The organism is Paenibacillus senegalensis JC66 (assembly GCF_000285515.1).
Taxonomy (GTDB): domain Bacteria; phylum Bacillota; class Bacilli; order Paenibacillales; family NBRC-103111; genus Paenibacillus_L; species Paenibacillus_L senegalensis.
On sequence record NZ_HE610960.1, the window covers coordinates 66,334 to 118,244 of the forward strand.

39 protein-coding genes and 2 pseudogenes are annotated in these 51,911 nt (G+C 47.9%); 9 read left to right on the plus strand and 32 right to left on the minus strand.

All coding sequences use genetic code 11. The annotated features are described in order from the left end of the window. The 10 genes from PSHG_RS27845 to PSHG_RS15945 all read right to left on the minus strand — a co-directional run. The coding region (locus tag PSHG_RS27845) for a ParA family protein (RefSeq protein ID WP_010274581.1) at positions 1 to 406 on the minus strand (406 nt) is incomplete at its 3' end. A gap of 272 nt (positions 407 to 678) precedes the next feature. Next, on the minus strand, positions 679 to 2,277 hold the full coding sequence (gene rlmD / locus PSHG_RS15905) for a 23S rRNA (uracil(1939)-C(5))-methyltransferase RlmD (RefSeq protein WP_235782075.1): 1,599 nt from the start codon (positions 2,275 to 2,277) through the stop codon (positions 679 to 681). 367 nt (positions 2,278 to 2,644) lie between these two features. Further along, entirely contained in the window at positions 2,645 to 3,376 is a 732-nt protein-coding gene (locus PSHG_RS15910) for a hypothetical protein (RefSeq protein ID WP_148497750.1), read from the minus strand. Positions 3,377 to 3,402: 26 nt separating this feature from the next. After that, the gene (locus PSHG_RS15915) at positions 3,403 to 3,912 is read right to left on the minus strand and encodes an RDD family protein (RefSeq protein ID WP_010274589.1); all 510 of its coding nucleotides are present in this window, start codon (positions 3,910 to 3,912) and stop codon (positions 3,403 to 3,405) included. Between the two features lie 58 nt (positions 3,913 to 3,970). Further along, complete coding sequence (locus PSHG_RS15920) at positions 3,971 to 4,696, minus strand: HAD family hydrolase (RefSeq protein WP_010274591.1); 726 nt, start codon at positions 4,694 to 4,696, stop codon at positions 3,971 to 3,973. 167 nt (positions 4,697 to 4,863) lie between these two features. Further along, on the minus strand, positions 4,864 to 6,906 hold the full coding sequence (locus tag PSHG_RS15925) for an endonuclease MutS2 (RefSeq protein WP_010274594.1): 2,043 nt from the start codon (positions 6,904 to 6,906) through the stop codon (positions 4,864 to 4,866). A gap of 626 nt (positions 6,907 to 7,532) precedes the next feature. Then, complete coding sequence (gene coaW, locus PSHG_RS15930; RefSeq protein WP_010274597.1) at positions 7,533 to 8,393, minus strand: type II pantothenate kinase; 861 nt, start codon at positions 8,391 to 8,393, stop codon at positions 7,533 to 7,535. 24 nt (positions 8,394 to 8,417) lie between these two features. Beyond that, a complete protein-coding gene (locus tag PSHG_RS15935; RefSeq protein WP_010274599.1) occupies positions 8,418 to 8,999 on the minus strand; it encodes a DUF1572 family protein in 582 nt (193 codons plus the stop codon). A gap of 36 nt (positions 9,000 to 9,035) precedes the next feature. After that, entirely contained in the window at positions 9,036 to 9,479 is a 444-nt protein-coding gene (locus tag PSHG_RS15940; protein WP_010274601.1) for a hypothetical protein, read from the minus strand. Then, positions 9,466 to 10,278, minus strand: a complete 813-nt coding sequence (locus PSHG_RS15945) for an inositol monophosphatase family protein (RefSeq protein ID WP_010274602.1) — start codon at positions 10,276 to 10,278, stop codon at positions 9,466 to 9,468. Before PSHG_RS15945 ends, PSHG_RS15940 begins: the two co-directional genes overlap by 14 nt. A 267-nt stretch (positions 10,279 to 10,545) precedes the next feature. On the opposite strand from PSHG_RS15945, the pseudogene PSHG_RS30025 reads away from it, so the two are divergent. Both PSHG_RS30025 and PSHG_RS15955 read left to right on the plus strand, forming a co-directional pair. Beyond that, a pseudogene (locus PSHG_RS30025) lies at positions 10,546 to 10,767 on the plus strand (hypothetical protein); the annotation flags it as partial. A gap of 32 nt (positions 10,768 to 10,799) precedes the next feature. Further along, positions 10,800 to 11,861 (plus strand): site-2 protease family protein, encoded by a 1,062-nt coding sequence (locus tag PSHG_RS15955; RefSeq protein ID WP_010274604.1) that lies wholly within the window; start codon positions 10,800 to 10,802, stop codon positions 11,859 to 11,861. 315 nt (positions 11,862 to 12,176) lie between these two features. Here PSHG_RS15955 and PSHG_RS15960 read toward each other — a convergent pair whose 3' ends face one another. Continuing rightward, a complete protein-coding gene (locus PSHG_RS15960; protein WP_010274606.1) occupies positions 12,177 to 12,383 on the minus strand; it encodes a hypothetical protein in 207 nt (68 codons plus the stop codon). A 236-nt stretch (positions 12,384 to 12,619) separates the two neighbouring features. On the opposite strand from PSHG_RS15960, the gene PSHG_RS15965 reads away from it, so the two are divergent. Beyond that, positions 12,620 to 13,240 (plus strand): DNA-3-methyladenine glycosylase family protein, encoded by a 621-nt coding sequence (locus PSHG_RS15965; RefSeq protein ID WP_010274607.1) that lies wholly within the window; start codon positions 12,620 to 12,622, stop codon positions 13,238 to 13,240. Between the two features lie 180 nt (positions 13,241 to 13,420). On the opposite strand, the gene PSHG_RS15970 is transcribed toward PSHG_RS15965, so the two are convergent. Continuing rightward, entirely contained in the window at positions 13,421 to 14,065 is a 645-nt protein-coding gene (locus PSHG_RS15970) for a bifunctional transcriptional activator/DNA repair enzyme AdaA (protein WP_010274609.1), read from the minus strand. A 177-nt stretch (positions 14,066 to 14,242) separates the two neighbouring features. Next, positions 14,243 to 14,980 (minus strand): type 2 periplasmic-binding domain-containing protein, encoded by a 738-nt coding sequence (locus tag PSHG_RS15975; RefSeq protein WP_148497751.1) that lies wholly within the window; start codon positions 14,978 to 14,980, stop codon positions 14,243 to 14,245. On the opposite strand from PSHG_RS15975, the gene PSHG_RS27850 reads away from it, so the two are divergent. Beyond that, a complete protein-coding gene (locus tag PSHG_RS27850) occupies positions 14,969 to 15,667 on the plus strand; it encodes a sensor histidine kinase (RefSeq protein ID WP_010274613.1) in 699 nt (232 codons plus the stop codon). The genes PSHG_RS15975 and PSHG_RS27850 overlap by 12 nt on opposite strands. On the opposite strand, the gene PSHG_RS15985 is transcribed toward PSHG_RS27850, so the two are convergent. Next, positions 15,664 to 18,258, minus strand: coding sequence for a LuxR C-terminal-related transcriptional regulator (locus PSHG_RS15985; protein WP_052310073.1), 2,595 nt, complete (start codon positions 18,256 to 18,258; stop codon positions 15,664 to 15,666). The genes PSHG_RS27850 and PSHG_RS15985 overlap by 4 nt on opposite strands. Positions 18,259 to 18,476: 218 nt before the next feature. On the opposite strand from PSHG_RS15985, the gene PSHG_RS15990 reads away from it, so the two are divergent. Then, the gene (locus PSHG_RS15990) at positions 18,477 to 21,797 is read left to right on the plus strand and encodes an S-layer homology domain-containing protein (protein WP_010274618.1); all 3,321 of its coding nucleotides are present in this window, start codon (positions 18,477 to 18,479) and stop codon (positions 21,795 to 21,797) included. A 1,002-nt stretch (positions 21,798 to 22,799) separates the two neighbouring features. Here PSHG_RS15990 and PSHG_RS15995 read toward each other — a convergent pair. From PSHG_RS15995 to PSHG_RS16050, 11 genes are all read right to left on the minus strand, one after another. Then, positions 22,800 to 23,210, minus strand: coding sequence for a hypothetical protein (locus PSHG_RS15995; RefSeq protein WP_148497752.1), 411 nt, complete (start codon positions 23,208 to 23,210; stop codon positions 22,800 to 22,802). 163 nt (positions 23,211 to 23,373) lie between these two features. Continuing rightward, positions 23,374 to 24,285: a helix-turn-helix domain-containing protein gene (locus PSHG_RS16000; protein ID WP_010274621.1), complete on the minus strand. Its 912-nt coding sequence runs from the start codon at positions 24,283 to 24,285 to the stop codon at positions 23,374 to 23,376. Positions 24,286 to 24,617: 332 nt separating this feature from the next. After that, positions 24,618 to 26,147: an extracellular solute-binding protein gene (locus PSHG_RS16010; RefSeq protein WP_010274624.1), complete on the minus strand. Its 1,530-nt coding sequence runs from the start codon at positions 26,145 to 26,147 to the stop codon at positions 24,618 to 24,620. A gap of 61 nt (positions 26,148 to 26,208) precedes the next feature. Then, a complete protein-coding gene (locus PSHG_RS29460) occupies positions 26,209 to 28,014 on the minus strand; it encodes a sensor histidine kinase (RefSeq protein WP_010274626.1) in 1,806 nt (601 codons plus the stop codon). 12 nt (positions 28,015 to 28,026) lie between these two features. Further along, entirely contained in the window at positions 28,027 to 29,589 is a 1,563-nt protein-coding gene (locus PSHG_RS16020) for a response regulator (RefSeq protein WP_010274627.1), read from the minus strand. Positions 29,590 to 29,737: 148 nt separating this feature from the next. Continuing rightward, positions 29,738 to 30,631, minus strand: coding sequence for a carbohydrate ABC transporter permease (locus PSHG_RS16025; protein WP_010274629.1), 894 nt, complete (start codon positions 30,629 to 30,631; stop codon positions 29,738 to 29,740). Next, complete coding sequence (locus tag PSHG_RS16030) at positions 30,631 to 31,581, minus strand: ABC transporter permease (RefSeq protein WP_010274631.1); 951 nt, start codon at positions 31,579 to 31,581, stop codon at positions 30,631 to 30,633. The genes PSHG_RS16025 and PSHG_RS16030 overlap by 1 nt, the downstream gene beginning before the upstream one ends. A gap of 102 nt (positions 31,582 to 31,683) precedes the next feature. Beyond that, positions 31,684 to 33,792, minus strand: a complete 2,109-nt coding sequence (locus tag PSHG_RS16035) for an NHL repeat-containing protein (protein WP_010274634.1) — start codon at positions 33,790 to 33,792, stop codon at positions 31,684 to 31,686. Between the two features lie 183 nt (positions 33,793 to 33,975). Then, positions 33,976 to 34,806 carry a carbohydrate ABC transporter permease gene (locus tag PSHG_RS16040; protein ID WP_010274636.1) on the minus strand — a complete coding sequence of 277 codons (831 nt, stop codon included), beginning with the start codon at positions 34,804 to 34,806 and terminating at the stop codon, positions 33,976 to 33,978. Continuing rightward, positions 34,781 to 35,764, minus strand: coding sequence for a carbohydrate ABC transporter permease (locus tag PSHG_RS16045; RefSeq protein ID WP_010274639.1), 984 nt, complete (start codon positions 35,762 to 35,764; stop codon positions 34,781 to 34,783). Before PSHG_RS16045 ends, PSHG_RS16040 begins: the two co-directional genes overlap by 26 nt. Positions 35,765 to 35,860: 96 nt before the next feature. After that, on the minus strand, positions 35,861 to 37,174 hold the full coding sequence (locus PSHG_RS16050) for an ABC transporter substrate-binding protein (RefSeq protein WP_010274641.1): 1,314 nt from the start codon (positions 37,172 to 37,174) through the stop codon (positions 35,861 to 35,863). Between the two features lie 297 nt (positions 37,175 to 37,471). Between PSHG_RS16050 and PSHG_RS16055 the strand changes: the two genes are divergently transcribed. Continuing rightward, positions 37,472 to 39,691, plus strand: coding sequence for an AraC family transcriptional regulator (locus PSHG_RS16055; protein WP_010274643.1), 2,220 nt, complete (start codon positions 37,472 to 37,474; stop codon positions 39,689 to 39,691). A 41-nt stretch (positions 39,692 to 39,732) separates the two neighbouring features. Then, positions 39,733 to 39,867: pseudogene (locus tag PSHG_RS31550) on the plus strand (His/Gly/Thr/Pro-type tRNA ligase C-terminal domain-containing protein); the annotation flags it as partial. 160 nt (positions 39,868 to 40,027) lie between these two features. Here the strand turns inward: PSHG_RS31550 and PSHG_RS16065 are convergent. The 6 genes from PSHG_RS16065 to PSHG_RS16090 all read right to left on the minus strand — a co-directional run bounded on the left by PSHG_RS16065 (position 40,028) and on the right by PSHG_RS16090 (position 48,583). After that, the gene (locus PSHG_RS16065; protein WP_010274647.1) at positions 40,028 to 42,430 is read right to left on the minus strand and encodes a hypothetical protein; all 2,403 of its coding nucleotides are present in this window, start codon (positions 42,428 to 42,430) and stop codon (positions 40,028 to 40,030) included. Positions 42,431 to 42,517: 87 nt separating this feature from the next. Beyond that, positions 42,518 to 43,744, minus strand: a complete 1,227-nt coding sequence (locus tag PSHG_RS16070; protein ID WP_010274650.1) for a Gfo/Idh/MocA family protein — start codon at positions 43,742 to 43,744, stop codon at positions 42,518 to 42,520. A 431-nt stretch (positions 43,745 to 44,175) separates the two neighbouring features. Further along, positions 44,176 to 44,997: a sugar phosphate isomerase/epimerase family protein gene (locus PSHG_RS16075; protein WP_010274653.1), complete on the minus strand. Its 822-nt coding sequence runs from the start codon at positions 44,995 to 44,997 to the stop codon at positions 44,176 to 44,178. 142 nt (positions 44,998 to 45,139) lie between these two features. Further along, positions 45,140 to 46,303, minus strand: a complete 1,164-nt coding sequence (locus PSHG_RS16080; protein ID WP_010274656.1) for a dihydrodipicolinate synthase family protein — start codon at positions 46,301 to 46,303, stop codon at positions 45,140 to 45,142. A 14-nt stretch (positions 46,304 to 46,317) separates the two neighbouring features. Beyond that, a complete protein-coding gene (locus tag PSHG_RS16085; RefSeq protein ID WP_010274658.1) occupies positions 46,318 to 47,472 on the minus strand; it encodes a Gfo/Idh/MocA family protein in 1,155 nt (384 codons plus the stop codon). 496 nt (positions 47,473 to 47,968) lie between these two features. Further along, positions 47,969 to 48,583: a TetR/AcrR family transcriptional regulator gene (locus PSHG_RS16090; protein WP_010274659.1), complete on the minus strand. Its 615-nt coding sequence runs from the start codon at positions 48,581 to 48,583 to the stop codon at positions 47,969 to 47,971. Between the two features lie 308 nt (positions 48,584 to 48,891). On the opposite strand from PSHG_RS16090, the gene PSHG_RS16095 reads away from it, so the two are divergent. Beyond that, positions 48,892 to 50,118, plus strand: coding sequence for a cytochrome P450 (locus PSHG_RS16095; protein ID WP_010274660.1), 1,227 nt, complete (start codon positions 48,892 to 48,894; stop codon positions 50,116 to 50,118). Positions 50,119 to 50,393: 275 nt separating this feature from the next. On the opposite strand, the gene PSHG_RS16100 is transcribed toward PSHG_RS16095, so the two are convergent. Further along, on the minus strand, positions 50,394 to 51,224 hold the full coding sequence (locus PSHG_RS16100; RefSeq protein ID WP_235782076.1) for an AraC family transcriptional regulator: 831 nt from the start codon (positions 51,222 to 51,224) through the stop codon (positions 50,394 to 50,396). A gap of 228 nt (positions 51,225 to 51,452) precedes the next feature. Here PSHG_RS16100 and PSHG_RS16105 point away from each other — a divergent pair, with 228 nt between their 5' ends. Next, a complete protein-coding gene (locus PSHG_RS16105) occupies positions 51,453 to 51,641 on the plus strand; it encodes a hypothetical protein (protein ID WP_010274662.1) in 189 nt (62 codons plus the stop codon). Positions 51,642 to 51,911 lie beyond the last annotated feature (270 nt).

Below are 51,911 nucleotides of genomic sequence, written 5' to 3' on the forward strand. Positions count from 1 at the left end.
CTGGGCACGCCATACAGTCAATAAGGACATAATCATAGTCCTTTTTCACCTTGTCTATATAGGAGCGCAAGATCGTTTCCCTGCTCATTGTATTGACAAGCGAGACTTCAACAGCAGACAATTCGATGTTACCGGGCATTAGGTCAATCCCTTCGGGATGGTGCAAAATGCCTTTTTGGGGCGGATACGATTCTTCCAACATATTTTTAACGAGCAGTGTAGCCAAAGAAATTGACAAATTATCCGGTTCGCGGTAACCCAACGCATCTGTCAAATTGCCTTGTGCATCCGCATCCACTAGAAGAACCTTTTTACCTTCAGTCGCCAAGCCAATACCCAAATTAACAGCCGTAGTCGTTTTGCCGACACCGCCTTTCTGATTGGCAAGAGCAATCACCTTCGTCATTCGCTGTTCCTCCTTTCATGCAAAAAGCCGGCTGCCTGAGAGATTCAGGACAACTGGCTCTTTGAAGAAATATCTATATAAAAAGAGAACGCCCGATAAGGACGCTCTCTTGGATATTCTTGTTTTCAATTAAAAATCACTAGGTGTATCTATCCATTCCAAGTCGATAACAATAGAAACCTCGATTTTATCGTTTAACACCTTATTCCTGTAGTCCTTTCCATTAGTCGTAAACGAAGCATACTTTGCAGAATACTGATAATTCAGTACTTCTACGTATCGTCTCGACATATTCCTATTACGCACTCCACATGCGCCGTCTGTGGAAACATGTCCACCGGCTGCGCCCACTCGATGCGGTAGCCCCGGCCCAGCAGCACCTGGCAATCCTTCGCCAGGGTGGACGGGTTGCACGACACGTAGACGAGTCGTGCCGGCCGGGCCTGCGCGATCGCTTCCAGCAGCGGGCGCTCGCAGCCGGTGCGCGGCGGATCGACGACGAGGACGTCGGGTCGAATCCCGCGCTTCACCCACTCGGGCAGCAACTTCTCCGCCCTGCCCTCGTAAAACTCCGCGTTCTCGACCCCGCTCGAACGCGCATTGTCACGGGCATCCTGCACCGCCTCGGCAACAACCTCAATGCCCCGCACTTCGCGGGCATCCGGTGCCAGCCACAGGCCGATTGTGCCCGTTCCGCAATAGGCGTCGACGACGAGCTCCGTCCCCTTCAAGCTGGCAGCCTCCTTCACGTAATCGTACAGCTTCACCGTCTGCGACGGGTTAAGCTGGAAGAACGCGCGCGGAGACAGCGAGAAGTGGACGTCGCCTAACGTCTCCTCCAACTGCTCTTCCCCCCACAGAATTTGGGTGTCCGAGCCAAAAACAGCAGGAGTCGCACTATCGTTCACATTTTGCGCAATCGAAACCACGGCAGGCAGCGTCTCACGGATTCGCTCGATAAGCTTCTCGCGATGCGGCAGCTCCTGGCCTGCGGTGATGAACGTCAGCTGTACCTGCTGCGAGGCTTGGCCGACCCGGGCGACGATTGTTTTGATTACGCCCCTGCGCTTCCTTTCCTCATAGGGTGGAATGCCAAGCTCAGTCAGCAGCCTGACCGCTTGATCCATCACCTCATTCACCACCGGATGCTGAATCGGACAGCCGCTGATGTTCACCAGCTTATGGGAATCGGCTTCGTACAGACCTGCGATCATCCGGCCGCCTTCCCAGCCTACTGGCAATTGGGCCTTATTGCGGTAGTTCCAAGGCTCCTCCATACCAGCAATCGGGCGCAGCGGCAGGTCTTCGATTTTAGCGTAACGCCGAAAGGCTTCGCGCAGCAGCTCTTCTTTGGCCTGAAGCTGGGCGGCATAAGTCATATGCTGAAGCTGACAGCCGCCGCACCGCTCATACACAGGGCATGGCGGCTCCTGGCGGTCAGGCGATTTCTTTTCCCATTCGTTGATTTCCGCACGTAAAAATCCCGGTTGAACCTCGCTAATCGTCGCCTTGACGACCTCACCCGGCAGGGCATTATCGAGGAATGCCGCCTTGCGCTTGTAATAAGCGACTCCTTCTCCGTTGATGCCTATCCGCTTGACAGTCAGCACGACCTTGTCGCCAACCTTGACATCTTCCGCCGTAGCCGTGGATGGCTTCGAAGACCGCGACTCCGCCGTAACCGTAGAAGGGCGAGTCTTTTTCCCCGGATTTGAGCGATCCGATTTGCCCGCCCGTTTTTTTGCGTAGCGATCCCCGGTTTTCTCTGCAGGATTAAACTTTGATCGGATTGAAGCTTTTTCAGACGAGTTTCCTGTCGGTTTTCTGTAGGAGCTTCCTCGGGCATCTGTGGTTGGTTTACTAGAAGTCATCCCAGTAAAATCTCCAGAAGATTTGCCGTCAGTTTTGCCTTTACGGTTTCCTGCAGGTTTTTCCATACGGTTCCCTGCGGGTTTACCGGTAGATTCTCCTGCGTATTTTCTCTCAGGTTTTCCAGCAAATTTTCCTGTGGGTTTCCCTGTAGGCTGTGCTGAACGCTTTTCTGCCTGATCGCTCTTAGATTTTCCAGGATGGTTTTGGCTGGACGTATACTCTTTCCGTGATTTTTTACGTTCTTGGCCTGATCTATTAGAATCTTGTCTTGATTTCTTAGAATTGTAATCTGATTTGGATTGGGTCATTCGGGTTCTCTCCGTTTCCTGTACATGCCTCCACTATACCATATTGGCTCAGGAAACCTCACACCTTCCCTTGGTATCTATGTAGAAACAGACTGGCACCGCCAGAAAAAATGGCAAGCGCCAGCAGGATGACTGAAGATGCTGGAAAAACAGAGGCATACAAATCAGGAGACAAATAAACGCCGCTATCGTATAACTGATGATCGACTTGCAAAGTCAATCTTTGAATCGTATTATTCTTCGACAGCCCCAGTTGCTTCCCTCGCTGTACAATGAATTCGTTGGCGTTCACCCATGATCGTGCAATTTTGAGTAAATCCTCTGATCTCACATACAGAAGTTCATTGGATGTGCCGCTATCCGCAGAAAACGGATAGGCCATTCTCCAGCCCGCAGCGTCTGCCGGCACACTGTCCAACCCGTAACCGACTTTTACCGAAAGAGTATTCCGGTCTTTTTTTACATGAACAGGTTCTCCCTCTTCAATCACATAAGCAGGGGATTGGTCCCCAATGGCATCGTAGTAACGAATCTTTACAGGCGTACGGATAACATTATTCAGATCATATCCAAGCGGCGCTTCTGCTGTCGGAAAAAGCCTTTCCACTTCCCCAACATTTATACGGCCATCCATCATGGCATTCTTGTAGTCGTAAGTTTCTGGGTCATGCACGAAATTTCGGGTCAGGTTGTGATTATGTGTCAATGCTGTAACAGTCTGAATCCCAACGATAAGGAAAAGAACGATAGATACTATTAACAATAGTGAACGTAACGACTGCTTGTTCATCCCATCACGACCTTGTAGGGTTAGTTTTATTTTTCAATCTCAACCCGTGTCTTTGCCCAAACATCCTGCAGCCCTTTCATTCCCTTGGTTATAAACAAGAAACCGATGTACACGACCATTAACAGGTTCGGAATATAGATCAGCGCTTGATTGGCAGGCTCTTCTACACTCCACCATGGGTCGGGCACCAAAATAATGAGATGGGTCAGCTCCCACGGCAGCAGTTTAACGAAGGTTCTTTTTACCGCCTGCCCCCACGTAATCGCTCCCCCTGCCGGGAGACTGGATACTTTCAGCTTGAGCAGCCGTTTGCCTAATGTTTGGCCGCGGTACTTTTCGCATCCTATAAAATACAGCCAGGTTGGCAAAGACATCGCAGCCAATACCCAAAGCTCGATTTGATAGCCTTTCTCCAATCGGTCAAATGGAAATCCGGACGTGACAACATATAACAGAAACTGACCGCCAATCAATACGGCAGCGAGCAGAACAAAATCCAGCCAGTAAGCCGCCAATCTTCTAAAAGCAAGCTGCATGCGTTCTCCTTTCCGCTTTACCAAACCAGCATCATTTTGGACAAAATACTAGTGGTCGCTAAGCACAATCCGGCTTCCCTTGATGACTTTCTACAATCTCGATAACTTCCGTCAGTGTAGGACAGCTGAACCGAACATCCATATGATCCTGATTTCTTATCAAAATAGCGTTCCACCCCACGCTCTCCGCACCCCGGATATCTGCCTCCGGATTATCTCCAACCATCCAAATTTGCTCCGGGTCTCCAGCCTGCTTACTTGCCGCTTTGAAAATCTCCGCATTCGGTTTCTCATAACCAACCAGGGCCGAGTTAATAAAGCAGTCGAAATAATCCAGGATTCCAAGAGATTTGACTATCTCCTTTAATTCAGGAACATGGTTAGAGAGAATGCCCTGCTTCCAGCCCCGTTCCTTCATTTCCTGCAAGGTCTCTTTCGTATCCTCAAACAAGGTCCACTGCTGCAGATCGAGAAAAATACTCCTCGTCTTCATGGCAAGCTGCTCCGCATCTGCCTGCGGAATCCCATAATGGCTAAACCCCGCGGAAAACTTATGCAAAATAGGAGTCCACCACTCGTCCGCTGACCGTACAGGAAGATAGGCCTGCTCAGGATGATGCCAAGGGAACCCGGTTAGTAAAAAGTTTCTGAAGCTGGGAGCGGTCAGAGCAGTGCCGGGGTCATACTGCTTCAGAGCCTCCAGCATGGAGGCTCCCCACATTCCATTTTTCCGATAGCCAAGCGTTCCGTCAAAATCCCAGAAAATCATTTTCGTTCTGTCCATTGAAGGGGACACCTCGTTCTCTGTGGGACAGAGGGTTCTTCCGATCGTTTCTCCAGAATCCCTCTTCCCTTCGCTTAGTTATGCACTTGTTTGCAGACACTGCTTTTCTTAATATGTCTAGAGCTTCTCCTTATGGCTGCTCCTTTTATGGCCGTCCTCCATCGTTCCTATTCATCCGGCCTCTTTTCAATCGTCAAGCCTTCGACATGCTTTCGCTTCATTAAGTTCCGTTTCTTACGGTTTTCCTTCGTTTCAAACACAATGTCCATATCATAATCATCAGGATACAGCTCCTGGCTTTCGATTTGCAGTGTTACCCGCTTCTTGTTGATTTTCATTTTTTGCCCCTGAATCATGACCCCTACACTGCCCTTGGCATCCTCGGTTTCATATACAATGCCGCCACGCCCCAAATAAGGGATATAGACCCGATCACCTAGCTGGAGCTTTCTTGGGGGTAGCGCAAGCGCTGAAGAAGCAGGCGTTGTTCCAGATGTTTCAGAAGGTCCGGATGATCCTGTTTTTCCAGACGTTGCAGAAGCTGCTAGATTTTCAATAGCTCTGGGAGCCTCTTCATTCTCGTCTTGAGGTTTCTGTCTATTCTTTTCTCCTTCTGAGCTGTCGCTTCCTTCTCTGCAATCTGCATTTTCTTGAGTCTCTCCCTCTCCAGGAAGAGCGGCAGCATACCCGCTCCCCGTGATCTCGCGGGAACGCTTCACGATCTCCGGCGGAATACCAAGCTTGAGCGCGATCAATAAAGCGTAGCTCTGCCCTGCTTGCCCTATCGTCAGCCGGTACAGAGGGCGCATGGTATCGGCGTCAAATTCCATCCGGGCATTTTCAAAGCCTGGAGCTGCAGCTGCAAAATTTTTAATCTCGGTAAAATGAGTCGTAGCCACGACAGTGGCACTTCTTCGATGCAGCTCTTCCAGAATGGCGATTGAAAGACCGACGCCTTCACCCGGGTCTGTGCCTGAGGCCATCTCATCAATTAATACAAGGGTGGAACGATCCGCCATTTGCAAAATATCGATGACATTGCGGATATGGGCGGAGAATGTACTGAGCGCATGCTCAATGCTTTGCCCGTCGCCAATATCTACGGCAAGATTCGTAAATACCGCAAACCGGCTTCCCTCCCCTACCGGAACCAGCAGCCCGGATTGGACCATGACGGTTAATAGTCCGACGGTTTTGAGCGCCAGCGTTTTTCCGCCCGTATTCGGTCCCGTAATAATCAAGGAGCTGTACCCGTCTCCAATGGAAAAATTCAAAGGAATCATCGAGCGGCCTACTAAAGGATGGCGCGCTTCCCTCAGTTCCACTCTGCCCTCTTCGTTTAACTCGACGTTCGCTCCCCCGATAGCGAGCGCATATTTGGCTTTGGCGAACAGGAAATCGTAAAGGCCTACGGTCTCTACATTGACCTTAAGCTCATGGGTATAGGCAGCGGCCAAGGTGCTTAGCTCGGTCAGTACCTTCAGCTCCTCACGAGCCTCCTCTGCTTTCAATCCGGACAGCTCATACTGCAGATTCATAATTTCCGCCGGCTCCATATACACCGTTTGCCCGCTTGCAGATTCGTCCAGCACGGTCCCTTTTAACAGCTTGCGATGCTCTTTCTTAACGGGCAGCACATAGCGGCCGCCTCGCATGCTGATGACATTTTCCTGCAGGATCGTGCGGTGCTTGCCCAGCAAGGAATCGAGTCGGCTCTTTAAGCGCTCTTCCACTACCGTCATTTTTTTACGCACTTTCATGAGTTCTTTGCTTGCGGTATCGGCTACCCGGCCATTGCGAATGCTTCGTTCGATCTCGTTCCTTAGCGAATCCATCGTATACATCGAAGCCGCGTACGAACCAATGCGGGGCGCTGCCACTTCCTTCGCCTCCATATACCTCATTAACTGATGGCAGCTCCTTAAAAATTGATACAGGTGCGAAAAGTCGCTTTCGCTGAACACATATCCGGTCTGCAGTAAATCCATAAATGGTTGAATCCCGTCCAGGGAAGGGATCGGTACGCTTGCGCCCAGCTCGAGCAGGGCACGGGCTTCTTCGGTTTCATCCAGCTTGCCGCGGATCAGCTTGGCTGCTAGCATTGGCTGCAGCTCTTCAATCTGCTGCTTTCCTTTGTAGGAGACGGCATACTCCATAAGCTTTTGTTTAATTTGATCGTATTCCAGGCGTTGCAGTGCGATTTCATTCATTTTTTGATTCTCCTTGTTTATTAGTTTGGAAAATATGATTGGCTCCAAAACAGTGCTTGAGAGTGAGTGCTGCGGGAAGAGGGGGCCTCCGATCGCTGTAAATGTCCGAGCCTTGTTTTTCTTTCGAAAAACAAAAAAAGGACGAAGAATGAACAAACGTCATTCTCCGCCCTTAAGTGGTGATTTCAAATTAGGCCCAACAAAAAAACCGCGCTGAACACAGCACGGATCAAGGGCACATAGATGAACATTTTGCAATGCAAAATGTCGAGATAGAAATCACCTAAGGCAAGAAATTATATCCGTTGTTCTTAACTAAATTCCGAGGAGTCCGGCCGTTAGGACACAGCAAATCAAGCCTTGCTAAAATCAGCAAATGGCACTGTCCGAACGAGATTCCTCAATATGGAATTAATGATTAGTTAAGAACACTCACGGTCATCAAAGTCTCTCCCTTAAACGAAAGATACGCTTACAATAACTGATAGCCGGCAAGAAAGTCAAGGGGCTTGGAGTCGTCCGCGCTGCCGCTTCCCAAACCACACCCGCAAGCCAAAAGCTTGCTCAATAACGGCACAGATCACGGCATCATTAAACATGTTAGGACAATTCCAGCCCGGTTCAGTTCAACGCTTAACCTCCGGCATAATATCCAGCAGCGCCCCGATCGCCCCGCTAAATTCTCCATTAGACAAAAACACAGGAGACGCGCCGCGAAGAATCGTGTAGCCTTCGACCGCTTTACGCAAAGGCTCATTGTCGACAAAGGACGATCCAATATAAACAACATTGGCAACCCCGCATTGACCTGCCGCAAGAACGCTTGTAGTGGCGACCGTTTCTCCTACCAGTCCTATCGCTGATGCCAGGAGGTCGGCTTTTTCAAAAAAGGATGCGCCCCTCCCGCGAACATGCCCGAAATTACTCGCCGTCAAATTCCCGGGAATAGGCGGCTCCGCCCCTTCATAAATATGCTTGACCTTAAGATCAACATGGTCCCGTTGACCTTCCTCGGCTAAACGGACCATTTGTTCATAATCCGTTACTCCAGTCAGCAAGGCGGCAAGACCAAGCATCGTCCCCCCGCCGACACCTGTACCCCCGATCCGGACTTGACCGGATTCCTGGACATGGTGTATAGAGGTACCGGTTCCAACATTAGTGAGCACAAAGTTGTCTAAAGGCTGACCTCCCTCGTTTAGAATATACCGGACTCCCCGATAAGTCGCTTCGAATTCAACAATGGTGGATACCGAATAGCCTGAACAGCCGTTCAGCAATGCCTCCATCAATGCGGCTTTGCCTCCCGTAATGCATAGCTTGGCCTGGCTGTAGCGGGAACGGATCCATGCTGCGGCTCCAGGCAAATCACTGGAATGGAATTTGCGATACGCCAAAGCCCCGCCATCCCCTTTTTCCCTGCTGACCACCTTAATCAGCGTGCCTCCGGCATCGATTCCGACTATTTCTGCTTCATTTATATTCAAATTAATTCAACCTCTATTTTCAATTTATTTCAACCTCTTTAGCTCATCATCTGTAAAATGTTTGACCGTTTTTTCCTGAATAAATTTATTTTCATTATACTGCTTCGAGCTGTTCTTCGGAATCGATAGGCTGTCCCAGCTCCCCTGCTTCAAAAGCTTGGCGGCGTAGACGATTTGCCCTACGTGGTACGGGTAATGGGCCAGCTGGCGGTTGATCGCTTCCATTACCGTATGGCCTTCATTGCGGATGTAGACAATATCGAGCAGCTGCTCCGGCTTAAGCGAATCCAGCACCTGAAACAGGCGTGCCCAGGCCTCTTCCCATTGGGCCAGCAGCTCATCCCTGTCAGCGGTTTCATTTACAAATTCGGCGTCACGGTCCCGCCACGGCTTTTCCCCATCCGATGTAAAAAAATCCGTCCATCTCGACAGCATGTTGCCGCTCATATGCTTCATAACCGTAGCGATGCTGTTAATCTCATCATGGCCGGTAATGGTGCTGGACAGCTGCTCTGGCTCGAGCTGCTCCACCGCTTTTTCCGCCAGCTTTTTATAGTACAGGAACTGCTTGTTGACGCTTTCCAGATATACCTTGTTAACATCCATAGGCTTCGCACCCTCCAGGTCTGCTGATTTTTATAACTAATTCACAGCCGTTCTTGAAGCTTGTAACGATTGTTCTACTTCGATTAAAGCTTCATTTCTATCCACATATGGATCTGTTCTTTCCTCCGAAGTATAATACATGAACAAAATTTCTTCACTACTGAATATTTGAGGAATGACTCTATTGTATTGTTCCTTTATGCTATCGAATTCTTTGAGCGCCTTTTGTACCTGATTTTTATTTTTAAAAGTATAAAGTACAATTTGACCATCCAAATACTGAAAACACGAAGGCTTCCTGTTATTTAGTTCAAGATAATCGCAGTTTTCCTGATGTATAAGTGCAACGTTATGGTTTTCTAAAACGTTTATAATTTCTTCTGCGGGTTGCAGCTGTTTGCCGCCGCAGCCACCGGTAATGATCAGAATCATGCCGAGCAACAATAAACCTAAAGGCAGTAACGCTCTACCCTTCCTCACGCATAACCTGCTGTACAAGCTCGAGCCATTGCTGCCGGTGCTCCGGTGCACAAGCGATGATATAAGGCTCGCTGCTCATGCCATGAAACTCATTTCCATCGAAATCCATAATCACCGCTCCCGCTTCTCTGGCAACCAACAAACCGGCGTACAAGTCATCCCCTTCAGAGTTATACAGGACGATGCCATCCAAATCTCCCCGCGCCAGCATACACCATTGAATAGAAGGCGCCCACAGCCTAAAAACCCTGCGGCATTGCTCATCCAGCCGCCATTTTAACGCCATCGCTTTCCGCTCTTTCTGTATCTGGTGGCCTTGAATCCAGCCTGCGTTCATTTTTCGCAAGGCTGTTTTAGAGCTTTCCGGTATTTGCAGCGGTTCCCCATCGCAGGTGACCCCTTTTCCTTTTTCCGCCACATACAGCTTTTCCAGATGCGACTCATAGATAACGCCCAGCACCGGAATTTGATTATGGATCAAAGTCAATGAAACACCATATACCGGAAGTCCAGCCGCGTAATTGTTCGTGCCATCCAAAGGGTCAACCAGCCACAGCCATTCTCCCTCGTTCCCGGACCAACCGGTCTCTTCACTACGGATCTGATGATCGGGAAACTTCGTTTGAATCTTATGCAAAATAATCTCGTTAGCCAAATGATCGACCAAAGTAACCAAATCCCCGTGCTCGTCTTTTTCCGTAATTTCTTTCTCCCTGAAAAAATAGTCCTTGGCCAGCTTGCCGGCCTCCTTGCATGCTTGAATGGCCATTTCTTTGGCTGACTCGAGAATAATCTGCATGGAAAGTTCGTCTCCTTTATCCAATAGATCGCTGTTTTTATCAGCTTAGGCGGTTAAGGTAGTTCGGGTACATTGTCGGCAGCTTTTAACACTCGCAGCACTCTCGATATTCTCTCTAAGTACCTAAAGTACTAAAGCCACGGATTCGGATTCTGTCCGCTTTATTTTAGCTGTTGGCTGACAAAAAGTTCAAGCATTTTCCACATTCGACAACATAGATTCGACAAATTCTCTTAAAGCCTCTTCCTGTAAGCAAATTGAAATCCCGGGCTTTATCACATCCAGAACGTGAATAATTATCATAGAAGACTAAAAGGTTGAATGCAACGATTTAATGGTGTAGCGACCAAGTATTTAAACAATTACCTTACTTGGCTTCAGGTCTTGGAAAGTATCCGTCACCAAAGAAATGAAGTAACAATGAATGACTTGATTATTGAAGGGAATTTAGTACAGAATTTTATTCATAGCCTCAAAGATAATGAATGATATAAACAATAATATATAGGGGGAGAGAAATAATGACTTATTTAACACCTAAATGGACATCATTATTTGGACTTATTTTAATTTTGATAGGATTGTATTTTGAGGATACATATGATACGACTACAATGGTTTTGAGTCTTGTATTAGCGATGTGGCTAGCCATTGCATTACATGAACTTGGACATATTATTTTCGGGAAATTAAGTGGATTTGAATTTGTTTTTTATATTGTAGGACCATTTCAATTCGAGAAAAGTACACATGGCATCCGATTGAAAGAAAATAAAAATTGGCTATTTTGGGGTGGCGTTACTATGATGACACCAACTATTCAAATAAATAAAGAAACAATTACTAAAAAATGGCCATTGTTTGTAGCTGGTGGTCCTTTTCTTTCTTTATTATTAGGAATAATTAGCTATGTTTTATATGAACATTTTTCTTATATGTTTCTAATGTATTTCGCAATAATCAACGGTGTTATTTTTCTTGCGACAATCCTGCCAAGTAAATCTAGTAGAACTGACGGCTATGTTTTGCTTACTTTGTTGAAAAATAATAAGGATTCTACAGCCCTTATAGAAGACCTGCTTGTAGGTAAGGAGTTACTCAGTAGAAGAATACCAACAGAATGGGATAATGAATGTATTAAAATAGCAAAAGAAAAGACAGCTAGTCTCGAACATTTACAGCATGCGATGTTAGTATACTATTATGAAATTGAAAAACATGGATTTCAGTCTGCCATTAAAGCGATGACGGAATATAGTAAAATACCTGTTACAAAGAACAATAAAGTTGAATTAGCTTTCCTCATTCATATGCAGCAGCTATCCCGTTTTCTTCAAGATGATGTTCAAGTTGAACAAATTGAACGTTGTCAATCTCTGCTAACTAGTATTGAACCCATATCTTTTTATAGAGGAAGGTCAATAATTGCTCATCTTGAAAATGATAGAGAAGCTGCTTTAAAATATCTACAAAAAGTGAAAGACATCACGGAAGAAAATGAAGCGTTATATGGATTTTTTAGAGCTGAGAAAACATTAACTAACCTTGTTGAAGAAAAAATAAGAAAAAATATTTACGAATGATAAAAAAGAAGAGGTTCATTAAGAAAGTGAATCATTGTACATAAAGTAACGGGTGCGTTAGTTGAAGAAGACGTTATTCTAATAGAAATCCCGAAAAATGGAAGTTGTAATTTTTTATTCTGTATATTAACAATAAACTTTAGTATAGCCAAAATTTTAACGCTCGCGGCTCCGTTCGCCTTCGGCTCGAAATTCTAACGCTCGCCATGGTCCTTAATGCAGCAAAAACAGGGGTCATCGAGAAAACAGCGGAGCTGCACCCCTTCAAAGTAGGGGCTATACACTCCTGTCTGCTTGAGCAGACGATCGGCTTCTTCAGCTGTTAAATCCATTTCCCTGGAAATAAACGCCATCCACTCCAGGCCCAGAGCCGATCTCCAGCAGCTTGCTTTTACTTTCCTCGCCCAGCCTGCTTGCGAATGTCCTTCTAACCTCCAGCTTCCATTCCGGTAAAGCTTTACTAGCCCTTCTCCTGGCATCTTGGTTATACGCTTGAGCCAGCGCTTCTTTGGATGTGGTCATCTCAGCACTTCCTTTCTTTTTGTATGGATTTCAAAATATTGCGGTTTCATTCGGTTTTTACGGACAAACGAACGCAGCTTGAGGTAAAGTAAAAAGCATAAGGAGCGAATGACCTGATTGCAGCAGCTAACGGGGTTTAATCCAAGCTCCCCGTAGATGTTGACGTATAGTAAAGTTCACCGCATTCCAATTAATAAGCCTGGCTTAAGCCGCCGCGTTAGAGAGGAAATGATAATATGAGTATAGAAAAAACCAGGTTTTTCACATATGGGACTTTAGAAATGGACTATTTAAAAGAGGCCGATCCCGATCTTGGACAAGTGATAGAGCGTCTTGGCAAAATCGAGCGGGAGGTTATGCCCGATCTATTCACTGCACTTATCCACGCTATAGTGGGTCAGCTAGTTTCCGCCAAAGCAGTCGTGACCATCTGGACTCGGATGCAGGAAAGACTTGGAGCCATCACACCTGACAATTTGGCAAAGTGTGATGCCGAGGATATCCAGCGCTGCGGCATGACGATGAAAAAAGCGCTTTGCATTAGGTCCATCGCCAGGCTCGTCGCAGAGAAGGAATTTGACCTGGAAGAGCTTAAAGAATTGCCGGATGATGAGGTCATCCAGCAGCTTTCTACACTGAATGGCATAGGCAAATGGACAGCGGAAATGCTGCTCCTTCATTCCATGGAACGCCCGGATGTCGTCAGCTGGGGAGACATCGCTATACGCAGAGGGATGATGAGGCTTTACAACCTTACGAGCCTGACCAAGGCCGAGTTTGATAAATACCGCAGCAGATATTCCCCTTACGGCTCCGTTGCTTCTATTTACTTATGGGCTCTTTCACATAATGACTAGCTGGCTGGCAGGAGCGAATGGAGCAGGTCAGGTCAGGCTGCTTCCAGTTGCAGCAGCTTGCTCTTCATGTCCATGCCGGCACAAAACCTTAAAGCCCCGGCTAGATGCAGCTTCCAGCCTTCACTAGAAAGCGACCAGTAAATAGTATATCCTCTGCTACATCATCATTTAGCTATGAACTCATTTAAAGGTTTCTCCTTCAAATGTTTGCTTGTGCTGCCTGCGGTACTGCTCCGGTGTTATCCCGGTTTTCTTTTTAAACAGAGTGATAAAATAAGAGGGATTCGCCAAGCCGACCGAGGCGCCAATTTCGGCGACGGCCAGATCTGACTTTTCCAATAACTCCTTCGCTTGTTTAATTCTGATATGCTGAACGTAATCGAGCGGGGTTACGCCTTTAATCCTTTTAAAGGTACGATGCAGATGATAAGGCGAACCGTGGCTGTACTGAGCAAGGGACTCAAGCTTCAAGGCCTCGTAGTAATGGTTATTTATATATTCTGATACCCAGGCAATCCACTCCTCATCCGGGAGCCGTTGTCCGGTCGGCTTGCACCTTTTGCAGGGACGGAAGCTGGCGGCAAGCGCCTGCTCGGCGGTCTGGAAAAAGCCGATATTTTCCCTTTTTGGCAATTTGGATTTGCAGGAAGGCCGGCAGAAAATCCCTGTCGTTTGAACCGCATAAAAAAAGATTCCATCATAAGCAGCATCATTACTTACGATGGCTTTCCATTGCTCGTCAGACACGGCTTCAGGAAGAGCCCGCTGTTTGACGTACAGATTACGGGAGGGCCGGTCCGAATTCATTTTCCAATCCGCTTGCATAGCTGCTCACCTCTAGCATTCAGTATATCCTAAAAAATAGCTTTGCGGCTAAAATCCGAAGTTGAAGAGCAAGATAACGAAATCTGTCACTCTAAGCAGCTCACTTTTTCAATACTGTCCGTTGCCCGGCCGCCATGAAGTCCGGGCAACGCGCACCTTCATAAGTTTCCTATTCAATCACTCGTTTAGATAAGTACTCACCCGATTCTGGATCAGCTTGCTGACCTCTTCTACCGACTTCTGTCCGCTCATGTAAGCTTTGAATTCTTCGATCGCAATCGAGACCACCTTCAAATCCGCTTGCATTTTCGTCTCCATATTTCCTAGTATATCTTTCAAGGTTTGCACATGCTCATCCAGCGCTTCCGCGCTTGGCTGCCCGGCCGGCAGGGGAACCTCGCCCTGTCCGATCTTTTGTCGGCTTTCTTGCAGCTTCTGCTCGAGCGCATTTTTGTTTAACGGATATCCTCCCAATGCCGGAGAATTCTGCATCTCTTCAGACAGCATAAACTTGATAAACTCCCAAGCTTCCTCCTTTACTGCGGATTGGCTGCTGATGCCGAATAGAAGCATCGTACTGTAGCCAAAACCGCTGGGCTGCCCATCGAAGGAAGGCATTTGCATATACTGCTTACCCGGCTGCAGCAAATCCAGGAGCGCACTGCCCGGTTCGCTAAGTCCGTTTAATGTAAATAACGACGCATCTTCCGGGTCCATAGAGTAGTCCGCAGTCAATAACCCTTCATCATACAACGATTTGATTTGCTGAAGAACATCCCGGAATGAATCGGTATCGAAATTGGCTTTCCCGTCTCTGACAAGCTCCCTGTAATTCGTGTTCATGTACTGATAAAGCATTTGCGCAGGCGGCATGTTGGCAATTGTCGGCATCTTACTGTCTGTATGATTGTGCATCGGGTCTTTACCGGGGAGGCTGCGAGCAAGGGCCTGGACACCATTGTTGATGAATGCAGCCGCCTGAAGAAGATCGTTACGGAGATGATTTTGCTAGCGAAGCTGGAGAGTGAAGAAGGCATTTTTCAAATGGAAAAAGTGGCGGTACAGGATTTGCTTGCACAAACGCTGGAGCGAATCAATCCGCTGCTCGTCAAGAAAGAACTGCAGGTGCAGCTGAGCGAAGAAGCTAACGAAACTGTCCGGCACGCTGAGCTTTATATACTTGCTGACCGTGAAAAGCTGCTGCAGGCGCTGATCAACATTGTGAGCAACGCCGCGCGCTATGCCCGGAAGACGATCCGGTTCCACGCCTATGAAGGGGAGGATGGAATCCGCATCGAGATCGCGGACGATGGAGATGGTATTCCGGACGACCTGCTGCCTTTGCTGTTTCAACGCTTCGCCAAAGGCAAAGACGGGGAAACGGGCTCGGCCTGGCGATTTCCCGCGCTATCGTCGAACGATGCCGCGGGAATATTACTGCCCGCAATCTGCCGCAGGGCGGGGCCTCGTTTGTCCTGCATTTTCCGAAGTATCTTTCTTGACCGAATGAGCGTAATTGTACACCTCAAGGCAAGGCGCTTAGCGGAATTAATTTTGCAGAGGTATGCCTTGCCAGTGCCGTCAACTTATGCATACTGCTAGATCTGATTGCTTTGCTTCGCCCGCTGGATGGCCTGCAAGCGATTGTTCACCTGGAGCTTGCTGTACAAGTTGTTAATATGTGTTTTAAGCGTTGAAGGCGCGATGCCCAGCCGGGCTGCAATTTCCTTGTTCGATAATCCGTCACTCATTAATTTCACTACGTTCAGCTCTTGGCCGGTCAGACTGCGATAGGCCTGAACTGCATCCGTCCACCCGTGATTATAAGGAGTAATCGCGCCCAGCAGCCGCTTCACGTAGGCCAGGGAAATGCCGCTATTTGATCCCAGATAGCGGCTTTGCCGGAGCTGCACGTATTTGGCAAGCAGGTCGGACAATCGCCGGCCTTCATCGGCAAAGGTGCGGAAGTACCCCTCCCCTTGCGAAAGCTTAAGCGCTTGATCCAACGCATCCATACTGAGCGCTTCTGCTTCCAGCTTGTCCAGAATGATGCTTCGGTGGACGAGCAGACGAAGCTTGTCATGCCTGCGGCCTGTCTGCTCCGCGAGGCCCAGCAATCGGTCAATCACCTGCAGCGCTTGCTCCGTCCTGCCCCGCTCTGCCAGCAAACATGCGAACAAATCATACTCATCCATCATCGAGAGCGGGATTTCATCCTCGTACCGCAGACCGCAATGGTCGAGCCAGGCCGCTGCCGCGTCTCCGCCATCTGCTCGCATCCGTTCGAGCAGCGCTGCGAACCAGCGAATTCTGCCCGTAATTACCGGATATTGTTCCCGGTCGACTTGCTCGGCCTGAGCCCTGATGATCCTATCCGCCTCATCCCATCGCCCTTCAGCCGAATAAATGCGCGCGGTCCATAGCGATGACATCACCGTCAGGTTCAAATGCCGATGCTGTTTGCCCAGCTCCAACGCTTTGCGAAATTCCTGTTCGGCTTCGTGCAGCTGATTTCGCTCATAGAGCAGTCTTGCATAATTCATATGTAAATGTGCGACAAAGAACACATTCTTGGTTCCTGACCATACCCGCAAATATTCGTTCAATACATGTTCGGCCGCATTAAGTCCGCCCGCTACCGCATAAATATCCCATACCGGCTGATAACCCTCTTCATCCGTGCCGAGGCCCACGAACAGATCGCCATCCGGATGCATTTGAACATACCTCTCGGAATACCGAATCGAAGCAGCAAAATCTTTGGCAAAGAACGCATTGAAGGCTTCGAGCACGCTGATCCCGGCATGCATCATGCCTGCTGTCTGCTGCGGGAGGCTGGCTGCGTTTTCGCTTATTTTCTCCTTCACCCACGCGAGCGTACGCTTCGCCATTTCATATTCACCGGATAGAAAAAAAGAGGCCATCTTCATCATAAACAACATCGGCTGGCCGAATAGCAAGGAATCTGGAATGGCAGCGAACCAGGAGCGCAAGGTGCTCCAATGAGCCCTCATCATCTGTGGGGCAAGCTTCTTCAGCAGACGAAGCGCATCTTCATACAGCGAGCCAGTCAAATAATGATCCATCGCTTCATAGGCAAAGCCGTTCTCCTCAAGCCAGCGTCCTGCTGCCGCATGCAGCGCATGGACTTGCTCAGGAGACCGCATCCGAATCTGGGCACGGAGAAACTGCCCGAACAAATGATGATAGCGATACCATTCCCGCTGTTCATCCAGCGGCAGGAGAAACAAGTTCGCCTGCTCCAGCTCCTGCAGCAGCAGCGAGCTGTTCGCCATCCCGGTAACGGCTGCACACAATTCACTATTCATTCGTTCCAGAATAGAGGTTTGAAGTAAAAACTGCTGGAGCGGATTCGGCTGCTGCGACAAGATTTCTTCCATAAAATAATCGGCATAATCCCGCTGCTGGCCGGAGATTCGCTGGATATTCGAACCGCGTTGCGCCGATTTGCTTAACAGCAGAGCCGCCAGACGCATCCCCGCCGCCCATCCTTCCGTTCGCTCCATCACAGCTGCTGTCTCCTGTGCCGATAACTGCAGTTCCTGGTAGCTGGCGAAAAATTGGACGGCCTCTTCGGCTGCAAACCGCAAGTCCTCTGTTTCCAACTGATTGAGTCTGCCCCATGTGCGCATTTTGGCCAGCGGAAGCTCCGGCATAGATCTGCTCGCAATGTACAGGTGGATATGGGACGGGAGATGTTCAAGGAAATACGACACTCCCTCTACAATCATGCGTTCTTCAATCAGGTGAAAATCATCCCATATCAGCACCACTGGCGCCGTCAGCCGGTTCAATCCATTGATCAAGGCAGCGATAAATGACAGCCCCGAAGCATCGCCACTGCTGAAACGAAGAACGGGCTGGTCATCAAAGTCCGGGCAGGCTTGCTTCAGTGCGGCAATCGCATGCGTCCAGAATCGATTGCTGTCATTATCTCCCTGATCCAGCGATAGCCAGGCGACGGGAAGCTCCACCGTCTTTGTCCACTCGCTGAGCAGCGTGGTCTTGCCATAGCCAGCTGGCGCCGTCACCAAAGTGAGTGCATGATCCAATCCTTCTTCCAGTCGATTGGCCAGGCGGCAGCGTGTAATTAGTGCCGTTCGCGACCGGGGAATATGGAGTTTGGTAGCGAGAATCATCACAGGGTCATTTCCTCCTTTGACACCAATCATGATCTAAACCCTTTCTTCCTATTTTACCAAATATGACTAAGGAATAGAGTGGCAATCGTGTTTTGTGTTTCCAGATGCTTATTCTCCACCTTTCTCCCCCACCCTTTGGAAAGCAGGGTGGATTACAAATAAGGCCAGCGAATATATAATCTGCTTGAACCCCTTTTGAGATGATACGGAGTTCAGCCCAGATTTAAACATGTAGTGGGAGTGATAGTGTGGAAAACTGGACAAAAATGCGGTTCATCCGAATGGTGTTTACGCTAACTCTCGTCCTTGCAATGCTGCTGCATCCAGTTCAGGGAGAGATTTACGCTGCGGATGAAGATTATGGAGCCGGAGGATGGCTCCTTCCCTACTCGGACGTGCGGGAGGATGACTATTTTACCGAAGCGCTGCTATTCTTCACTTCGACAAATTTGCTTGTGCCGTCCGAAGATAAGTTTCATCCCGGTCAAGCTGTCTCGCGCGGTGATTTTTTCCAGTGGCTTTCTTCGTTTTTACAGTTGCAAGAAGAAGAGCTGCCTGACAATAATCCCGGCAAGGCTGCTGAAAATCTCGTAGAACTGGGAATCATATCCGGTTATGAGGATGGCTCCCTCAGGCTGGATTCGACGATTACACGTGCAGAGGCAGCGGTTATCTTCCAACGCATTATGAAATGGGAGACATCTGTTGACGCACTGGCCCGATTTGTGGATGTCGTTCACGGTTCCTGGTACAGCGAAGCCCTGAGTGCCATGGCTAATTATCAGCTGATTCAAGGCCGCAAGGAAGGAATTTTCGCCCCGCATGAAGGGATGACCCGGGCGGAAGCGATTGCGCTCCTGTACCGGGTATTCTTCGAGATGAATCAAATCGAACAGATTCAGGACGACCAGATCGTCATCAACGGCAAAGTATTTCCGTATCATTCTCATTTGCAAGGACTATTCGCAGAGCAAAATCGCGGAGCCCTGCAAGGGGCAGCCGTGAACTATGTCGTTAAGAATGGGGTTATCGTTGATGTGACTCGCTTATATATTGCGAACAACAACGAGAATCGGCTAGTTCTGAATGGCGGCGGAGCTGTCATAGGCGGCAATCTGTATGTCACAAGACCGTCTGTAACGCTTGCAGATTTAACTGTGGCGGGTAATTTGTATGTGACCAATCAGGTGAGCCGCTCCTTTACCAGCGAGAATTTGGAGGTGCAAGGCTTTACAATCTTTACGCCGGCGAACGATGTAGTTGCATCTCTGCCGGTTCAGGCCAAGGACAGCAGCCTGGGTGCGCTCATCATTTCCAGAAACGTCCACTTTGACCCGGACGATCCGGACGCCCAGGATGACCCGGACAACCCGGACTCAGAGCAGGGCCAACTGCTCTCACTCTCGTCTCCTTCCCGCAAGAAACAGATCGAAGTGAGCATAGCGGCTATCGACCAATCCCTGCAAAAGAGACTCCAGGATTTGGGCATCCAGCAAGGGCAACTGGGAGGTCCGACAGGCGATGATCCTTGGAGTCATGAAGCTCTGACCAGATTGATAGAAAATCTGCTGGATACAAAAGGGCAAATTGAAGACATCGAGAGAGAATACAACTCCAGATATATTAAAGCCCCTTACTACAGTGATTACACGAAATGGTCCAGAAGCAACCTGTACAATCTGGGGATGCCAGGTATCGAAAATGGCGGCTATATCCCAAGGCAAGAGATTGAAGATATCATAAGAAGCATCAATGATCAGCTTCTGGACAACTTAGGCGGGTCAAGGGATAATTTAATCGGCGGCAGGGAGATTCCAGCCATTATCGGTACACCGGACCAGAACGAGCTTAGAAACGAACGCAGGAACGAACGCACCAACGAGCTCAGGAACGAACGCACTAACGAGCGCACCAACGAGCGCACCAACGAGCGCACCCCTCCGCTTGACGTGCGTATGGATGAAAGAAGACAATCCTTTATCGTTGTTTCGGATGCTACTCTAAGCGCCCCAAAGGATACGACCGTGCCTTCTGTGGCATTAATGGATGTGGAGAATTTTACAGTTAACTCGCATATTGAACGCTTGGTTATCGCTCACATCAATACGACCGAAACCTCGCTGTCCGGTTCCGGACGGATCGAACATCTCCGGGTTCAGTCCGGCAGTCAGGTAACGTTGGATATGCAGGGAGAAGTTGAACATCTGGTCATTAAGGGTCCTGAGGTTAACATCCATCTAGGAGAAAATACGATCATCCACAACATTGAATTGCCTGCAGGGATCAATCTGGAGGATATTATTAAAAATTTAGAGAAGATCGGGGACAACATCCGTCAAGTCAATGGGGAGCCCTACCCGGCTCCGGCAGCGATTCCGCCCGCTATCGGCGGAGACTCGCCCAGCCCAGAAGACCCCGAACTGCCCGGAGAGCCCGAACAACCCGGAGGGCCCGAACTGCCCGGGGAACCCGAACTGCCTGGGGAGCCCGAGCAGCCCGGGGAGCCCGAGCAACCTGGGGAGCCCGGGGAACCGGTCACCCCTCCAACGATCAAGAATCATGAACTCAGTCCTGTAGTGGATGGTACGGTGACCATGAATGTCTATACCCAGCATGCGGATTCGATCTATTGGGTCATCCCGCAATTTATAGATGTCGATCCGGCAATCCAACCTCATCCTGAATCTATTTTCAAGGGACAGGATTATAATCCAGCGACAGAGGAGTGTATTCCAGCCGCCTATTCCGGCAGCGCGCCAGTGAACGGAAACGCAGCATCCGTTACACTGGATGCGACATGGCCCATTGATCAATTGTGGGTTGTCGCTGCAAGGGATGCCGATTCGGCCTCTCCCCAGCTTTCTGATGTATACACCATTGATGTGGAACTCGACTATCCCGGTCCCGGAGAGCCTGTAAAGTTTACCGCCATGTTTGACAATGCTGTCCAGGCGGTCGTGGAAGGAAATGTAGACGGCATTCCGTTCAAGCTGGAGATCACTGGAGACATCGATGATATGCCTGGCTCCGAAATCACACTCCATGTACAGAAACTGATCAAGAGCAATACCGTACACGCACTGAATCTATACGGTCTGCAAACGCGAACGGTTCGGGTGGCCTTAGGGATTCCATCCGGGGTGTCCGGGAGCGAGGCTACAATGTTCGAACGGGCAGCTTCACCGTCTGAAGAGCTTGAACCGATCTGGAAATACAGAGGTGGAAGTGTGACGGAGCGTCGGATCCAAGGCAGGCCTACACAGCCGTCTGGGACTCTGGCGATTGCTGTAACGGCCGTTGTGCCGATGCCGCAAAATGTCCACGCGGTCGCAACCGGCCCGGACAGCGTCAACTTATCTTGGGATACCACTGCGGGAGCGACCGCTTATCGTATCTACCGATACGATGAAACGGTTGGAATGGACTTTGCAGGGGAGACAACAGCCACAACCTTTACGGACTCCGGTTTAACGGAGGGAACAAAGTATGGATATGCGGTTACCGCTCTCCGGGATGAATTTGAATCTGCCCATCCCGACTACATTTCGGTAACGACACTTTTGCCGTGAAGCACCGCGTAACTTTTTACACACTAAGCGAGGGGGCTATTCGAAAAGTGGCCGTTCAGCCAGATAGCTAAAAAGCAAATCCGAAGAATGCTGTAATATCACATTGTTTCGAAAACAAACGGCCGAAGGAGGAGGAATGGTTTTTTAATTTCGGTGTACTTGAAAATGAAATGTATGCGGAAGTGTATGCGAAAACAGTCATGCCATTGAATTCTCAGGCACAACTCCAGCATGAAAATTGCCAAGGTTGGCGGGGGGCGCGGAGGTCGAGGGCTGCGCGGGCTTGTTGCCTGCGTTTTGTACGAAATGTCGTACAAATGCATGGGGTGAGGGGCGATTTCCGGAGATTTGTATGAAACGTCGTACAAATTCAGGGGATTGAAGTGTGATTACCCAAGATTTATATGACAAATCGTACAAATGCAGGAGATTGAAGCGCGATTGCCCGAGATTTATATGACAAATCGTACAAATGCAGGGCTTTAAGCTATTAAGGAGCTCCAGCCAGTGTTTTCAGACGAAATTTTGTAGCAAGTTATGTGATTGGGGTGCGAATACCCGAGCTTGCTCATCATGCGGGGAGTTTACGCTGGGGGTTATTTTCACAGAAAAACCGCATACATTCGCCGCTGCAGCGGGCCTGAGTGAATTGGGGCTGTCCAGACTTTTGGACAGCCCCTTGTTTTAACATGATATAATCGGATTTTAAATCCTCTCATCTGCCTGTGGAGGCTGCGATTTATAGTGAATATCCACGTAACATTAGTGTCCGGCCGAGTGATCAGCAGGATGTTCTTCGCTAACGCTCGCCCTTGCTCTTATTCAGCCAAAAAAGCAGGAATTTGATTTCTAACGCTCCTCCTCGCTCTTATTTCTGACAACTAGCCCTAAAAACCACGTTCTGAAGGAAAATAAGGACGAGCGCGAGCGTTAGAATTTCCATGCCCCTGATTTTGGTCAAATAAGGACGATGGCGAGCGTTACAATTTTTATCCTCACAGCCTACTCTGAAACTTGAAAAATATCTTGCGGGTCGTTTGTCTGCAGGACAACTCCGTCATTATCCAACACAATAATGGTAGGTGACTGTTCAATATCGAACAGCTCTTTATAATTATATTTCTGTGTTTGGTCTCCCAGGCTTATAAAAGTCATGTTATGAATGTTTATGGTTTCTAGAGCGGCTTCAGAATTAATGACATTTAACATTTCGTTGATTAATTCCGTATAGTCTGTTATTCTGCCGTCCCAAAAAACATAAATATTATAGGATTCTTGATCCGGCGCCACCATATCTCGAACTGCATCTTCTTTAGTTGCCGAGCAGGCTGTTAGAAGAGCGGCTACCAGAAATGCGGCTAGAAGATGATGAGAAAGAAGGAGCAGCGGTTTTCTTTTTTTAATAGAAATCACCTCATGAGAATCATAGGCACTTCGACCTCTAGTAATAATTACTGACCGCGGAGATCGATTCATGATCTTAGTTCATTGCTTCCGGGACCCCGGTTCCCCTCATATTGTAATCTGAAATGAACAGAACGTCCAGTTAAAATGAAAGCTTAAGTTGAAAGCTTACTTAAATGGATATTTTCCGCTCATACTGCTGCTGAAATTCGGTGGGCGTTAGCCCGCTGAATTTTTTGAATGCTTTACTGAAGGAGTGAATGGACTGGTAGCGCAGCAGCTCTGCCACCCTTGTGACAGACTGGCGATTGCTCGCCAGCATCTGCATCGCTTTCTTTAGCTTCTTATTCGTATAATAAGACTGCAAGCTAATGCCCATTTCATCCCGGAATACATGCGAAACGTAGGAATAGCTGTAGCCGATCGTTTTCGCGATCTCGCGTAAATCTCTCAGCTCCATAAATTGATTATCAATATAGGATAACGCTTGTTCGGCAATTTCTCTTCTGGTGTTTATCCGGTAATTTGCAGAGTCGTCTATCGCCGGATCAGCTTCGGATTGCGATGGCAAAGCGTATCGCGCTATGGTCACCAGCAGCTGATTCAAATAACTGCCGGCCAATAGATAGGTGTATTTGTTGTGCTTCATCGTTTCGCTCAGCAGGCGGGTCAACGTTTCGCCGCTGCCGGCCTCCTTGGTGTTGTTGGGAGCGACCTGCCAGCCGGCGATTTGCTGCAGCACCGATAGGGGGTGTGCGCCCTCCCAGTCTATTAGAGAAAACCGGACAAACCCGAACTTCGCTTTGCCGCTGACGTCCAAATTAACTTCCGTATGGGGAGGCAGAAATAGCAATTCATTCACGTTCAGCCGTCTGCTGCAATCGATCCGGACCTCATCCGTAGTTAGCATCAGGGTGCCTAATTCAAAGCCATCACCGCTTGCGATCGTACATCTTCCCCCGGATAATTCCTGCTCTCCAGCCTGATGCAGTACGAATTGCTCATATCGGAAAGGATTATGAAGGTAAGTTTTTACACTTGCTTTTACTTTAGGATGGACTAACCATGCACATTTCAAGTTCACTCCCGCACCCTCCCTCACTGAATGAAAGCGATTTCTTTTATTATGCAAAAAGTAAGAAGGATCTCATATCCGTCAATCTTATGATAGGGAGGAATATTTTAAGTTTTTTCCACAACAGGAGCCGCCCGTAAAGAAAGAGAGCAGGCAGGAAGTCCGCTTTCAAGGCAAATTGCACCGCAGTGAAAGGAACTGTCCGAAAAGTGTCCGTTGCGAAATTTATGCAAAAAACCGCATACAATTGCCTCCGCAGCGCAATCGGAAGTGAAATGGGGCCGTCCATCAGTCAGTTTACACTGACTTTTTGGACCGCCCCTTGATTTTTTAGCGATTCATCAGTTCCTTGACCGGTACCATTCATTGACTTCTGCAATGACATCGGCGCCGCCCATCTTCTTATATTCTTCCAGGAACTTGTCGTAGTTAGCCATATCCTCGGCGCCTGCAATAAATTTAGTGATGTTATCGGTAGCAAACTGATTAAGCTTCAAAGCGTTCGTTGCCAGAGCAGGCAGCGGCGGAGCGAACAGCAGCGGATCCGGTACCGCCCATTCCATCTGTCCCTGCATCTCCATGAAAGCCTGGTACAAAATCTCGTCTTTTCTTACCCGAACCAGCCATTGCTCCCCATAATCCTGTATGCGCGTACTGGTCATAAACCAGTCGGAGTTCCCGCGCTCAGCGTCAAAGATCGGCAGAATCGGATAGCGCTTGCCTTCCTCATCGAAATCATAGTGGACGCCTTCCTCGCCGTTGACCATCAGGTTGAACAGATCGGGCTGTACCTTCATATCCAGCCACTTCATGGCGTGTTCTTTATTCGAAGACCATGACGGGATCGCGATGTACCAGCCTACACCGCCGCTTTGCTGGTACGCGGTTTTCGTGCCGTCTGGGCCGGCAAGAGAGGGAATAATGACGATCTCGTCATCCGGGAACACTTCTTTCATGCCAGCCGTAACCTGGGAAGCCATTCCCCATCCGTAAGGCATCACTGCGGCCTGCCCCCGGGTAAACTTCTCTTTCATGGTGGCATCTTTATTTACCGGCCACTCCGGATCCAACAGGCCTTCCTTGTAAAGATTGCTCATGAAGGTCAAATAGTCTCTCATACCTTCATACTCAAACTGGTTGACCAATTGGCCATTATGTTCAATCCATCCTGTTGCGATGCCGAATGCACCCGAAATTTCCGGAATCACGCCCTGATAACCGGTCATCGGAATAATGCCGACTTTCTCTTTGATGGCGACGAGCAAATCATAGAATTCATCCAGCGTTTCCGGGATGTCCATGCCTACCTCATCAAGAATGCTCTTGCGAATGGCCAGAGAGCTGCCCACGAACGGAAGAGCGGACCGCTCCGGAATGCCATAGGTCACCCCGTCAACTTGCGCCAGTTCAAAATACTCCGCGTTGATCTCCTTCAACGTAGAGCCGTACTCGTCAAGCAGGTCATCCAGCGGTGCCAATGCCCCTTGCTCAGCCAGCATCCGGAACTGGTTGGGGGTCAGCTTCATCACATCATAATTTTCCCGGTTAGCCATTAGCAGGTTCAGATGGTCATCCGTGTTCTCTATCGGCAATGTATAGTAATCAACCTTGTAGCCGGTTTCTTCCTCAAGCATCTTGGCAACCGGATCCTGGTTCGGATCAAAGCTGCGAACGAAGCTCAGCATGCGCAAGGCTGGCTTCGCTTCCTCCTCTGTGCCTTCGGAGCTGCCGCCGCCTCCTCCGGCTCCGCTTCCGTTTTCGCCCCCGCTACCCCCGCTGCCTCCACTGCCTCCTCCGCTTCCGCCACTGCAAGCGGCCAGAATAGCAAGAATTAAACCAAAGCAAAATGCTAAAAGTAACGACTTCTTCACAGGCAATTCCCCCTCATCTTATTTATTGTTAATCTATCATGGAGTGTGGTCTTTGTATTTGTTATAATGCGCTTTCATCTTTGTCATGGTTGCGGATTGTGTTTCGGTAAGCGACAGCTGGAAAGCGGATCGTCACTCTCGTTCCTGTACCAGGTTCACTCCAATATTCAAGACCATAATCGGCTCCGAAATACAGCTTGATTTTCTCATTCACATTATAGATTCCATACCCGCCGGACTCTCTGTCAGGCAGCAGGATGCACTGCACAGTCTCTATAGGCATTCCTCTTCCGTTATCCTCCACGGTCAGAACGATCATTCGCTCTTCGAGCCGGCCGCAAATGGTCACTATCCCTTCCTTGGATTCTGTTTCACGGATTCCGTGCAGCACTGCATTTTCAACGATCGGCTGAAGCACCAATTTGACGGTCGCCATGTCCAGAATAGAAGGCTCGACCTGAATTACCGTCTGAACCCGATTGGAGAATCGCTTGTTCTGTATATCCAGATAAATTCTGACATGCTCCAGCTCATCTCGAATCGGGATAATGTCCCGCCCGTCATTTAAACTCAGCTTGAAAAACTTGGCCAGTGAGCCGACAACCGAGCTGATTTCCGTAGCGCTGTATTTTAAAGCCATCCAGTTGATCAAATCCAGCGTGTTGTACAAAAAATGCGGATTGATTTGCGCCTGCAGCGCGGTCAATTCGGCGTTCTTCTTTTTTACCTCTACCTTGTACTTTTCTTGGATCAGCCGCTGAATGTTCTCGGCCATGCGGTTAAAATGCATTTGCAGAATCCCGATTTCATCCATGGTTTCCACCGGGATTTTCTCTCCCCAATCCTCTTTCGCAATTCCTCGTACCCGTTGAATCAGCATGCGAATTCGCCGGGTAATGCCATTGGCCAGCCAATATGACGTAACGAAAGCGATTAGAGCCAGCGCAATGCCCAGTAGAATTAAATAAGTAGATAATGAACGGTGCGCCTGGTAGATCTCGTCAACCGGGATCAACGCTGCCAGTTTCCAGCCGACCCCCTCTATCACTTCCTGATGGATTAAATAGGGAACCCCGTTCACGATATATTCTCCGGAAGAGCTGTCCATTCCGAGCACGCTCTCCGTAATTTGCGGATCCTCCAGGAGCGAAGCATTCGATCCCGCCGCCAGCTGCATAATGATCTGGCCATCCTCATTAATAATGGAAACTTCACCGGATTGCGTAATACTCGTCTGCTCCAAAATCTCACGCAGCGAGTCTTCCAAAAGATCAATCGCGATGACTGCCAGCACTTCCCCTCCAAACCACTGGGAATAGATTGTTCGCGCACATGTAATGATCCGCTGGGTCGTACGATCAATCAGATACTCGTAGTCGTAGGACGGCGTACAATACATAACCTGTCTATTGCTTAACGTCTCTTGAATCCACGGCTCGTGCAAATAGGCCGGCAGGCTTTTGATATAGTAATCTTCCTTCGCATAGATCGTGTTATTGTTTACATAGAGACGAATACTATAGATCTCGCGATTGTTCCGTGCGGAATGAATGATCGACAGCAGATCGTTATAATCGTTAATTTGCTCGGACAACGAATAATTGTCGGCCGGCTTGCTTAATATTTTTCTAAGATCCGGACTGACCAGCAGCATACTGGAGGAATCTTTGACGCTGTTCAACTTGTAAGTAATAAATTGTTTGGCTTGCTCGAAAGATTTCTGCGTGGAAACCTCGACCTGATTCATGACAACTTCCGATGATTTGTGCAGGGATAATATGGAGAACAGCGCTAATACGGCTAGACTCAGTGCCAAATAAGAGATCAGCATCTTTTCCTTGATTCGCAGTGTCTTGAGAAAACCCATGCTCTATCCGCCTCATCCCCTAAACGTCTGTTCCCGGTAATCTGAAGGGTTACAGCCGAACATTTTTCGAAACACTTTGGTAAAATACTTCGGATCGGCATACCCGACCTGCTCTGCAATTTCGTACAGCTTCAATGTTCGGTCCTGAAGCAGCTTTTTGGCCTGTTCCATTCGCGCCTCCGTGAGATAATCATGGATTGAGCAGCCGGTTTCTTTCTTGAACAGCAAGCATAAATAGGTTGGCGTAAGGTAAACATGATCCGCGATCTTCTGAATCGTGAGCGGCTCGGACATCCTGGACAGCATAAAATCTGCGGCCTTGCGCACAGCATAATTGCCCGAGGATGACTTCAACCTGTTTCTGCTGATCTCGATATCTGACAGCACTTGATGGAGAAATCCGGTGATCGCGAGCAGATCATCATGAAGCAGCTTCTTCCTCCAATCAAACTTTTCGTCGTAAACTTCCAATGCCTCAGGGTAGTACTTCCACACCACCAGACAAGCTTGAAACCACAGCTTTCGCGCCGTCTCTACCGGCCATACATATGGTTCCCGCATCTGTCCGGCCGACTTGTCAATCCATTCCGCCGCCTCTGTGAATTGCTGCTTCTTCCAATAGTCCTCCCACTGATCCACCAACCCCTTCCAATCGATGCCCATCGCCAGCTGCCGGTTGATGTAGTAAGGATAGTGAATAATATGGTTCCACCCTGTGTAGAAACGGTATTGAAGCGCTTGCACAGTACGTTCCAGAAGGGCCGGAAGCTCATCCAGACCGCTTCCTTGTCCGCCAAGCGCAACAGCTGCGCATCCTCCCGTTCGCTCATTAACGGATTTCACCGTGCGATGAAACAGCGCAGTCGGCCCTTCCCTCATCCCCTCATCATCCGGAAAGATGACAATCACCTGATCTGACCAGTCGCCAATCACATAATCGCTGCCATACTCCGCAAAATATTTCTCCATCATGTTCATCGCTTCCCGCAAGACTTGGGGGCTATCCGCGCATAGAGCCGCTATTCCGTATTTATCCTTCCATGGAAAACGTACGCCAAGCGAAAGCAGCCGCGCCTCAATTTCGTGACGCATGATTTGGGAAGCGCTAACAAACTGCTTCAGCAGCGCCCCTGTAAATTGCGGCAGCCCCTGATTCAGCGTCTCGCTCATCCGCTCCATTTTGGCCACCGCTGCCAACTGCTCACGGCAGCTTTCTACAGTGGTCTGCAGCACTTGAACCAGCTCATCCATCTGAATCGGCTTCTCTATATAGTCCACTGCGTTTAACTGAATAGCCGATTTTAAATAAGCTCTGTCCGAATAGCCGCTAATGAAGATTAACCGGCAAGCCGGCAGCATTTCGCGAAGTTTGCCTGCAAACTCGATACCGTTCATCCGCGGCATGCGCACATCACAGAGCACAAGGTCCGGTTTCACAAGCCCCGCCTGTTCCAGTCCTTCGACTCCGTCAGTTGCTTCCCCCGCCACCTCTATGCCAAGTTCCTGCCACGGGACAAATTCCTTCAAACCGTTTCTGGTCATCTCTTCATCTTCTACAATTAGAAGCTTTAACATAGAGAACCCCCCAATTTTTGCTCACCATTTCAACATTCAGCAAAATTGAATCGCCGGCATCACCATAGGCCGCGAGCGGATTCCTCTGATTTTGCCGACGAAAGCTGGTTTGAATTTATTTTATCATTAATAGCCGATGGACAGACTGTCAGCCTTTCACCGAACCGACGAACGCTCCTTTGACAAAGTACTTTTGCAAGAAGGGATAAACGATCAGGATCGGTACCGTTGCTGTAATGATGGCGGCGGCTTGGACCGAGTCCGGCGTCGTGTTCAAATCTCTGCTCAGGTCGATCTCGCCGGCTGTAAGCATCGTCTGCTGGGTGGAGGCGATTAATTCCTTCAGATATAGCTGCAGCGGCTTCAGGCCGGGATCGGTAATGTACACCATCGCTGCAAAATAACTATTCCACAAGGCAACAGCGTAAAACAGACCGATCGTTGCCAGCACCGGCTTGGACAGCGGCAGCGCGATCCGAATTAGCACTGTCAGATTGCTGGCGCCATCCATTTTGGCGGATTCCTCGAGCCCCTCCGGCAGGCCTTCCAGGAAATTTTTCACAATAAGCATATTAAAGACGCTAATCATCCCCGGCAGGATCAAAACCCAAACGTTGTTGACCAGACCCAATTCCCTCATCAAAATATAGCTGGGAATCAAGCCGCCGGAAAACAGCATGGTGAAAATATAGATCAACAGGATCGGCTTTCTCCCGACCAGATTCGGTTTCGATAACGGGTAAGCCGACAGCACCGTCATCAGTAACGAAAGAAACGTCCCTACTACAGTAATAAAGATCGTAACTTTAAAGGAGTTCAAAAATAGCGGATTGCTCAAGACGTATTCGTAGGTTCCGGTCTGAAAACCAATCGGATATATCGATACAAGCCCGGCAATTACCGCACCCTCGCTGCTGAGGGATTTCGCAATGACATTGAGAAAAGGAAACAGCGCCACGATCGCATACACGATGAAAAACAGATAGATGAATCCGATGAACAGCTTCTCACCCAGACTTTTCTTATATGGAGATCTTCTCATTACCAAATACTCCTCCCCAGATACTTTCTACAAAGATGATTACCGGTAACGATGAGTATAAGGCCAACGACGGAGTCGAATAGCCCGACTGCTGTAGAGAAGCTGTAGTCGCCGGTCCCCAAGCCGATTCGATAAACGAAAGTGCCAATAACATCCGCCACGTCGTATACAATCGGATTGTACATAACAAGAATCTGTTCCGTACCCGCCTCGAGCACATTCCCCAGTCTGAGAATAAGCATCAGGACGATAACAGGCGCCATCCCGGGCAGCGTGATATGCCAGATTTGCCGGAACTTGCTTGCTCCATCTATCGTAGCCGCCTCGTACTGCTGCGGATCGATCGAAGTAATCGCCGCCAAATAGACAATGGTGCCCCAACCGATCTCCTTCCAGCCGTCAGTAAACACAAGGATCGAGCGGAACAGGCTTTGATCCATGAAAAACATAATTCGCTCAAAGCCCAGCCAAACCAGCATAGAGTTGACGATACCGTTCATCGACAGCAAATTGATGAACAAACCGCTAATAATGACCCACGAAATAAAGTGCGGCAAATAAATAATGGATTGCACGCTTCTTTTGAAAGTCATATTCATAATTTCGTTCATCAAGATAGCGACGATAATCGGTGCCGGGAACAAAAAGATCAACTTGTACAAGCTGATCAGCACCGTGTTGGTTAAAACATTGATGAATTGGGCGTTTGTGAACAAGCTCTCAAAATGCTTGAAGCCCACCCATTCACTGCCCGAGATGCCTCGAAAAATATTGAAATCCATAAAAGCAATAATCAGGCCGTACATCGGGGTATACTTGAAAATCAACAAAAAAATCAAGCCGGGGATCAACATCAAATAAAGATCCCAGTCTTTCAAAATCTTCATTATTGTGCGCTGTTTCTTAGGTTTTCCGATTTCCGCCTGCACGGCAACGCCTGCCCGCTCCATACATCCCCGTCCTTTCTGCAGCATAATAATCTTAATAGTTATAGTATGAAGGAAATGTAAACGCTTTAAAGTGTACTAATATTACGATCAAGGGTGAAAAATTTAAGTTCTTTGGCAGAGCGCGATCAGCTGTGAGCCAGATGCATAATACACCGTGCCGTCCTGACCAAGGGTCATTACATCAGCGCCTGCAACGACCTGTTCATGCTCCATCGTATCTGGATCGACCCTGGAGATGTGCCGTCCCGCTGTTGTCCACAGCCTGCCTTCGCGATCCCAGAACAGGTAGTACGGCCGCCAGCGGCTTCCGGGCTTTGCCGCAGGGTACAGCCGCTTCCATTTCACAGCTTCTAAAGAACCGGGGTCCATAGCAAACAGCAGGCCGTCTATATCTGCAGCGCCCCATAATAGACCGTCAGGGCCAAAGGACAGCGCCCCGATCAGCTTTGGACGCACGAATTCCCCTGCGATCACCAGCCGGATCTGCCGAATTACCTGACGCTGTCTCGTATCCCAGACGAACAGCCTCGCTTCCTCCGCTGCCGGCGCCACACCCAGTCCTCCATAAATGGAAGTGCCGCCGTACAGCATTCCGTTGCGGTAGGCAAGGCCGATGATACTCTGATTTGGAATGACATGCCGCTGCACCCAAATCTCTTCCGTTTGGTTTTCTGCTTCCTCTTCCTCCTGCTTGCTCGGGTCCGTTTTTTTCGTTCGGCTCTGCTCTTCCGTTCGCACCTGATTTTCCGTCCGACCCTGCGCTTCCGTTCGCACCTGCTCTTCCATCCGACCCTGCTCATCAGTTCTTTCCTGCTCTTCCGTCCAACCCTGCTCTTCCGCTCGGCCCCGTTTGGCCGTTTTAAACGCTATCAACGCCCCTCCCAATTGTCCATAGTCGGGAATAGTACCTGCATACCATTCCTTCTCGCCGCTAGCGAAGACGAACGGGCGATCCTGCAGCTCACCGGGAGCGAAGCAGAAGCCGGGATTTCCCTGCTTCGAGTCCACCTCTCCGGCAAACGGCTTGCTCGGGTCGTAGTGATATATATGGGCATGCCTATATGTGCCGAAATACACCCGTCCGCCATGATTCAGCATCCCCTCGATTTGCCGGAATTGCGGAGATGTGAACATCCACTGCGCTTGCCCGGGATCGTAAATGCTCATCCCCCGATGATAGCCGCCGGCAATAATCCGACCCTCCGGATCGCAGTGCAAGCTCTGCACCGGCACTCCCTGGCCCTCCACTTCGCTTTGAATCTGTCCGCATCTCCCGGTTGCCAGGTCATAATAAACGATCTCTGTGAAGGCGGCCATGCCGGCCAGCACTTGTTTGCCGGCCAGCGGGCCGCGCTTGATGTGAATCCAGCTCCAGGCCTTGATCTCGGTTTCCGGCCATGCAAACGATTCATCGAGCTGCTCCTCTATATCAGTGTGCGCATCGTAGCGGCACAGCGTTCTGTCCGATTTATAATAGAAGACCTGCTCTTCCCCAGCCGGCCCGCTGCAGAATGCGCCATCACAGCGCAGCGTTCTAAGCACCAGGCCGCTCTGCCGGTCACATATCCAGAGCTGTGAACCAGCCGTAATCAACAGCCGGTCATCGGCCGGATACACCTTCTTCACCGTATGCGGCTGACCGGCTAACTCAAACGGAAGCTCCCGCATGCTGCCATCGGTAATGCGATAAGCCACCGCATGCGCGCTTGCCCCGATACCGATATACAGCATGTCCCCGCTGGATACGATGCCTCGCGCATAATCCTCGCCCGGCTTCATGGTACCCAGATCGGTAAAGCTGCAATGGAGCGGATCATAGGCGAACATAAAGCTTCCCGGGTAGCCGACACCGTAAAGCCTTCCGTCTGCCCCCACCGCCAAATCCCAGACGATAACGCTCTCGCAAGGAATTGCTCCCAGCTCCGTCAGCTCATCGGTCAGCGGATTATAACGGAACAGCTTCTTCGGTCCTGCGAGATAGACCTCATGTCGAACCGAAACCACCGCCGTGACCGCCTCAGTGTCAGGGAGCTTATGGCTGTACAACACGCGCCCCGTCTCTACGGAAACTTTAACCAGCGCCGCCGGATGACCATTCAGCACCAGGCACAGAACCGGCGACTCATCTTCTCCTGCCGTAAAAACCGCCCCTTGGGACAGAGCAATTTTCACCGCCTCCCCGAGATCCCTTCTGCGATATGCCGTGCTCATTCATTTCCCCTCCCCCTGCAGTTTGACCCATTGTAAAATGAGCGCGCGGCAAAAAAAACTCCACATCCTTAAGATATGGAGGAGATTATTATGGAATTGTTCCTTAGACTTAAGAAATCACTCTCTACTGCTGTAATAACGGGCTAGCCTTTTTGTTGCCACTAGTTCCGTCATCCCCTCTTATTATCCTTTAATCCCTGTCAACGTCGTACCCTCAATAAAATACCTTTGAAAGAAAAAGAAAATAATTAGACAAGGAAATAAAATAAGCACTGATGCTGCCATTAAGTACTGCCAATCTGTTATATTCACACCTTGGAACACATATAAACCTAAGCTCAATGTTTTTACTTCATCTGAATGCAAATAAATGAGCGGCCCTAAAAAGTCGTTCCATGTGTTCATGAAAGTAAAGATCGTAACGGTCGCCAGCACAGGCTTAACTAAAGGTAATAGAATCCACAGAAAAATTCTATACGGACCGCAGCCATCGATGGTGGCAGCTTCGTCCAGTTCCTTCGTAATTGACAAGAAAAATTGGCGAATAAGAAAAATGTAGAACGCATTTCCAAAGAAAGCAGGTACGATAAGGGGAGCAAACGTGTCGATCCACCCCAGATTTCGCATTAATATGTAGAGCGGAATCATCGTTATTTGATAAGGAATAATCATGCTTGCAATCATAATCATAAATAATACAGACTTTCCCTTAAAATCAATACGCGAGAAGCCATAGCCGGCCATTGTACAGGAAATTAATGTTCCAATAATCGTAAGGCTCGTGATGATGGCGGTATTTTTAAATAGCAACCAAAACTGCATCCGTTCCATTGCCTCAATGTAATTTCTCCATTGAAACTCGCTCGGTAAAAGTTTGGGTGGAAATGAAAAGATGGCCGAGGAGCTCTTTAACGACGAGCTGACCATGAAAAGGAACGGTAGTATGAATGCCATCCCTATAACTATAAGCGCGCTCAGTATTAGCAATTTATATACGTACTTTTTTCGCTGCATGACCATCCTCCTTCCCATGCTGATCTTGTTTATTCCACAGTTTTCGTTTTTTCTTCGAAGACTTTGAAGAAGCTCCATGATCGAATTCATAATGAACCCAGTTGCCTGAGGTTTTAAATAAAATCAATACAAACAATAATATAATGATGAACAATACCCAACCAAGTGCCGAAGCATACCCCATCTTGAAAAATTCAAATGCATTTCGATATAAATAAAGTACGTAAAAGAGTGTAGAATTTCCTGGTCCTCCACCTGTCATCACGAGAGCCTGTGTGAATACTTGAAACGAATTAATGACCCCTAAAATGAGGTTGAAAAATATAGTTGGTGTTAACATTGGAATTGTTATGCTTATAAATTTTCTAAGCGGACCTGCGCCGTCAACTTCTGCTGCTTCGTATAAAGTGATAGAAATACCTTGAAGTCCTGCAAGGAAAATGACCATACTGCCGCCTACGCCCCAGAAGCTCATAATAATTAATGAGACAAGTGCTGTCTTGGAACTAGATAGCCAGTTCGGCCCCTCTATCCCGATATATGAAAGGAACATATTAATTAAACCAAAATCGGGATCCAGCACCCATAGCCATAACATCGAGACAGCTACTCCCGAAGCAACTGCAGGAAGGTAAAAAATAGTACGGAAAATCCTTATTCCTCTCATCTTTTGGTTCAAAAGAATAGCTAGCAGTATACCTATCAAAAGTCCGAAAGGGACACTCACAAACGAATAGATGAAAGTTACTTTTAAAGCTGCCCAGAAGTCTTCGTTAAGAAACATGTGTTTATAATTCGCAAGTCCGACAAAATTAGGACTCTCCAGTATGTTCCAATCCGTGAATGATAACCCGAGAGAATAGACTAATGGATAAATCGCGAAACAGATAAAGCCAATTAACCATGGACCAATAAAGATATATCCCGCGATATTTTTCTGTCTGGATACTCGGCTCATCTGTACCTCTCCCTTCTGCAGTAAACCGCGCTTGGGTACTTTAGCAATTCTGTATAAAGTCAAGCGCGGTGATTCGTAACTTTTAGTTATTGATTTCTATTTAAAAAACGATTTTGCTTTATCTTCTATCTTTTTTAGCGTGTCCGCTGCTTCCTGTTCCCCATTCCAAAATAGCTGAAGCTGATTCGTAATTTCCGTGTTAAGTTCATCCCAATGCATGGATGCCGGTGCTACGCGAGCGTAGGAAGCTGCTTGTATAATTTGATCCAACTGAATATTTTTATTTGTCGGATGCTCGAAACCAAGAATAGCAATTGGTGTATCCATCAAAGATTTCACAGTTGGCAAACCGGCAAATCCTGTTTCAAATTTCGTTCTCTGCCCTTCTTCCCCAGATAGCCAAGACAAAAACTTAACAGCTTCTTCCGGATGGTCGGTGTTCGAGGCAATAGCAAACCCACCTAGAGCCATTGTATTGACCGTTTCTTTTCCTACTGGGGGTGTAACAACATCCCATTCAAAATCTACCTCGCGAAGTACGGTTGAAGCGAGCCAAGCGCCACCAAAAAACATCGCGACATCGCCATTTACAAAATACTGATAAGCTGGATTTGTTTTTTGGGCTGTAGAGGTCGGCGCAACTTTATGCAAATTCATCAAATCCCGAATCCAATTAAATGCTTCAATATTCTCCGATGAATTAATTACAACCTGGCTATTGTCCTCGCTGAGAATATCTCCGCCATTCATCCAAACAAACGGCGCCCAGAATTGCCAAGAAAGATCTTGTGCATAACCAAATTGAGTAGTGTTATTTCCTTCTGCTTTCGTCATCTGTTTCGCTTTCTCTAAAAGTTGGTCCCACGTCATTTGTGGTTGAGGATACTCGACGTTAGCCTCGTCAAACAGATCTCGATTATAGAATAAAACCATTGGTGCCGAGTCTGCCGGCAAACCGTAAATATTCCCTTCATATGAATACCCTTCTAATGCGTTTTCGTTGAAATCCGAGCTATTAAATAGATTTCCGTCATAAGGAGATAAATTCAGTAGTGCATTCCGACTAGCGAAGGATGGTAATGATGCATTGCTAATCCAGAACAAATCCGGAGGATTGCCACCTGAAATCCGTGTGAGAATAGCGGAATTGAAATCTTGGGCAATCACTTGAGATTTAATCGTCACGTGAGGATTGTTATCTTCGTAAGCCTCAAACATCTCTTTATACAATTCATAGGTCGCACCCTCTCCCATATATGCGAATGTCAATTCTACTGATTGGGGAGGCTTTTCCTCATTTCCACCGCCAGGATTGGTAGTCGCTCCCGGATTAGGTTTTCCTGAGCTGCATGCAGTGAAAAGCAATGCAAATATTAGCGTAAGTATGATCCACTGTTTTTTGTTTATCATAAGCTAAACCTTCCTTCCTAAATTTTATTGTGTTTTCGATAAAACAACTTACGTTAACGTCCAGGCTAGCTCCTTTCATTTGTTTTTTTACTCTACCCTCAGATACAATTTGTTTGTGATAGCTTATAATTTTATAGAAAGTAAGCGCTCACATTTCTCATATTATTTTTTTGCTTATTGCTTGACAATTAGGAAAAAATTGCGATAATAGCGTTATTTTATGATCATTATTAAAATTGCTTTATTTCGCTATTTGTTGTTTTTTTACTCTCCAGAATGATTTAGGGGCTGTTATTATTGAAAAATACGTTTATTCGTTTGCTTTTGTTCAATTTTGTTTTGGTTAGTCTGGCCACAGTGTTACCTGCCTTTACTTATTTCCAGTATTTCCAAAAAAACTATAATCGACAAATTAGCCAAAATAATTTGCAAGCGGTAACGAATCTTGGCAAGACCATTGACGATAAAATTATGAAAGATTTTATCCGGATATCAGATCTCTATTTGACTCAACGGCAAAGCAACGAAACACTCGTGTATCCATTTCATCACGACGTTACGGATGATCCTGTTCGTATTCAGCAAATATCAAATCGCTTAAAGGAAATAAAAAATAATTATCCTTATATCAATTCCATTGATATTTATTATCGGAATAACGACCTTATATTTCTCAATTCCAATGCATGTTTTATGAAAAATCAGGAATGCTTATCAGGGCAGCGAAAGGAAAGGTTTGATTTATACAATACTAGCGCACATACATATAAATGGTTGCATGGGATCGATGAACGAAGCAATAAAAGGGTTCTCACCTATGTACGAAGCATTCCTTTCTACTCGTCTGCTAATCATTACCTTGGAATTGTCGCGATCAATGTTAATGAACAGGTTGTTCGCGAAGTATTTTTGCAGCAATCAAGCGCCTTTGACGGACATCAGCTATGGTTAATTGATGAGCATGGAAATTTAATTTCGAGGAACCGGGACAACGGGGAAAAGGAGGTGCCGCAATCTGTAGTAGAAGCTTTATTAAAGCAAGCCAAGAGTACGGGAACTGGAATGTTATCAGCTGAAATTAATGGAGAGTACAGCGTCATCTCTTTTGTGAAATCAGAGTATAGTCCTTGGTACTACATTTCCGTTGCCTCTGTGAATGATTTCTACAAGCGATCTACCGATTTACTCAAAGTTACTATTTTAATAGGCGCTTTGATGCTGCTTGTTAACGTTATTTTTGTTCTTATGTTAACCCGAAGGGCTCATAGACCTATTGGAAGTGCATTCCACCAGTTGAATTCCCAACTACAAGAAATGAAAGCTAGATGGGATCGAAGCAAAATCATTATTCGCCATGATTATTTACTCAAGCTACTTAAAGGACAGCTGGGCGAAGGTGAGGATATTTCCAAAAATGAACACTCGCTCGAATTTAACTTCGATCGAAAGGAATGTTTCAGTTTCGTTATTGACCTTGAGCATCCGCCGATGAGTTTTAAAGATGAACAGCTGCTAGTTTATCAAATTATCGAAGAATTAGGTGCAACGGGCATGGATAATACAGTATCTGTTTATGCTGTCAATCGAGACAGTCGTAAAATTGCTGGAATAGCTACGTTCGATGGGAATGTGGACTTTGTTATTCAACATATTGAAAGCACGCTAAAAAAACATTCGAGTGTCATGTACTGTTTGGCGATAGGGGACGCCTATATGTGTAATGCTTTAAGCATTTCGTGTTCCTATAAGGAAGCTGAAGAGGCGCTCTCGTATCGTTTCCTAAATGAAGGAAATCTTATTCGCTATTCGAAGCTTAATATTGACGATCGAATAGAACTTATTCCCGCAATTCCATTACTAATGGAGGAAGTCGGTGAATCTATCGATTCCGCTGATGGCAGGCGCCTGAAACAAATCGTATCCCGAATCATTCTAGAGATGGAACAGCAATCGCATCAAATTACTGTTGCTTATTGCCAGGAGATACTTCATAGTATCGTAAAAAAGATAAACATGGCGATCCCGCGTCTTGGAATTCAAGCTAAAGACGTAGCAGACTATGATCTGCGCGAATTTGCAAAAAAAATGAATTCACTGAGCGCATTCGGCAATTGGCTTAATGAAATTATGGATAAGCTAATTGTTAGCATTGATGATAAAAACAAAGCCAGTGAGATTCCCATGGAGATTCAGATTAAGAAATATATTCAGGATCACTTATTCGATAACTTATCGTTGGATTCCATCTCCAACCATTTCGGGGTCAGCCCCAATTACTTTAGCAAAATGTTTAAGTTAGTCATCGGCGTCACCTTTATTGAGTACGTGATGGATTTGAAAATGCATGCTGCAGCGCAAATGCTTCTTACAAAACAATGGTCCGTCCAACAAATATCTGAGCGTCTTGGCTATACGTCAACACCTCATTTCATTCGGATATTTAAAAGTAAGTACGGCCAGACCCCAAAGCAGTATCAAAGGTACCATACTAAAGATGTGCCTGATCTTGATTCTTAGAATGATGCCCATATCTTCGTTCGTCCAAATCAAATTAAAGAGCCCAAATGCAAAAAATTCCATATATGCTCGTAATAGGAGACCAGGAATGGGCTGATGAAACTGTGAATGTCCGCAAATACAGAGAAGCCGAATCAGAAACCTATCCGCTTACTGACTTTGTGTCGTTGGCCATGCAGTTTAACCAACCTTACCGAAACATAATCTCCGGGGTAATGGCCTGTCCCCGGATTAAAAGAGTCTCCGCTGGTGCACCCAATTCAATGCTATGGCTAGCATTTGAGGTGCCATTCAATGCTGGAGACTCTTCGCTATAGTTCATGTGATTTTTATATTTTATACCCATCGGGAGCCGTTCCACGCTACAATCCGTTCAAGCTCCGTATCATAATATTGAAAGCCGGGCACTGACAAAAAGGCGGATGCCGGGGGACGCTGCTCCGTTGTACCCTGGCGCCGCGCCATCCATTCGCTGTCCTCACCGTGATGGCTTCGCAGCATACTAGTAAATTCCGGCAGTACCGGCTGACCCGACTGATTGAAGTAGTCATGAAGCGCCCTCGACAATTTCGTATTGGAATGATAATAGCGAAGGCGGGAATTTACCTCAATAAAATCATACCGGTCCAACAAATCCGGACGCGGTGTACCATTGACCAGCGGCACATGAATCGTGCAGTCTCTGAAATACGTACCGAGCTCCGAGTCGAGGAAAGTCAAAGGCCGCCCATCGTCATGAACATCTGCTGCGAATTCGCACTGCTCGAAATGTATCCGGCCGCGCAGCGGACCTTCCGCTGATGCTGCATCAACTCCCCTTATCACGCTGCTTTTAAAGCTGATATCCGCAGCCACCCCTTTAAAGCGGCCGAAGAAGTCGCCAACATTGACAAACTCCATTTTCGGATAGAGAGAAAACTCGTCCTCATGCTTTGCCGCCTGAATCCCGTCAATCCCAAAGTTAACGTGTGCGGCAGACAGCGGGTATTGCGGCTCCACTTTTTCCCCGGGTATGTTTTCAAAACGCATATAGCAGTTGGCAGCCAGCCGATCGCCAGTAAACCCGCCCGGCTTCCCGGTATGAAAGCCTGACGGAGCGAAGATGTTAAAAAGCCGAATCCCTCTTTGTCTGCCGACCACTTGAATATTGCGGAAATCCAGAAGGTGAGGAAAGAAAAATCTTTCCCCAGTCGAGCTGATCATGGAAAAGGCCGGAAGCTGCATCAACCTGGCTGTTTGTTCCTCGTCCCCGAGCTTTCCGCTATAACGAAAAGTGAACCCCTCTACCTGAATGGTTCTTCCGAACCCGACGGGATATCGATAGTCGTGATCAGCAGGCTGAAAATCCAACACCACAGCTTCCGGCTGCTTCCCTTCGGCCATTAGCGTGCAATCCCGAATCAGAATCGGTCCGTCCCAGCGCGCTCCGTAATCCGGGCGGAAGCTGATAAACGTATCACCATACCGCTTCGTATTATCGATAACGAGCTCGCCGCCTCCGCAAAGCGTTATTCCCCGGTAGCCAATTTCTGAATTCCGTATGGATATGTTCCAGCAGTGGAAATGAACATCAATCCGGTTCAGACGGCAGTTTTCGATCGTAAAATTTTTGAACAGGTTGGTACCGATAACTCCCCAATCCTCCCACGAGCCTTCCGCCGTTACATTGCGCAGAGTTGCATGAAGCGCCCTTCTGCCGCCGATTCCATAAGTCCCCTGAAACGTATTGCGATCCTGACCGGGCCGGGTATGAACCCATGGCAGCAGGCGGATATTTTCCAAACCTACATCATACACACGTTCAAATTGATAAAAACCGTGACGGGGATTGCGGGCAATATCCTTCCTGCCCTTCTCCAAACCAACCCATTGATTGCGGATCGTTGTCCGGCTGCGGCTGATTGTAAATCCGTTATAAAAGTACCCCTCATATGTATCACCCGGAATATCTCCGGACAAATAAAAAGTTCCTCCATCGACCGTCAAATAGCTTTCGTCACAAGGATACGCCACCAGCTTAGTGTAATCGGAAAATGTCCAGGCCAGGTCGCCTATCAATCGGCCCTGCTCCTCAACATAAAAAAACTCTTCTTTACTCCAGCTAATGCTCCCGTCATAGCCGGCCCGCACTCCGATACGATCCTTTTCGTCCACCACAAAAACGAGACAGTTCTTATACTCTGCGAGCATCGGCAATAGTGTAGTGCCCGGCCGCAGGCTGGCCAGCAGCTCTGCTTTTTGTGCTTCATCCAGTTCGATTTCTACCGGTTTATGCTTGCTGATGACTCGAAAACGCGGAGCTTCCAGTGTATTGAAGCGCTCATCGAGGTGAAAGATCGTCTGCCCCCAGGATACATCTGTTTCTATCGGAATTTCATAGGTTTGTTTGATCCAATACTCTCCGGACGGACAGACAACAGGAAGCGACTGCGAATTCGCAAACGTATGCGCAGCCTTGATCTGGACTCCATCGTCATTCGTCCCATCACCGACCGCGCCAAACTGTTTATAATGAATGCGGTCAACGGGCAGCAGATGAGCCTGTTTTCCATTCGCCAGGGTTAGAATGCTTCCGCCATCCTCCGGCAGTCGTCCTTCCCTAATCATATACAGGGAAGCTCCGCCGTCTCCGGGCGCATAGTATCCTGCTGTTGCGATAATCTGATCGGTAGTCAAGCTGTGATCCCCTATCATTTCTCCCACGGTTGCATAGAAGCAAGAAGCTTGCTTTGATTCCACGGAATACCGCTCCTTATCCGATTAAAATTTGAAATTGAATGCAAGCAGTTCCTATTGATAATACTCCAGGCCAGTTGCGATGATCGCCTAGCTCTTTACCCCAGCAAATGTTACAGCAAAATGGTTATAACCCCGCATATCTACCCGCCTTGTCTTACGTGCCCAAGGGAAGGGAACCTCCGAATAGAGCACGCCTCGATCGGCAATATCATGCATTTGCTCAGATAAAGCCGGGAGAAGTCTGGCAGTCGATCCTTCTGCCTCGATCTCTTGCACATATTGGCTGTCAATAGCTACTACGCCCCGTGCCGATTCATACACGCCATTGCTGACGAGCACATAGCTGCGGCACGCTTCAATGGAAGAGTACAAAGGAACATGCTCGTCCTCAATGGCCTGCATCAGATTTAAATACATATTCCGCACGCGGTTTTCTTCTTCATATTGAAATTTTTCTTCTCCCTTAGCTGTTCGCACAATGAGAGAATTGTCATAGCTCCAGCGCATGCTTCCTTCGGAACCCTGCACTTGAATAAAAGGACGGGCATTATCCGTATGACAGAGCATAGCGTAAAAATTGACTTTGAGCTGACCCGGCATCTCCGCTCTGATGCAGGATACATCATCTCCCTCGATATCATTGACATGGTACAGCTCAGCCTGCACCGATTGCGGGATCATCAGCTCGGGGCTGATCGCCCCTGCTGCCTGTAAGCAGTTGTTAAGCAGATGAGCCAGCGGATTCGTAAATGTCCCATCCAATACATATTGACCGTTATAAGTTAATTTGCCGGCCCAAGGCGTTCTGGCATAATAAGCCTTGGTTCTGCGCCAACGGCCGACCCCGGTAATCTGCGTTACCTCTCCGATTGCCCCCTGCTCCAGTAAAGAAAGCATTTGCCGGAAGGAGCGCAGGGAAGTGTTTTGGAAATTGACCTGGCACTTTTTCCCCGTTTGCTTTTGAACTTGTATCATTTCATCAATATCTTGAATCGTCACAGCCGGCGGCTTCTCCACTATGACGTGATAACCCATGCTCATCACCCGGGTGGCAATCGTTTTATGAGTAGAGATCGGGGTAGCGATGATGACAAAATCGGTATCCTTCTGTTCTGCCAGCATATGCTCGTAGTCCGTATACGGCACTGCTCCGATTCTCGTCAACAGGCTGACGGTAGCCGGAAATGCCTCTGGCCGGATTTCTGTAAAAGCTGTCAGCTTAAAGCTGCCTTCCCGCACCAGTTCCTCAATGATTTTGACATGGTGTTCGCCAAAGCCTCCAATTCCGATTAAGGCAGCACGATAGGTTCTCACTTTTGCTTCCTCCATCCATACGCTGAATTTGCCTGGGTATCTGGCTGGATGGGCAGGCTTATCTTTTCCAGCTACCAGTCCCCAGCCAGGTACTCCTCAGCAATTTTCCGACTCCAAGCGAAGTCACGTTCGAAATAAATGTAATTCAACATTTTGCATTCTGCCTTCTTGCATCTTTTGCTTCCTGCTTCTTTTGTTTCTCGTGCTTCTTGCTTCTCTTACTTCTCGGGCTTCTTGCTTCTCTTGCTTCTCTTACTTTTTGTGCTTCTTTTGTTTCTCGTGCTTCTTGCTTCTCTTACTTCTCGTGCTTCTTTACTTATTTTACTTCTTGTATTTCTTGCTCTCTAGCATCTCTTGTTCTTTTTTAGTATAGCAGGTTCAAGCCCTCTTGCCGTGTCATTCCGTTTTTTGACCCTCGCCTTTTTATAGTATTAACAATGTTCAAGATAGCGTTCTTTAATTAAACTCATCGCTTCGTCTCCAGGCATATCCCATACCTGTTGATTAAAGATTTCCACCTCAATCGGCCCCTGATAACCAGCCTCTTCTACAGCCAGACGCATGCGGCGCAATTCAATCACTCCATCGCCCATCATCCCTCTGCCCATCAGTAAATCCGGCGTAGGAACGATCCAATCCGAGACGTGGAAGCCGAGAATTCTCCCTGCGGATGCCTTGATCTGCGTATACAGCTCCGGATCCCACCATACATGAAAGGCATCAACCACGACACCAACCTCTTCGGGTGTGAACGTCTTGGCGAGCGCATTGGCCTGAGCCAATGTATTGATGACCGAGCGTTCCGCAGCATACATCGGATGAAGCGGCTCAATTCCCAGCTTGACTCCATGGCTGCGCGCGAAAGGCACCAGCTTGGCAATCGATTCGGCAACCGTCTGGCGGGCAAAGTCGATATCCCGATCCGGCGCCGGGCCACAGACCAGCACAAGCGTATCCGCTCCCAGCTCCGCCGCTTCCTCTACGGCACGCTTGTTGTCGTCGAGCTTGGCTTCCCTCTCCTGTGCCGTTGCACCTGGGAAGTAGCCGCCACGGCATATGCTGGATAAGCGAATTCCCGCTTCATCAATTAGCCGCTTGCTTTCCTTCAAGCCGGTCTCGGCAATTTTATGACGCCACAACGCCATCCACTGCACTTCGCCGCGAACACACACTTCTACGGCCTCTGGCAGAGACAAACGATCCATCGTAATCTGATTCAAGCTTAATCGTTCTATCGAACGTAAACGTTCCATTGTTGTTCAACCTCCTGAATAGTTACTGTTAAGTATGTTGCTGCTGCACTGATTTTGCTCAACAGGCAAAACATTCAGGCCCGCTTAAGCTCCTCGTATGAGGCAAACCTAAGTGACCTGAATGTGTAATCGCTATTGATCTTTATTCAAAACCCGCCAGAGCCAGTGCCCGGTTCATCCGCACAACTGCCAGCTCAGGGTCCTTCAGCAGACCCGCCTGATCGGCCAGCACGAACAGCTCTGACAGATGAAGGATCGAACGGAAGCCCTCTGCGCCGGCAATCATCCGGAAATGGTTCTGATAGCCGTTCAAATAGGCCATAAACACAATTCCGGTTTTGTAGGCATAGGTAGGCTTCTGGAAAATATGACGGGACAAAGCAACCGTTGGCTCCATCAAGCGATGATACTCGTCAAGATTTCCCGCATCCAAGGCATGAATCGCATGGGCTGCCGCAGGAGCTATCGCGTCGAAAATACCGAGCAGCGCATGACTGTAGCCCTGCTCATCGCCTTGAATCAGCTCCGGGTAGTTGAAATCATCGCCGGTATACATCTTGACATTCTCCGGGAGCTGTCTCCGCATCTTGATTTCCTTGCCAGCATCCAGTAGAGAAATTTTGATTCCATCAACCTTGCTGCTGTTTTCCCGAATCACCTGAAGACAAATCTCCATCGCCTCATGATCATCAGAAAAGCCCCAGTAGCCGGTCAATGCCGGATCGAACATATCGCCAAGCCAATGAAGAATGACCGGCTGCTTGACTTGTCTTAAAATATTTCCGTATACCTTTACGTAGTCCTCCGGGCTTTTTGCACAGGCAGCCAATGCACGGCTGGCCATGAGAATTACTTGGCCGCCCTCTCCTTCTACGAATCCGACTTGCTCCTCATAAGCTGCCTGAACATCAGCCAGTGTAACTTGCGGCCCAGGGGCGAGATGGTCCGTACCCGCACCACAGGCTATGCGCCCGCCAACTGTCCGGGCTTCGGCTATGGAACGGCTAATCAGTTCCTTGGAATGGCTCCAGTTGAGACCCATTCCGCGCTGCGCTGTGTCCATCGCCTCAGCCACGGCTAATCCGTAAGACCACAGATGATGCCGGTAAGCGAGCGTCGCTTCCCAATCGATCCGTGACTGATGCAGCGGATCAGTATCGGCGAACGGATCACACACCACATGAGCCGCCGAAAAAGCAATTCGGCTAGTAAACTTCCGATCCGGAACAGCAAGCGGAGACTGCTGCCGCAGCGTATATTCGTAACGGGCTCCACCCTCGCGAGGCAGGTTAATGGTTGGGCTCATCCTACACGCCTCCTTTACTTAAGCTCCAGCTTCGGCACATCGACCCAGCGGCGTTCCTGCCAGGATTGCAGCGCCAAATCAGCCAGCTGCGTACCTTTTGCTCCCTCCAGGAGATCCCATGGGAATGGAGCATCCACAACGACATGCTTCAGGAACATTTCCCATTGGAATTTGAAAGCATTATCAAATACTTGGTTATCCGGCACCTCTTCCCACTGCTCGCGGAAATTGTGCGGATTCGGAATGTCCGGGTTCCAGACCGGCTTCGGCGTGTTGACGCGATGCTGGGTTTTACAGCCGCGCAGACCCGCCACAGCGCTTCCTTCTACTCCGTCAACTGTAATCGTGAGCAAATCGTCACGGTCTACGCGCACAGTCCAGGAGGAATTGGCCTGAACAATGATGCCGCCCTCCAGTTCAAAGGTCGCATACGCGGAATCGTCTGCCGTACAAGTATAAGGCTGGCCTTGCTCGTCGCGTCTTTCCGGAACATGTGTCGCCGCCAGACAAGAAACCGCCTTCACTTCACCGAACAAGTGATCAAGAACGTAGCGCCAGTGGGCGAACATGTCCACGATTATACCGCCGCCGTCTTCCTTGCGGTAATTCCAGGATGGGCGCTGTCCCGGCTGCCAATCGCCTTCGAACACCCAGTAGCCAAACTCCATTCGCACCGACAAGATACGGCCAAAAAATCTGCTGTCGATCAGCCGCTTCAGCTTCAAAAGCCCTGGCAGAAACAGCTTGTCTTGTACAACACCGTTTTTGACGCCAGCTTCTCTGGCTATCCGGGCAAGCTCGAGTGAACCTTCGAGGTCGGTAGCCGTCGGTTTTTCACAATAAATATGCTTCCCTGCAGCGATAGCTTGTTTAATGCTTTCTGCACGGCGAACCGTCGTCTGGCTGTCAAAATAAATCACGTTATACTCATCGGCCAGACAAGCTTCCAGATCCGTGCTCCAACGAGACAGGCCATGCTCCTCAGCGAGCCTTTGCAGCTTTTGCTCCTGCCTTCCGACTAGAATAGGATCCGGCATAATCACATCGCCACCCGGCAAGGCAACGCCTCCCTGCTCGCGGATTGCGAGAATGGAACGGATCAAATGCTGATTAGTCCCCATCCGTCCGGTTACACCGTTCATAATGATTCCAATATTGTGTACTGTCATAAGAATGGTCCCCTTTCCTTAATCTGCTTTCATTGTAATCGGAGACCTTCCGCTTTTCTTTCTAGATCGGGAACAAAATTCTCAATTTCAGAAATAAATAGACATCACGAATTATCACAGACCAGTTATAAATGGCATACTGTCTAGTATTGGTCCGTATTCTTGTGTCAGAGATAGTCTCCCCAAAATAAAAGGAGCCATAATCAAAAGACCTTCAGTTAGAATGTTGTTCAAGTCAGTCTTGGTTTGGGGAGTATACAGAGAGATCTTGAGAGGAATTCTCCTGCCCCGCTGCAATTGTTGGATATGAATACGCTTGCAATAAGCAGTGGAATAAAACAAGCTAGAAGATAACCCGTCATTATTTCTTTTGTTCAACTGCTTATCTAACTATTGTACGTTCTGCGAGATACGTATTTTTGTGATTAGTTTTAGAGCTTGTAACTCGATACTTTGGAAAATCACTATAAACAGCTATGGTTAGTTATTGTTTGAATTAAAAACCATTTCGCAAGCAATTAATTGTTAGATCCAAGTATTGATCGAACGTAATGGCTTCTGCATTCTCGTCTGTCACCTGTCCCGGAAACCGTACATCGAGACTGCCGTCGAGTAATGGCAGTATTGCACCGTATACCGCCCCAACAAGAAGATGAGTGTACTCCTTGGTGTAGCGCCCTTGAGTTGTGTTAACCAATATTTCTTTACCCGATGCTTGAAGCTGGTGGATTATGCTAAGCAGAAAAGGCTCAAGCGTCGGATACCGTCTCGAGAGGGATACAAGCTCCCGCATTCTCTGGAAAAGATCTGCTGTTAGCTGCATCCTCATTAACCGGTACAGGATTTCGAGCGGAGTTACACTCTCATCAATATTCGCAAGAAGATTGTCGAATTCATCTTTGTTACCGGAGGAAATAGCAGCTGCTGCCACCGCTTCCTCCTTACAAGAGAAGTAATTCGCGAACGTTCTTCTAGAGTAACGGGCGCGATGCACTACATCTTCGATGACAAAGCCGTCCAATCCCCTTTCAAGAGCAAGCTCAAATGCAGCTTCAGCCAGAGCTTGTCCGGTCGCTTCTTTTTTCATATCTCGTAAACTTTGTTTTTCCATGCTCAAACACCACTTTTATTATCGGATATTTTCTCATGAGAACCATACTAGCAAATTAGCGTTAATTAGTACACTGGGAAATCAATAAATCATATTTGCCAAACAATTCACGTTTTTCAGAGAGCAGAAATTCGATTGGTAGCCACACAATTGATTCCCATTAGGCAAACTTGCTCATTGTGCATTTATCATGATACCATGTTATTGGAAATACATAAACCAGCTGGGAGGGAAGTGATTCGATCAGAAAAATTGCTTATTTGTTTCGTAATGATACCTATTAATCTTTATATGGGAGGACTGGATATATGTACAAAGAAATCATCTCTTTGACGGATATTCCGCAGTTTCAAACAAGAGCCGAAGAATTTTTTCCGCTAGAGTGGTACAAAAAGATGCTTGGTGAAAATCCCGTGTATTACCACGAAGGAACGGGTACCTGGAACGTATTTAAGTATGATCATGTGAACGAGGTAATTAGCAATTACGAAGTTTTTTCGAGTGAAGGTTCAAGAACTGCCCTTGATGTTGGGACAAATACTAAAGAAGGGGCCCCGCCTGACAAAACTACAATTACTTTAATGGACCCTCCAAGACATAGAAAATATCGTTCCTTGCTGTCGGCTGCATTCACCCCCCGCAGTTTAAAAAACTGGGAGCCAAGAATCGAACAGATCGCTAATAAGCTGGTAGATGATATGATGACGGGGGAAGTCGATATAGTCAAGGCTTTGACAGGGCCCTTGCCATCGATCGTCATGGCCGATTTATTTGGCGTTCCATCACAAGACCACCATCTGTTTAAAGAATGGGTCGATATTTTATTCCAACCAAACAATGGGGGCGACCGGGAAGCACTGGAACAAAAAAAGCTGGCTGCGGCCCAAGCTTATTACCAGCACATTTATCCTATAGTGTTGGAGAAACGAGAAAATCCGTCAGATGACATCATGTCCGATTTGTTGAAAGCTCAAGTTGACGGCGAGGCATTTACCGAAGACGAAGTGGTCAGAACGACGATGCTTTTCTTGGGAGCAGGAATTGAAACTACGAGCCATATGCTCTCCAGCATCTTTTATTCGTTTCTCTATGATGATACGGCTTTATATCAGCAGCTACGAGATCAACCTGAATGGATTCCGAACACCGTGGAAGAAATGCTTCGTTACCGTTTCCATATTAGTAAGCGGGACCGCACAGTCAAGCAGGATAATGATATATTGGGAGTGAATCTGAAAAAAGGAGATGTAGTGGTCGCGTGGATGAGCGCTGCTAATATGGATGACAGTGTGTTTGAGGATCCATTTACATTGAATATCCATCGCGAAAACAGCAAAAAGCATCTTACTTTCGGAAAAGGGCCGCATTTTTGCCTTGGTGCTCCTTTAGCTAGATTAGAGCTGAACATTGCATTGAATGCTTTTACACAAAAGGTTTCAAAGATTGAACCGATACCGTTCGACTTGGAAGCTAGTTTGACACAGTCGGCAGCAGGGCAGTCTCTTGTCCAATTGCCAATGAAAATATATAAGTAGTATTAACTTAATGGAAATCTATAATGTAGTATTGAATTTTTGAGTTTTACAGATAACAAATCGGCAGTCATCGAAGAGCCTGCCGATTCAATAAACGTCATTTTTTAAGGTTTGTTTTCATAAGAGAGGTTATTATATATTCGCTGCCTTTTCGTTTTACCTTTTCACTTAGCCCTTTCGCTTCCCAAAAGAGTGTCGGAAGGGCCGCTTAATTATTCCGGACAATTAACAAGTTTAATGTGAAATTAACACGGCCAAAAGTTAGTTAGAAAAACCTACGTTTCCTGGTGTGTGCTGCTTTTTCGGTAGGTGTTGGGAGATACATTCGTCTCTGCCTTGAAGCAGCGGTAAAAGGTAGAGACGGAATCATAACCGACTTCGAAGCAAATCGAAATGATGCTTTTGTCCGTTTCAGCAAGCAGCCTCTCTGCCACCTGGATGCGGATTCGGGTCAAATACTGCATCGGTGTCAGACCGTATTGTTCTTTAAAAATGTTATTAACATGCCGGGTACTGATCCCGAGCTTGGAGGCAATATCCGGGGCAGTCAGCGGTTCGAAATAATGAGTGTCCAAGTATTTGCGGACCTTCTCTGCGCGCAGCGGATTGGCAGGAGCATGTACGTATGCAGCTTGGGATCCGCTTGAAACCGGTGTAACCGAACGGGCAAGAGTAATCAGGAATTGGGAAAGCAGGATTTTTAAAGACAGGCGGCCCAAAAGAGACTCCTGCGCTGCCTGCTCAAACAGCATTTTCCTCAGCAGCTGGCGCTGCTCACTGCCGGTAAAGCTGTTCATCTTAATAACTAGCGAATCGGCAAATACTTCCCGCATCAGCCCGTCAACAATTTCTGGATCAAGCGCATCGCGTTCAAAAGCAACGACAAGCAGGGTCAGCTTGGAATCTGACAGTACGGAGTGCGGACAGTATGGGGCAATGAGAGCTGTATCATGTATGGAAAGCTCATGAGCCACTCCGTCCAGACGGATTTTCCCCTCCCCTTCCAACACAAACAGCAGCTGGTAATAGGGGTGATGATGCTCCGTTATCCGGTGGCCGCCCAAATGCTTATGCTCATAGATTCGTATGGAAGTCACAGAAGTCACTGTTATCCGTCCTTTGCTGTGCTGAAATGTGCCGACGGTTCGGCGATATCGTGAATAAATTAACTTTCAACTATCTACTTAGCTACTTGTATCCGCTTCGTTCATTGTATCTACTTTGTTAGTGTATCTATACTTCGTTAATTGTCTGCGCGGTTCCTGCTAATGTGAAAATTCTGCGGCTTGTTTCTTTGAAGGCTTGTTCCCCTTTACTAATGAGAAGCCGCTGATATGGCTAGAGCGGCGCTCACGAGCGTAGCCAGCTTGTGCCCGCTGCATTTCGCCCTTTGCAGCTTGATGCCGCTTGCCCGTTCCACCTTGCTGACCATTACAGTGGTGCCCTTTGCGGCTCACCAGTTGCAGCTTGATGCCCTTTGCAGCCTGCTTCGAATTCTAACGCTCGCGGCGGTCCTTATTTGAGCAAAATCAGGGGGATAAAAAATGTAACGCTTGCGACGGTCCTTATTTTGCTTCAAATCGCGGTTTTTCGGGCTTTTTGTCACAAATAAGAGAGAGGATGAGCGTTAGAAATAAAACCCATGCTTTTTCATATAAATAAGAGCGAGGGCGAGCGTTAGCGCTGGGCATCTTGCAAACCGACCCGCGCTGGACACTTTTATTATAGAGATCCGTCATAAATCGACAGTCCCAGGGCGAGCGTTTAAAGCAGGATACCTTGCAGAACAACCA

Excerpts from the sequence above, each read along its gene's own strand:
- PSHG_RS16095 (WP_010274660.1), top strand. The coding sequence starts at position 48,892 with ATGTACAAAGAAATCATCTCTTTGACGGATATTCCGCAGTTTCAAACA.
- PSHG_RS15960 (WP_010274606.1), bottom strand. The coding sequence starts at position 12,383 with ATGACCACATCCAAAGAAGCGCTGGCTCAAGCGTATAACCAAGATGCC.
- PSHG_RS16040 (WP_010274636.1), bottom strand. The coding sequence starts at position 34,806 with ATGCAGCGAAAAAAGTACGTATATAAATTGCTAATACTGAGCGCGCTT.
- PSHG_RS29460 (WP_010274626.1), bottom strand. The coding sequence starts at position 28,014 with ATGGGTTTTCTCAAGACACTGCGAATCAAGGAAAAGATGCTGATCTCT.
- PSHG_RS16085 (WP_010274658.1), bottom strand. The coding sequence starts at position 47,472 with ATGACAGTACACAATATTGGAATCATTATGAACGGTGTAACCGGACGG.
- PSHG_RS16105 (WP_010274662.1), top strand. The coding sequence starts at position 51,453 with ATGGCTAGAGCGGCGCTCACGAGCGTAGCCAGCTTGTGCCCGCTGCAT.
- PSHG_RS16075 (WP_010274653.1), bottom strand. The coding sequence starts at position 44,997 with ATGGAACGTTTACGTTCGATAGAACGATTAAGCTTGAATCAGATTACG.
- PSHG_RS27850 (WP_010274613.1), top strand. The coding sequence starts at position 14,969 with ATGATTGTGCATCGGGTCTTTACCGGGGAGGCTGCGAGCAAGGGCCTG.
- PSHG_RS16025 (WP_010274629.1), bottom strand. The coding sequence starts at position 30,631 with ATGAGAAGATCTCCATATAAGAAAAGTCTGGGTGAGAAGCTGTTCATC.
- PSHG_RS16090 (WP_010274659.1), bottom strand. The coding sequence starts at position 48,583 with ATGGAAAAACAAAGTTTACGAGATATGAAAAAAGAAGCGACCGGACAA.
- PSHG_RS16035 (WP_010274634.1), bottom strand. The coding sequence starts at position 33,792 with ATGAGCACGGCATATCGCAGAAGGGATCTCGGGGAGGCGGTGAAAATT.
- PSHG_RS16020 (WP_010274627.1), bottom strand. The coding sequence starts at position 29,589 with ATGTTAAAGCTTCTAATTGTAGAAGATGAAGAGATGACCAGAAACGGT.
- PSHG_RS15925 (WP_010274594.1), bottom strand. The coding sequence starts at position 6,906 with ATGAATGAAATCGCACTGCAACGCCTGGAATACGATCAAATTAAACAA.
- PSHG_RS15965 (WP_010274607.1), top strand. The coding sequence starts at position 12,620 with ATGAGTATAGAAAAAACCAGGTTTTTCACATATGGGACTTTAGAAATG.
- PSHG_RS16045 (WP_010274639.1), bottom strand. The coding sequence starts at position 35,764 with ATGAGCCGAGTATCCAGACAGAAAAATATCGCGGGATATATCTTTATT.
- PSHG_RS15910 (WP_148497750.1), bottom strand. The coding sequence starts at position 3,376 with ATGAACAAGCAGTCGTTACGTTCACTATTGTTAATAGTATCTATCGTT.
- PSHG_RS15915 (WP_010274589.1), bottom strand. The coding sequence starts at position 3,912 with ATGCAGCTTGCTTTTAGAAGATTGGCGGCTTACTGGCTGGATTTTGTT.
- rlmD (WP_235782075.1), bottom strand. The coding sequence starts at position 2,277 with ATGACTTCTAGTAAACCAACCACAGATGCCCGAGGAAGCTCCTACAGA.
- PSHG_RS15945 (WP_010274602.1), bottom strand. The coding sequence starts at position 10,278 with ATGCAGATTATTCTCGAGTCAGCCAAAGAAATGGCCATTCAAGCATGC.
- PSHG_RS15970 (WP_010274609.1), bottom strand. The coding sequence starts at position 14,065 with ATGCAAGCGGATTGGAAAATGAATTCGGACCGGCCCTCCCGTAATCTG.
- PSHG_RS15920 (WP_010274591.1), bottom strand. The coding sequence starts at position 4,696 with ATGGACAGAACGAAAATGATTTTCTGGGATTTTGACGGAACGCTTGGC.
- PSHG_RS15985 (WP_052310073.1), bottom strand. The coding sequence starts at position 18,258 with ATGATTGGTGTCAAAGGAGGAAATGACCCTGTGATGATTCTCGCTACC.
- PSHG_RS15955 (WP_010274604.1), top strand. The coding sequence starts at position 10,800 with ATGACTTATTTAACACCTAAATGGACATCATTATTTGGACTTATTTTA.
- PSHG_RS16080 (WP_010274656.1), bottom strand. The coding sequence starts at position 46,303 with ATGAGCCCAACCATTAACCTGCCTCGCGAGGGTGGAGCCCGTTACGAA.
- PSHG_RS16050 (WP_010274641.1), bottom strand. The coding sequence starts at position 37,174 with ATGATAAACAAAAAACAGTGGATCATACTTACGCTAATATTTGCATTG.
- PSHG_RS16030 (WP_010274631.1), bottom strand. The coding sequence starts at position 31,581 with ATGGAGCGGGCAGGCGTTGCCGTGCAGGCGGAAATCGGAAAACCTAAG.
- PSHG_RS15935 (WP_010274599.1), bottom strand. The coding sequence starts at position 8,999 with ATGGATGTTAACAAGGTATATCTGGAAAGCGTCAACAAGCAGTTCCTG.
- PSHG_RS15975 (WP_148497751.1), bottom strand. The coding sequence starts at position 14,980 with ATGCACAATCATACAGACAGTAAGATGCCGACAATTGCCAACATGCCG.